This is a genomic window from Paraburkholderia tuberum STM678 (genome assembly GCF_902833905.1).
Lineage (GTDB): Bacteria > Pseudomonadota > Gammaproteobacteria > Burkholderiales > Burkholderiaceae > Paraburkholderia > Paraburkholderia tuberum.
Genome location: NZ_CADFGP010000052.1, coordinates 1 through 49350, shown reverse-complemented (window position 1 = coordinate 49350; position 49350 = coordinate 1). Strand labels below are relative to the sequence as shown.

General features: G+C 61.9%; 38 protein-coding genes and 11 pseudogenes. 25 read left to right on the top strand and 24 right to left on the bottom strand.

The annotated features are described in order from the left end of the window. Positions 1-213: 213 nt before the first annotated feature. Positions 214-651, top strand: a pseudogene (locus HWY30_RS32145) (ATP-binding protein); the annotation flags it as partial. 61 nt (positions 652-712) lie between these two features. Here the strand turns inward: HWY30_RS32145 and HWY30_RS32140 are convergent. Both HWY30_RS32140 and HWY30_RS32135 read right to left on the bottom strand, forming a co-directional pair. Continuing rightward, on the bottom strand, positions 713-1417 hold the full coding sequence (locus HWY30_RS32140; protein WP_090812448.1) for a hypothetical protein: 705 nt from the start codon (positions 1415-1417) through the stop codon (positions 713-715). A gap of 621 nt (positions 1418-2038) precedes the next feature. Continuing rightward, positions 2039-3502 (bottom strand): site-specific integrase, encoded by a 1464-nt coding sequence (locus tag HWY30_RS32135; protein ID WP_143037351.1) that lies wholly within the window; start codon positions 3500-3502, stop codon positions 2039-2041. 2450 nt (positions 3503-5952) lie between these two features. Between HWY30_RS32135 and HWY30_RS32130 the strand changes: the two genes are divergently transcribed. From HWY30_RS32130 to HWY30_RS32120, 3 genes are all read left to right on the top strand, one after another. Beyond that, positions 5953-6753, top strand: a complete 801-nt coding sequence (locus HWY30_RS32130; RefSeq protein WP_090812450.1) for a hypothetical protein — start codon at positions 5953-5955, stop codon at positions 6751-6753. A gap of 29 nt (positions 6754-6782) precedes the next feature. Further along, positions 6783-7436 (top strand): hypothetical protein, encoded by a 654-nt coding sequence (locus HWY30_RS32125; protein ID WP_090812451.1) that lies wholly within the window; start codon positions 6783-6785, stop codon positions 7434-7436. 1245 nt (positions 7437-8681) lie between these two features. Beyond that, positions 8682-10160 carry a hypothetical protein gene (locus HWY30_RS32120; protein ID WP_090812453.1) on the top strand — a complete coding sequence of 493 codons (1479 nt, stop codon included), beginning with the start codon at positions 8682-8684 and terminating at the stop codon, positions 10158-10160. A 340-nt stretch (positions 10161-10500) separates the two neighbouring features. Here HWY30_RS32120 and HWY30_RS32115 read toward each other — a convergent pair whose 3' ends face one another. After that, positions 10501-10803 carry a hypothetical protein gene (locus HWY30_RS32115; RefSeq protein WP_143037352.1) on the bottom strand — a complete coding sequence of 101 codons (303 nt, stop codon included), beginning with the start codon at positions 10801-10803 and terminating at the stop codon, positions 10501-10503. After that, positions 10803-11270: a hypothetical protein gene (locus tag HWY30_RS32110; protein ID WP_244145087.1), complete on the bottom strand. Its 468-nt coding sequence runs from the start codon at positions 11268-11270 to the stop codon at positions 10803-10805. Before HWY30_RS32110 ends, HWY30_RS32115 begins: the two co-directional genes overlap by 1 nt. Positions 11271-11311: 41 nt before the next feature. Between HWY30_RS32110 and HWY30_RS32105 the strand changes: the two genes are divergently transcribed. From HWY30_RS32105 to HWY30_RS32095, 4 genes are all read left to right on the top strand, one after another. After that, positions 11312-11761, top strand: a complete 450-nt coding sequence (locus HWY30_RS32105; protein ID WP_208524345.1) for a hypothetical protein — start codon at positions 11312-11314, stop codon at positions 11759-11761. Further along, positions 11737-11919 carry a hypothetical protein gene (locus tag HWY30_RS42000; protein WP_244145086.1) on the top strand — a complete coding sequence of 61 codons (183 nt, stop codon included), beginning with the start codon at positions 11737-11739 and terminating at the stop codon, positions 11917-11919. Before HWY30_RS32105 ends, HWY30_RS42000 begins: the two co-directional genes overlap by 25 nt. A 119-nt stretch (positions 11920-12038) precedes the next feature. Then, complete coding sequence (locus HWY30_RS32100) at positions 12039-13367, top strand: competence protein CoiA family protein (RefSeq protein WP_143037353.1); 1329 nt, start codon at positions 12039-12041, stop codon at positions 13365-13367. An 840-nt stretch (positions 13368-14207) separates the two neighbouring features. Beyond that, the gene (locus tag HWY30_RS32095) at positions 14208-15188 is read left to right on the top strand and encodes a hypothetical protein (RefSeq protein WP_090812455.1); all 981 of its coding nucleotides are present in this window, start codon (positions 14208-14210) and stop codon (positions 15186-15188) included. A 692-nt stretch (positions 15189-15880) separates the two neighbouring features. On the opposite strand, the gene HWY30_RS32090 is transcribed toward HWY30_RS32095, so the two are convergent. The 9 genes and pseudogenes from HWY30_RS32090 to HWY30_RS32060 form a co-directional block, all read right to left on the bottom strand. Further along, complete coding sequence (locus tag HWY30_RS32090) at positions 15881-16399, bottom strand: hypothetical protein (RefSeq protein ID WP_090812456.1); 519 nt, start codon at positions 16397-16399, stop codon at positions 15881-15883. A 182-nt stretch (positions 16400-16581) separates the two neighbouring features. Continuing rightward, positions 16582-16707 (bottom strand): annotated as a pseudogene (locus HWY30_RS41140) (ATP-binding protein); the annotation flags it as partial. A 428-nt stretch (positions 16708-17135) separates the two neighbouring features. Further along, positions 17136-18405 (bottom strand): annotated as a pseudogene (locus HWY30_RS32085) (IS256 family transposase). Positions 18406-18535: 130 nt separating this feature from the next. Then, on the bottom strand, positions 18536-18835 hold the full coding sequence (locus HWY30_RS43135; protein WP_090812457.1) for a DUF6587 family protein: 300 nt from the start codon (positions 18833-18835) through the stop codon (positions 18536-18538). Beyond that, a complete protein-coding gene (gene feoB / locus HWY30_RS32080; RefSeq protein WP_090812458.1) occupies positions 18832-20688 on the bottom strand; it encodes a ferrous iron transporter B in 1857 nt (618 codons plus the stop codon). Before feoB ends, HWY30_RS43135 begins: the two co-directional genes overlap by 4 nt. Further along, a complete protein-coding gene (locus tag HWY30_RS32075; RefSeq protein WP_090812459.1) occupies positions 20685-20930 on the bottom strand; it encodes a FeoA family protein in 246 nt (81 codons plus the stop codon). Before HWY30_RS32075 ends, feoB begins: the two co-directional genes overlap by 4 nt. Before the next feature lie 182 nt (positions 20931-21112). Beyond that, the gene (locus HWY30_RS32070; RefSeq protein WP_090812460.1) at positions 21113-21901 is read right to left on the bottom strand and encodes a DUF2182 domain-containing protein; all 789 of its coding nucleotides are present in this window, start codon (positions 21899-21901) and stop codon (positions 21113-21115) included. A 32-nt stretch (positions 21902-21933) separates the two neighbouring features. Continuing rightward, positions 21934-22536 (bottom strand): DUF1326 domain-containing protein, encoded by a 603-nt coding sequence (locus tag HWY30_RS32065; RefSeq protein ID WP_090812461.1) that lies wholly within the window; start codon positions 22534-22536, stop codon positions 21934-21936. Positions 22537-22818: 282 nt separating this feature from the next. Continuing rightward, positions 22819-22983, bottom strand: a complete 165-nt coding sequence (locus HWY30_RS32060; protein WP_167368861.1) for a hypothetical protein — start codon at positions 22981-22983, stop codon at positions 22819-22821. A 21-nt stretch (positions 22984-23004) separates the two neighbouring features. Between HWY30_RS32060 and HWY30_RS32055 the strand changes: the two are divergent. Further along, positions 23005-23868 (top strand): annotated as a pseudogene (locus HWY30_RS32055) (IS256 family transposase); the annotation flags it as partial. Positions 23869-23965: 97 nt separating this feature from the next. After that, positions 23966-24238: a tyrosine-type recombinase/integrase gene (locus tag HWY30_RS32050; RefSeq protein ID WP_090812462.1), complete on the top strand. Its 273-nt coding sequence runs from the start codon at positions 23966-23968 to the stop codon at positions 24236-24238. 159 nt (positions 24239-24397) lie between these two features. On the opposite strand, the gene HWY30_RS32045 is transcribed toward HWY30_RS32050, so the two are convergent. The 9 genes from HWY30_RS32045 to HWY30_RS32005 form a co-directional block, all read right to left on the bottom strand. Then, a complete protein-coding gene (locus tag HWY30_RS32045; protein ID WP_090812463.1) occupies positions 24398-25723 on the bottom strand; it encodes an NAD(P)/FAD-dependent oxidoreductase in 1326 nt (441 codons plus the stop codon). Positions 25724-25725: 2 nt separating this feature from the next. Next, positions 25726-26460 carry a cupin domain-containing protein gene (locus HWY30_RS32040; RefSeq protein ID WP_090812464.1) on the bottom strand — a complete coding sequence of 245 codons (735 nt, stop codon included), beginning with the start codon at positions 26458-26460 and terminating at the stop codon, positions 25726-25728. A 238-nt stretch (positions 26461-26698) separates the two neighbouring features. After that, positions 26699-28528: an ABC transporter ATP-binding protein gene (locus tag HWY30_RS32035; RefSeq protein WP_090812465.1), complete on the bottom strand. Its 1830-nt coding sequence runs from the start codon at positions 28526-28528 to the stop codon at positions 26699-26701. Then, a complete protein-coding gene (locus HWY30_RS32030; RefSeq protein WP_090812466.1) occupies positions 28528-29484 on the bottom strand; it encodes an ABC transporter permease in 957 nt (318 codons plus the stop codon). Before HWY30_RS32030 ends, HWY30_RS32035 begins: the two co-directional genes overlap by 1 nt. Then, a complete protein-coding gene (locus HWY30_RS32025; protein ID WP_090812467.1) occupies positions 29481-30437 on the bottom strand; it encodes an ABC transporter permease in 957 nt (318 codons plus the stop codon). The genes HWY30_RS32030 and HWY30_RS32025 overlap by 4 nt, the downstream gene beginning before the upstream one ends. A 66-nt stretch (positions 30438-30503) precedes the next feature. Beyond that, on the bottom strand, positions 30504-32102 hold the full coding sequence (locus HWY30_RS32020; protein WP_090812468.1) for an ABC transporter substrate-binding protein: 1599 nt from the start codon (positions 32100-32102) through the stop codon (positions 30504-30506). A 57-nt stretch (positions 32103-32159) separates the two neighbouring features. Beyond that, positions 32160-33434 (bottom strand): NAD(P)/FAD-dependent oxidoreductase, encoded by a 1275-nt coding sequence (locus HWY30_RS32015; protein ID WP_090812469.1) that lies wholly within the window; start codon positions 33432-33434, stop codon positions 32160-32162. 53 nt (positions 33435-33487) lie between these two features. Next, complete coding sequence (locus HWY30_RS32010; RefSeq protein WP_090812470.1) at positions 33488-34156, bottom strand: haloacid dehalogenase type II; 669 nt, start codon at positions 34154-34156, stop codon at positions 33488-33490. A gap of 435 nt (positions 34157-34591) precedes the next feature. Continuing rightward, positions 34592-36070 carry an aldehyde dehydrogenase family protein gene (locus tag HWY30_RS32005; RefSeq protein WP_090812471.1) on the bottom strand — a complete coding sequence of 493 codons (1479 nt, stop codon included), beginning with the start codon at positions 36068-36070 and terminating at the stop codon, positions 34592-34594. Positions 36071-36296: 226 nt separating this feature from the next. Here HWY30_RS32005 and HWY30_RS32000 point away from each other — a divergent pair, with 226 nt between their 5' ends. The 8 genes and pseudogenes from HWY30_RS32000 to HWY30_RS31965 all read left to right on the top strand — a co-directional run bounded on the left by HWY30_RS32000 (position 36297) and on the right by HWY30_RS31965 (position 44473). After that, entirely contained in the window at positions 36297-37178 is an 882-nt protein-coding gene (locus HWY30_RS32000) for a GNAT family N-acetyltransferase (protein ID WP_090812637.1), read from the top strand. Positions 37179-37182: 4 nt separating this feature from the next. After that, on the top strand, positions 37183-38109 hold the full coding sequence (locus HWY30_RS31995; protein WP_090812472.1) for a 2-hydroxyacid dehydrogenase: 927 nt from the start codon (positions 37183-37185) through the stop codon (positions 38107-38109). Positions 38110-38259: 150 nt separating this feature from the next. After that, positions 38260-39669, top strand: a complete 1410-nt coding sequence (locus HWY30_RS31990; protein ID WP_090812473.1) for an aspartate aminotransferase family protein — start codon at positions 38260-38262, stop codon at positions 39667-39669. A gap of 44 nt (positions 39670-39713) precedes the next feature. After that, positions 39714-40211 carry an Lrp/AsnC family transcriptional regulator gene (locus HWY30_RS31985; RefSeq protein WP_090812474.1) on the top strand — a complete coding sequence of 166 codons (498 nt, stop codon included), beginning with the start codon at positions 39714-39716 and terminating at the stop codon, positions 40209-40211. Between the two features lie 319 nt (positions 40212-40530). After that, positions 40531-41613 (top strand): tartrate dehydrogenase, encoded by a 1083-nt coding sequence (locus HWY30_RS31980; RefSeq protein ID WP_090812475.1) that lies wholly within the window; start codon positions 40531-40533, stop codon positions 41611-41613. 19 nt (positions 41614-41632) lie between these two features. After that, positions 41633-43105, top strand: coding sequence for an NAD-dependent succinate-semialdehyde dehydrogenase (locus tag HWY30_RS31975; protein ID WP_090812476.1), 1473 nt, complete (start codon positions 41633-41635; stop codon positions 43103-43105). Further along, positions 43102-44079 carry a M14 family metallopeptidase gene (locus HWY30_RS31970; protein WP_090812477.1) on the top strand — a complete coding sequence of 326 codons (978 nt, stop codon included), beginning with the start codon at positions 43102-43104 and terminating at the stop codon, positions 44077-44079. Before HWY30_RS31975 ends, HWY30_RS31970 begins: the two co-directional genes overlap by 4 nt. 35 nt (positions 44080-44114) lie before the next feature. Continuing rightward, positions 44115-44473, top strand: a pseudogene (locus tag HWY30_RS31965) (cupin domain-containing protein). Between the two features lie 248 nt (positions 44474-44721). On the opposite strand, the gene HWY30_RS31960 reads toward HWY30_RS31965, so the two are convergent. Further along, on the bottom strand, positions 44722-44985 hold the full coding sequence (locus HWY30_RS31960; RefSeq protein WP_090812478.1) for a hypothetical protein: 264 nt from the start codon (positions 44983-44985) through the stop codon (positions 44722-44724). 315 nt (positions 44986-45300) lie between these two features. Between HWY30_RS31960 and HWY30_RS41995 the strand changes: the two are divergent. From HWY30_RS41995 to HWY30_RS31945, 4 pseudogenes are all read left to right on the top strand, one after another. Continuing rightward, positions 45301-45449 (top strand): annotated as a pseudogene (locus HWY30_RS41995) (Tn3 family transposase); the annotation flags it as partial. A 70-nt stretch (positions 45450-45519) separates the two neighbouring features. Then, positions 45520-45780, top strand: a pseudogene (locus tag HWY30_RS31955) (IS6 family transposase); the annotation flags it as partial. 823 nt (positions 45781-46603) lie between these two features. Beyond that, a pseudogene (locus HWY30_RS31950) lies at positions 46604-47048 on the top strand (IS6 family transposase); the annotation flags it as partial. Between the two features lie 18 nt (positions 47049-47066). Continuing rightward, a pseudogene (locus tag HWY30_RS31945) lies at positions 47067-47228 on the top strand (Lrp/AsnC family transcriptional regulator); the annotation flags it as partial. A 37-nt stretch (positions 47229-47265) separates the two neighbouring features. On the opposite strand, the gene HWY30_RS31940 reads toward HWY30_RS31945, so the two are convergent. Next, positions 47266-48216 (bottom strand): LysR substrate-binding domain-containing protein, encoded by a 951-nt coding sequence (locus HWY30_RS31940; RefSeq protein WP_090812638.1) that lies wholly within the window; start codon positions 48214-48216, stop codon positions 47266-47268. A gap of 142 nt (positions 48217-48358) precedes the next feature. Here HWY30_RS31940 and HWY30_RS31935 point away from each other — a divergent pair. The 3 genes and pseudogenes from HWY30_RS31935 to HWY30_RS42550 all read left to right on the top strand — a co-directional run. Beyond that, positions 48359-48842 (top strand): annotated as a pseudogene (locus tag HWY30_RS31935) (isocitrate/isopropylmalate family dehydrogenase); the annotation flags it as partial. 1 nt (position 48843) lies between these two features. Next, positions 48844-49169, top strand: a pseudogene (locus tag HWY30_RS31930) (cupin domain-containing protein). Between the two features lie 78 nt (positions 49170-49247). Continuing rightward, positions 49248-49350: helix-turn-helix domain-containing protein (locus HWY30_RS42550; RefSeq protein WP_176078942.1), on the top strand; the 103-nt coding region annotated here is incomplete at its 3' end.

Below are 49350 nucleotides of genomic sequence, written 5' to 3'. Positions count from 1 at the left end.
ACTCTTCGCCAGATCGATGCCAACTGTCGTAATCTTCATGATGGGCGCTCCCCTCGTTCAGGTGGTGGCTTTGACACTTCCACTTTGGCACATCGATGCCGTTTCGGGTGGGGGCGTCCATTCCATTACTCTTGACGTTAGCTCCGTGCTGACCGCATTGTGGGTGAAACGGATAGTAGATCTGCGCTTCATCAGGGTGTTGATGCGCAGTATGTTGCGGGTTCGACCGGCGCGGGCAAGACATGGATCGCCTGCGCGTTCGCGCAGCAAGCCTGCCGGCAAGGCTTCTCGGTACTGTATGTGCGTGTTGCCCGGCTGTTCGAGGAACTGAAGATCACACATGCTGACGGCAGCTTCACCAGACGCCTCGCACAGCTCGCAAAATTGGACGTTTTATTACTTGATGACTGGGGCCTGCAGGATCTCGATTCGGGCGCGCGCAACGATCTGCTCGAGGTGCTCGACGATCGCGTCGGCACGCGCTCGACAATCATCACCAGCCAGTTGCCGCTCGAACACTGGCATGCCTGGCTACAGGATCCGACGCTCGCTGACGCCATTCTCGATCGCCTCGTGCATCAGGCCCACAAGCTTCCGTTGAAGGGCGACTCGATGCGCCGAAAGAATAAGCCCGATGACGGCGTAGCCTGATCCCGAACACTCACGCTACAATCCATGCACCTCGCAGCACCGCCCTCCGGCTTGTTCGACTTCACCGAAACGAGCGTTCGCCTTCCCTGAAATCCGCACTCCGGCCGAAGGCCTCCTCGGCTACTCCCTTAAGGCCGTCCTTCGGGGCGCCCCGAATGAACGGGGAGGGCTTATGGACCCCATTGATCGTTAGAGGCTCGCTCGTATGCTCAACTCTCAGCCAGCCGAGCGGCTCAGTGACTACCGCGAGCATTTTGTCCATCCTGTTCGGGTCATCTTCCGAGTCCATTCTGGCAAGAACCTTGTCAAGTTTGAGCATCACCTCAAGAACCCGCTCAAGCTGATAATGGGACACGTGGACCTCAGCCAGGAAGTACCCGCAGTGCTCCAGATCACTTTCGGTCGCGGCGGGGCACTCGCTCGCGAACGACCTAATGCGCGCGTCGGATTCTGAAATCCAGGCATCGTTTTGGCCTCTTCCATCGGGAGAACGGGCGCGCTTGGAAACCCGCTTATGCGTATAGTAAAAATTTCGGGCCAGCCAGCGGCGCACCCTTGCTGTGTAGATTTTGACGACCTTGGGCACCTTTCCATATGCCGCGGCGATTGATTCAACCTGATCCTTTGCCTTGAATTCGACTCGGCTTTCCTTAACGCGGGCGAACTCTGCGCCAAACATGCTGGCCAGTCTCCGTCGACCTTCTGGATCCATCAGGTCGACAAAATCCGCCGGCAGGCCGGAGTACCAGTTAAAGAAGTCTTCCACGCGCTCAGCGGCGTGGACGTACTGCGCCGCAACGTCCAGAGGATAGTTTTTGAGGATGATAGACGCTCACTACCGGCAGGGAATAGACGTGGGTTTTCGCCCAGCTCGTGCCGGGCGCGGCCATGGGCCACACGGGGGTCGACGTACATTGCCAAGTGGCTTCTCCCCGAGTCAGAAGGATGCCGATAGGCGCGCCCGGCAAGCGGACGGCATCGGTTCACCGGAGTGGGAATATGGCTTGGGGAGGTGACTCAGTTCCTGCACAAGCCGGGAGGCGGTTTCTGGCGAGAAAACCAACCCAGTCGTATGCGGCACCACGCTTGAAGTTTCAACGTAGGGTCGCAGGGCTGGCGGCCGTATCCAGTATCGGGACTTCATGCCGCGGCCGGTTCGGTGCCGGCGTTCTCGCGCCACGCCCGGTCAAGCGGGTCTGCCGTCGCGACGTATGGCTGGCGGAGAAAAGACAACTGCGCACCAAGCCTCGTGGAGTTGGCCTCAAGCCAAACGTTGCTGCGGTCGATGTAGGCTGCGACGCCTGCGTCGGTTCGCATATTCGCGGCCGTGGTGGGCAATCCATCGAACGCCTCGAGTACACGTGACCAGCGAGAGGCGCGCCCGTTTTCACCCGGCCGCACGAAGGTCCGCAGCACAAGCCCTTCCGCTTCGGTGTAGTCGCCGAGAAACAGGCCAGTTGGTGTAGGCAAGGCAGACTGACGCCACCCGTGTTCGTTGGCAAGACACATGAACGACCATGAGAGACCGGAGGCAATGCGCAGGTCTGTCCGGATATCCGACAGTCTCATGGTGCCGTTGCGCTGCAGGCACCTGGCAATGGCATGGTGAGTAATGCGGAAGCAGCACAGCGTGTGTCGGAGGCATTATCGTTGCATTACCGCTGCTGTCAGACTCGGTTGCGGTTGCAGCCTTCTCTGTACTCAGCTGGCACGGCGCAGCCGGGGGGAGTGTCTTGGCCGATGACGACGCGTACTGAGCAGCGTCCTCCTGCTCCTTGCCTTTTTTCGCCTTCGCGACGCCGACATAGTCGACCTTACCGTTTGCGTCGCGCTTGAACGCGCCGAAATAGCTCGCCATGATCTGCGGGCGGCTGTGCCCCATCAGCTCGCTGACCTGCTTGATCCGCTCTTGCAGTTCGTCCCATGGAGGGTTCTCGCCCGTGTAGTCCTCAGTTGCAGGATCGAAACCCTTCACACGCGCCATGTTGACCGCGAACTCTGCGCGCAAGCCGTGTCCAACGACGCCAGCAGCCTTTTTCGTAATGCCGATCTCCTCCATTCGCGTGTAATACTCTTTCGTATTCGACTCGAGGGTCGCCAGGGCGCCGCGACGCGTTTTCTCCCACCCCAGCCGGTGAATCTTTTTCACGCGGTCCTTGATCATCTTGATGATGACAGCCTGCTCTGGAATGAGGTACGGGATGAAACGCGGGCGACCGCCTTTCGGACCGTCCCCCGGGTACACCGTCAGACCGCTACCGTTATCGGCCTTCCATGGACGCAGGCACAAGGCTTCCTTCATGCGCAGGCCATATGTAATCTGCGCGACCAGGATGAGCCCGAAGCGCTCATTGAGCCGAAATGCGCGGTCGAGCCTTTCAGGGACGTCTATGCCGTTTGTCGACCATGCCTTCGATTCCGTCAACGTCGCCGACACCACGAGCGCTGCGCGGTCGACATCTGGCAGATAGTCCTCGATTGGCTTCACCATGGTTGGCTTCCCGATCCAGCCGGCAAATTTCCGCAGGACGGAAAGATCGGTCCGGATGGTGTTGACCTGTTTCTCTTGCGTGAAGTACCAATGCTGGACCAGCTTCCGGACGTGTTGTTCCTTGAAGTTGCGCGGCATCGGGCCGGCGCCCAGTTCCTCGTGCAGGAGGTTGAAAGCCGCGAACAGTGTTTTGGCTGCGAGTGCACGGGTGCGGTGTGCAGCGGTTCGACCATCTACCCGCTCACCTGCGTGGGCGTCTATCAGATCCTGCAACTCACGTTTCCACCCTTCAAGGTGGTTCGGGCCGCGGCGCGTCTTCTTTGGCGCGGCGGGCGAGAATTTCCCAAACTTGGACATCATGACCTCCGGTTTGTTGAGCCGGGCACTCTCTCGTAGGTGCCCCGGCAACAGTTAAAGCGGGATAGCTGCACGCCGTTGCCGATGCAACGACACGCTTCTACCTCCTCGCCGCCTCTGCCCCTGTCTCGCATCAGGTTCAGCTTTCGCCGCCTCTGGAAGGTTGGCGCGGGCTCCAGCATGCCCGTACAACGTTGTGGACTTAGACCGTGAGTTCGGTGGGTCTTTAGAAGATGCGTTTCCGAGGGCCTGCTCGTAGTCCAGTGTCAGCCACTCAGCCCGGTCCTTACGGGTGCCGGGTTACCGAGCCGCAGCTCGGCGTGGACTCCTTTTGTAGCGGTGGAGACGAACCGACGCGCATCCCATTGCCGTGGATGGCCTGGGTGAAGGTAGCGCGCGTACCTGGGTTCATGTGCCCTGCCCGTGTGCCGGGTAGGGGTAGCCCTCCGCCTGTCTGTCGCTTAGCGATGAGTCAGCGGCCCGTCGTGTGGACGGCAAAGGCTTCTTGGTGCGGGGATTGATGTGCGAATCCGATTTTCCAAAAGTCTTCGGCAAGTTTCGGGTACCGCTCCGGAAGCCGCATCCGGTAAGGTTTCCGCCTTACCTCAGTCTCGGATAGATCTCGGATCCGACTGAGCTTTTAAAAAACGCCGTGAGGCGTTTGGCACTTCTGTTTTCATTGAGACCGTGGCATTTCAACGATCTCTTGGGGTGCCCTCTCGCGAGAGTTCGGGCTGCCGCAGTGGCGGCTTGGGTGTTCCGTGCGGCCGGTGGAGGTGTCCAATCGACTCGCTGGGCAGAAGTTAATCACATCCAACAGCGGTCTGCAAGGGTTCCAGCTTGCGTCGTGGTCAAAGATGCCTCATGGGTTGAATTCACAACGGTTAATTAGGCTGGCCGCGGGCGGGCGCGCTGTGTACTTTCGCGACGTTTTTCAGGCATCGATGGCATCTACGCGCGCGCGAATGCTGTCCTCGCCTGAAAACACGAACCAGGGACGGAGAGCCTCGCCAGCCCTCGAAACTTCTGTGGCGGAACGTTTTGGGACGTGTGCCGGTACGTTATGAACCGTTCTGGAACCTCTAGTGGAACGTATTGAACCGTCTTGGGACAACCATAGGAACATATTGAAGCGCCGTGGGAAATATCGGCAAGCCCTGGGGCTTTACATGAGCCCACGGGGTCTATGTCGGATGATGCGCTTGAATGGAAATCCCACGCGAGGCACCAGCCAAAAACTGCAGCATTGCCGATAGCGTCCGCGTCTTGAAGCGGGCGCGTCATAACGTGTCCGCCCGGTTCGGCAGTCGACGCGGGAAGCTGCTTTCTGCGACTTCGACGCAGTGAGAGTAGCAGGCAGATGCGAATGCAGCGCAGGAGCGCCCCGTTATCGGCAGTCCCCACCATCGACCTGGACGGTAACGTTAAGTTTGGCTAAGTGGAACGTTTTGGTACCTGCCCGGAACATGTCAGGACATTCTGGGACGTTTAGGTGAACGTGCCATGGAACGCCTCATGGGAGGTCTTTCACTCGGTACCATGGAACGCTTTGTCGCGCTCCAGCATGCTTTCGGAGGCGACCGTGGGCAACTCGTCGCGCTCGCTGTGCGATGGTTTTGCTTCCACCACTCACAGCCGATTCGGGTGGCGCGCGGGATCGCCAGATCAGCCGCGCGACAGGGCGCCCACGCCCTGTGAGTTATAGACGACTAGAAGTGAAGAGAGACTTTGGAGTAGGCAGATGACGGAATCACACACGAGGCAACCTCTCTCCCCCGCTGATTACATAAGGTTGGTGGCGAGGCCGCGGCACAAGCTTCTCGCCTACGCCGCGTTGATACGGGAGCTGATGGAGGAAGAAGGCTTCAACGACTACCGAATCTGGCGGTATCTGGTCGACGAGTACGGCGTCAAAATTGGCCGCACGACGGCCCACCGTTTTTGTACGGCACTACGAGCAGGGAGGATTCCCGCGGAAAACGGCGGGGCAGTTGTGCTCAGTGAGGGTCCCGCTGCTCCACGCATGCCGCCACACAGGCCTTCGGCTCCGCCAGCCAGTGCCGCCCCGCCTCAGGAGGCACAGCACGTGGAACACGAAGGCCGGACGAACGATGCGGTTGTCGCACGCGCTCATGCACCACGTCAGCTGCTCCCGGGAGATGCTTCAGGTCCGTCCGTTGAAGTTGGACCGTCCCGATCTGAAGCTGTCCGGAGTCACGAAAAAGGAGGTTTGGAGACAGCCGAATCAACCGGTCTAACTCCGACAGCCCCCCGAAATGACGCGCCAGTTACCGCCGCATTCAATCTCGACGCACACGCGCCCGCGCCGAGAATGGAGGTTGCCGAAGGGACTCCCGATTGGGTCCCCGGCGACGTTCTGAAGACCTTCAAGATAAGTTCACCGCGCGCAACCCGGATGCTCGAAGCATACCGGCGCCGAGCGGCTGAAAAAGATGACGCAGACACTGCCCAACAAGGACCACAAAGTGACGAACACGACGATGTCAGAGAGCAATAGCCACGCCGATCAAGCGCGGAAACCGGGCACGGGGCGCGACTCGCTCCGGATCCTTGTCGCCTGCCAGGTGGGACGGACCGGGAAAAGTACGGTCGCAGACATCGTCCTTGCCACGCGGCTGGACGGGAAGATTTTTTCGGTCGACTCGGTGAACCAGGACGCTTCACAGTATGGTGCGAAGGTGCGGTCCTATTTCGCTGACGACCTGCTCAAGCTCCGCCGCGATATGATGCAAGCTAGGCACCCCGTGATCGTCGATCTTGGCGCGTCGGACTTCGCTGTATTTGTCGAGAAGATGGCAGCGGCCAATCTGTTTATGGACTTCACGCATTGCGTGATCGTGACGGATCCGACGCAACGCGGCCAGGAGGAAGCCCTCACGACCTACGAGACGTTACGCGGGCTCGGAATGGACAGATCCAAGTTCCGCTTCGTGTTAAACAAAGCCAGAACGGTACGCAAGATCGCACTACAGTTCGAGTACCTGTTCGCGTACGCCGCTGAGAACCCTGATTTTGAGATAAACGCCGACTGCTGGCTGCCGGAGCACGATCTGTTTATCGGCCTGCATGAAAGCGGGCAGGGGTATCGAGAGGTGCTCGCAGACACGACGGATTATCAGCCGCTAATCGACCGAGCCCTCGAAGCCGGCGATCGCGAGCTGGCGTCGGAGCACAGCTTGCGGCAGATAAATCAGCGCATGGCGATGGGTATGCAGATTCACTTCGACCGTTGATTTGCCGCGCTCGATATCCCGGTGACTGAATGATCGACGCCAGCGATGCTGTCGACCCGAACGACCCGCCTGTGACAGCACAGGCGGTGAGGCACCTGTTGGTGATCGAGCAGGCGAACGCTTTCATCAAGGCGGTAAAGGAACACTCGAAAGCTGTCGGCGGGGAAACCGAGCGCTCTCTCGAAGCCGTAGGAGCTATATCGCAAATCTGCACAAGCATTCGGGTATCGATCGAGGGGCACGTGAAAGCGCTTGAGGCGCACAGTGAGGATCAAGCCGAGACCCGCGCGCTGCTGCTTGACCTAGCCACAGCTGTTCGTGTGATCGACTCCCGGCTTCCGGATCCCAAGAAGGTCCGGCATGAGATTCTCGGCGACCTTTGGCAAACCTTGGAGCCCCGGGTCCTGGAATACGTCGCCAAGATCGGGGGCGACCTCGACGCTCGCGTGGGCGAGACTGCCACCCGGTTGTTCGAAGCCGCCGAGCGCGGCTTTATGGCCCCTGCTCGGCCGGAGCAAGGGGCGGCGCTCGCTACACGACTTAGGTATCGCCGAGACCGCTGCATCTACCGGATAAAAAAAATGGCGACGGACTGGCTTGCGGTGATAGTGGCTACCGGTGTTGTCTCGCTCGCCTTTATCGCGTTTGGCGTTTTCGTCTTGATAACGCACCGCCCTCTCTAAGCACCGCAACCGGTACGGCCACGCTCCGTCCCGTTTCAGATCGCCCGCCCTCGCCTTTCCGGTCCCACCCCTCTAGGTGCCGGGTTCTCCTTTTCCCCACGCTGAAAACGCGCGCCGTCCGGCGGACCATCTGTCTCAGACTGAGACAGGCCATCGTTGAAAATTCAATGACTTACGGCGCGGTTTTGCGGCGAAAACGGGAATTCGGAGCGGGAACGACGTGGCTAACGGTTTTTCTGGTTCACGCACCGACAGCAGCCCGAAAATTTTTTTTGAAAACGCTCTTAAATTAACGCCCATTTGCACGATAACCGTAAGCAACTCAGCAAGGCCGTTCGCTGTGTCGCGTGAGCATGTTGCATGATCCGGACATGGGCTGCTCCTTGTCACTGCAAAGCGGATCATCACCGAGACGAACCTTCCTAACAAACGAATCGGATAGTTGCGGTCGGTTGAGTTTCAACTTTGGCTCGGTTGGACAAAAGACCACCCCAAAGTATTGCGAGTGCAGCGTTGCCGGGTGTGTGCGATAACGTACGCAGCCTTGAATTCTGAGGTGTCTGCCTTGACACTGGCCGCCAATAAACCGGCGCCGGGACAATTGAATCGTGCGTCTCCCGCAACGGCCTTTGTCGAAGAGCCGGCCAATGGTTGACTATCTGAGGGCTGGGGTCGAGCGGCCAATAGTAGCCGCACACGGTCCGACGCAGATCTCGATCAATGGCTGATCGCGGCAGATAAACGTTCTGCACAACTGGATTCATATCGGTAGCAACGCGTACGACGAGTACACGTTCGTCCCCTGGCTGAACAAGAACGTGTATCGCCGGACTGTTGACCTTAGCCACCTCTGTATCCAGTGAGGGCCACGATGAGCATGGACGCAAGTGATTTACTCGAGCTGCGCCGAGATGATCCAACGTCGGCAGAACTGCGGAAGATGGCCGCGAACATCATCGCCGTCGGCGTCGCAGATCAACACGAGGGCTGCTGACATGAACGCGCTCGAACAGTGGCGCTCCCGACCGCTGCAGGTCAGTGTCCTGGATCGCTGCGATGAATGCGGCGAGTTGAAGGAAGACGTTCAGAAGCGCGTGAACTATTGGCCGAATATTACCGCCGTCTGCTCTGGGAAGTGCTTCACCGAAATGACGGCGAGGTTCAAATCTGGGTTACACGAGAGGGGCCTGATAAGGCAGCTATGGTTGATAATGGCCGCCCATTTTTTTCGGTCGTGGAGCGTGCATGAATCGATCCGCTAGCGCGGCAGCGAAGCTGCCTGAACATGTGCGTCAGGACTTGGCGGTTCGGGCGTTGGCGGGATCCGGGACGATCAGCGCGCTGGCCGGTGGGCACGGCGTGAGCCGAAAGTTCGTCTACGCGCAAACGCGCAAGGCTCGCGTTGCGCTGGCGGACGCGTTCGCGTCTGCGGTACCGGAGGATGAAGTGCTGTTCGAGTTGCCGGTCAGCCAGAGGTGGCTGCGCCAGGTGATGGTCGCGCTGACGCTGATCTGTCGCAGCTCGTATCGTGGCGTGGTGGAGTTCATGCGCGATTTGCTGGGCGTGTCCACCAGCGTGGGCAACGTTCACGACGTGCAGCAATGGGCCGCGCAGCAAGCAGCCGCGCTCAACTGCGAGCAAGACCTGTCGGGAATTCGTGTGGGCCTGCACGATGAGATCTTCCAGGGCTCGCGGCCGGTGCTCGCCGGCGTCGATGCCGAATCGACCTACTGTTACCTGCTGTCGGCTGAGGCCCATCGCGACGGCGACACCTGGGGCGTGCACCTGCTCGACGCCGCGCAACAGGGACTGGCGCCCGACTACACGATTGCCGATGCCGGCCAGGGCCTGCGCGCCGGGCAGAGGGCCGCCTGGGGCGACACGCCGTGCCATGGCGATGTGTTTCACATCCAGCGCCTGTGCGAAGGACTCGCCAACACGCTGGGCAACCTCGCCAGGGGCGCCCGGTCGCGGCGCGAGAAGCTGGACGCCAGGCTCAACCAGCCGCGCTCGCGGGCGCGCGACGGCGGCTTCGCTACCCAGCTGAGGCAGGCGCGTCGGAGTGAAGCGCAGGCGCATCAGTTGGCCTGCGACATCCGCACGCTGACCCAGTGGCTCAGTCATGACATCCTGGCGCTGGCGGGTCCGCGCCTCGCCACGCGCGAAGCGCTGTTCGACTTCATCGTCGAGGAACTGCGTAAGCGCGAACCACTGGATGCGCGCCGCATCCGCCCGGTGCGCGTCGCGCTTCAGAACCAGCGCGATGACCTGCTCGCGTTCGCTGGCGTGCTCGATAAGAAGCTTGCCGCGATCGCGCAGAGCGCCAACGTATCGGATGAGTTCGTGCGCGCTGCGTGCGTGCTGCATCGCAAGCCGCGCACCTCGTCGGCGTACTGGCAGGGCTGGGGCCGGCTACGCGCCAGCCTGGGCGGCCAGTTCCACGCCGTGTTCGCCGCGGTGTCCGAGGCCATGGCCCACACGCCGCGCGGCAGTGCGCTCGTCGAGAATCTGAACTCGCGGTTGCGCAACTATTTCACGCTGCGTCGCCATCTGGGCGCCCCTTACCTCGACCTGCTGCGCTTCTTTCTGAATCATCGGCGCTTCGTGCGCAGCCGACGCGCCGAGCGTCAAGGCAGGAGTCCGTGTGAGCTGATGACGGGGCGGGACCACCCGCACTGGCTCACGCTGCTCGGACTCGGACCGCTTCAGCCGCAACGGGTCTGATATCGGGAGGTTAAAAACCTCCATTTCCGTCGTACTGCAAATCACATTCAGCCTTTACCGGCGGAATGACTCCGCTCGTCTGTGTTACCCAAAAACAGCAGTTTCTGAACCACGCCAGCGCTGAAGCTTATTTAAGCGGCCTTAAACAACGCTCTTCCCCCAACCCGTCGCCCTCGCCCGCGCAGGCGGTCGTCCGTTGCCGTGCCCATTCCCGTCGTACCCTGGTTACCGCCACCTGTGGTCCGGCAATTTTTCGCCGGTCTGTCATGGCGACGTCGAGCCCGGGCTGCGGCCCGGTCAGTGAAGCCCGATCTCTTTTGCGGGACAGCGGGCGGGTTGTTCACGGTGGAACCGCCCGGTTCGCCTTTCTTTCCCTTCGCTCGCTGCGCCGCCCTTCCGCACGCTTCACGGCTTCTTCCAGAGATTGCACGTGTTCTGGCGTAGTACGACCAAAACGCTTGTGGTAGCAATGTGCAATAAATTCCGCGAGGGGACGCTTCCACTGTTCCTGCTGCCCGTTAGCCAGCGACCCGAATCGTCGGGGATTCAATCCCAGTTCGCGGGCCATCTGGATATGAGCGTGGCTCAACCTGAAACGCTGCCGCGCTTCAAACCACGGCTGAAGCTTCGATGGTATCCGCATCAGTGTTCGCCTTTGTGCCAATGTGCCGCGGTCAATCGCTCCACCGCCGCGTAGTAAGACGCCTGCGAAGCTTCAGGGTTTTCGTTCTGGTCCGTCTTCAAAATATCGAACAGATGCTCTGCGACGACTGAGCTGATGGCGTGGATAGCATCGTGTCGCGACAGTCCCTGGTTCCTGAGTCGATGCATCGCCCGGACCACGGGCTCAAGGTTCAGGGCAATCTGGTTTTCGACGATCACGTGGAACGCAGCGTGTGCCGTGACGTTGGGAAGTTTGATCCGGGCGACGCGGTGATACGTTTCGACGAGAGAAATTCGCTCCTGTTCATCGAGTTCGAGCCATGATCCAGGTGCGGGCGCGCAACCGGGCGTGTACTTTTCCATGATGCAGGTTTTGTCCTGACTTTCCTTCTGCCTGTCGTAAAACTCCCGTCTGTCGCTGAGTTGCGCTTCAGTTGATGTCACCACGTCCCGGCGGATTCCTTCGACGCGGTGCTCAAGAGCGCTATGTGCTGGGTCTGACCGCGACGCCGGTGCGGCGCGACAGCCAGCAACCCGTCATGTTCATACTGTGCGGGCCGATCCGGCACACGTCGCGACTGCCAGCCGGCGCCCCCCAACTGCTGGAAGCGCTCCCGCAAAGGCTCACCGCAGCGGTGGACGTCGCGGCTGAAGCGCCGAACCAGACAGTGTTCGCGCATCTCGCGCAGGTCGCGGCACGCATGCAGATGATCGCCACAACCATCATTGCGCAGTACGGACAGGGGCGCAAGGTGCTGGTGCTCACCGAGCGCACAGACCATCTCGAACGCTTGGAGCAGGCTCTGGTGGACCGGTACAGCCGCAGTTCGTGCTGCCCGGGCGCCTCGCGAAAAAGGCGCGTGCGGCACAGCTCGCGGCCCTTGACGCGCTGGCCGCTGGCACGCCCCGGGTCGTGCTGGCGACCGGCAGGCTGGTAGGCGACGTTTTCGACCACCCGGCACTGGAGACGCTGGTACTCGCCATGCCGGTGGCCTGGAAGGGCACGCTGCAGCAGTACGCCGGCCGCCTGCACTGCGAGCACGCGGGCAAAACCGGTGTGCGCGTGCTCGATTATGTCGACCGCGGCCATCCGTGAATTTTCGCGACCGTGTCGTATTGTCGTATCTCATTCCATTTACTCTAATGTGGTAGAAATCAGGCACGACCTCACTCGCGGCGAGTCTCCCACCACTTGTGGTTCGCAAAGGACATCTAATGGCTTTTAGTTCGCACATGGCTTTCGCCAGGAACAGGGCGGGTCAGTTGGTCGCGGCGAACGACCTGCCGTCCGTTGGCCCGGCGATCTTCTATTGCGCCGGCTGCGGTGGCGAGGTCACCCTGTGTCGTCAAGACGCTTCTCAAGCGGACTTCCGGCACGTGCGTCCTGCTGCCTGCGAGCTTGGTGCGCAGCGCGCACTGCACGCCGCGGCGGTGCAACTGCTTGCCGAGAGCCGGTTCGTCGTCGCTCCTGCGCTGACACAGAAAGGTACTGGACATTGCAAGCGCCACATGATTGAAGAATGGGGTCTGGCGTCAGTCCGCACCACAGTGGATGGAATCCCGGTCGACTTCTTTGCCGAGACGCTGGCGGGACCGATGATCATCCAGATCGCCATCAAGTCGTTGTACAACGCATCGACGCGATCGACCATCCGGGCTCTTGGCTACGCTGCGCTTGAAATCTCGATCCCGAAACCGGGCGAAGTGCTGGGCATTGGCGATCTCCGGGAAGTCGTACTGCATGGGCTAACGAACAAGGTTTGGCTGTGGCACCCGGCGATCGGCAATCGCGAACGTCATGCGCAGCCCAAGCGGCGGCCGGCCGAAGTGGCGCTGCTCTTTGGCGAGGTCGAAAAGCCTGCCGCGAAGCTGTCGGTGCCTGTAGCCGTCACGCCATGGGTGCAAGCCGGCGGGCTAGCGGCCGATGCAGCCTATCGGCAACTGCCTGTCGCGGAGAAAATCCGCGCCCTTGAGCAACAGCTTGGCGAGCCATGCGCGCGCTGGCCGGATGCCGTCGATGTTGACGTGACCGGAAAAGGCTCGTTTTGTGTCGACCCGCGAGTCTGGCAAGCGGACATCTTTGGCAAGTTCGTGCGTCCCGCCGCTGAAGGCGCGAGTACCAGGGACTTCACGATGCTGACGGTGCTTGGCTGGCTCGACATGCGCTACAGAATCGTTCCGGCATTCGAAGATGCGGAAAAGGTCGCGGTCCATCAATATCTCCTTGCGCTCACCGCGCAGGGCTATCTGGCGGAACTGCCTGACCAGCAATTCCGCGTGGTGCCGGAGCCGCGTCCCAACGGGCTCTCGACGTTGCGGTGGAACCCAGACGCGAGGTTGAGTGTCAGCGGCCTGCGCGTCTGCTCGGAGCGTGTGCGGCTGGAGATTCCGGTCAACCAGGTCCAGCGGCTTCTGGAATATTTTGAGGATGGCCATCCTGCAGTATCGGTGGCGACCTTCGTGCAGGACCTGATGCTCCGGCTTCATGCGCCCGAGCGCACCGTTGTGGCGCTGCTGCGCGAGGCCGATCTGGTCGTCGGATAACCGAATACTGATCAACACAGTTTGAAGCGGCGCGCGAGCGTGTGCGCCGGTTGGGTGCGGTCGCAAACAGAAACGACGCCGTAAAACGGATAGCGTCACCAGCCAGGAAGAGACAGGCGGCGGAAACGATGGAGATGATCGAACGCGCGTTGGCCGGAAAAGAGCGACTGCGGAAGGCGTGGTGGTTGGCCTGAGGTTCGCTGACGGGCACCCTCTCCTACCCGTTTGGCAGTCAGGCAATCAAGTCAATTGCGGGCCGATTTGAAGCCCACATCGACGCCAAACCTCCGGCTATCTAATTAGTACTCCAAAATTAATGTTGGATCATTTTCTTTTATGTCAAATTGGTTTGGAGGACTTAGCGCCCTGCGCCAGGACGCGTCCGTTTGCACAAAATTAGTCCCGCTTTTTGCATAATTTTGCGAAAGACTATCTTACGGACTGGCAGGACTGCGCGCCGAGTAAGCCCGGGCGTTGGTTCACGTAATTGTCATCGACCGCGACTCCCGCTGCTCCTGAGTAGCGGGATGTGAGTATTGCCGCACAGAATCTCCTCTTTCGTACGAACATTATGGTATTGGGCGTGGGTTCGGCTGGGTGTGCCGCCGAAAGGCGAAACTCCGCACGATTGTTTCGCAAAGGAAGCTGCTGAAAATAAAAATTGGATAGCCCCGTTGCGGGTTGCGGGTTGCGAGATGGGCGTGGGCACTGAGGCGTCTTTGAAAGCCATCCACGACGCGAAGGCGCGGATTGGCGGGGCCCAATATCAACAGGCAACGATTAGATTGGCCAGCCGTCTCGCGTTGCCCCTTTCGATCACCAACGGCCTAAACGACGACGATGAAGACTAACTGGACTTTCGCGGTCGTCGCTGCAGCGTTATGCGCGGGACCGGGCTACGCGTCGGCCCAGGAGTTCTCGCTATACACGGGACCGTTGACCGGGGAGCACAGCCATTCCTACTCGTGGTCGATGGACTATACAGAGGGATTCGGCCGCTACCTCGCCGGCAGCATCATATGGCTCAACGAAGGGCACATGCCCGATCATCACCGCGATGGCCCGCTTGTACAGGTGTGGGGCCGGCTTCCGCTGATGGAGCGGCGCTTCGTCGTTGCGCTCGGTGTCGGGCCGTATTGCTACTTCGACACCGAGGCAGCCGAGCAGGGCGCGGGCTATTCAAATACGCATGGCTGGGGCGTCGTCTACAGCGCCCGCGCCACCTGGTATTCGTCGCAGCGCTGGACTGCAAATCTGCAGCTCAATCACGTGCAGGTGAACAGCGGGCCGTCGACCACTGCGGTCATGCTCGGCATCGGCTATCAGCTGGACGCACCTGACACGCCGGGGTTGCGGGACTTCGCGCTGCCGCGCACACACAAGGTCACGAATAACGAAATCACGTTGATGGCGGGCGCGACGATCCTGAACAGCCTCGATTCTCAGGCATCTGCGGCTGAGGCGATCGAATACAGACGCGGGCTGACAAACTATCTCGACGCGACGCTCGGCTACCTCCACGAAGGCAGCGGCTCGAGCGCTCGGCGTGACGGCGCGACAGCGCAACTCTGGCTCACGCGGGCGTTTTTCAACGACAGCCTCTCGCTCGGCATTGGTGCCGGCGCGTACGCGGCCATCCATCACGGTAATTCGAACGAAAATAGCGACATGGGCGACGGCATTCTATCCGGACTTGTCTCGGTATCCGCTTCGTATCGCATCACACCACACTGGTCGGCGCGCGTGACGTGGAACCGCGTGGTCACGCGTTATAGCCAAAATACGGACGTAATCCTGGGTGGCATCGGGTATCGATTCTAGCGTGTGTTGTGCAAACTCCGCGATGCGGCATAGGGCAACTGAGGCAACGGCGGTCAGCCTTACCTCATGCAACTTCTGTATGCTGACAAACTGTGATCAATGATGGGTATAGAGGTCGAGAAGTCGACGATCCAACAGCACAGCATCGACAGGTCTTTCGTGAATTCAAATACAGCGTGCCTGTGCTCTCGCGTAAACGGATGACCGCTCGCCACCTGAAAGCTGCCGCTGAATTTACCTCGGGTCGAATCCGCAGTGGGTCGCGTGCCGCCCCTCGACGTCAGGCAGCAGCCGGCCACGAAGTGTCATTCGCCCGTCCCAACGCTCGGACACTCAGTAGTCGGCTTCGCGCAGTGATCGGCCATTCGATTAAGAGGCTGGCTCCAACCGGTCAACGCGACCCGAAAAATATAGCGCGGAACCGACCCTGTCCCGACGTTCGCGACAAGGGAAAGCCGCCGTTCGCGCCACTCCTTGATCGCGGCGATACGGAAGCGGTCGCCCAACAATGAGACCTGCAAGGAGGAAATTCATTTCGTGCTCAGCGGCCCCTCACGACGCAGCCGATTCAGAAAATCGACGAGCAGGTCTTCGGTGCCGGTTTGTCAATCCGCCGCTGTGCACCGTTGGCGACAAGCTGGACCGCAAAACCTGTCGCTGCAACGGAACCTTCGTTCCGAATGAGGTGCTCGTCATTCCCCGTGTCCACCAACGTCGTACCATTGGCTGTGCCAGGCCCGTACACTTTCTGGGTACAGTCGGTGTGGTACTCGGTTACCTGTCCCGACGTGATGATTATCAGGCTGCCAGCCTGTGGTTCCACCCGGCGCCCAGGTGTTGGTCTGTATGTACAAGTCTGACGGTCCCTCGGTCTTTTCGAGCGAGGACCACGTATCACCAGGGAATCCAGGAGCAAGCCGCTGAAGCTGGTCCTGTGTGAGGCGGTTGGTGACTTGAAATTCGGTGAAAGTCCCTTTGGCCAGGGTCATGCCCGTGAATCCGCTGGCCGGGGTCGCTTGGGCAGATTCCACGTGAGAGAGGGCCACGACCATACATATGGCAAACCACAGCGGCAACGACATGTCCCGCCACCGCCGTTTCCGGCTTGAACACCGTGTCGCCGAGGCGAGCCCCTCGGCCCAGCGATCCTTCGCCGCGTCCTTTTCATCCCGGAACTCGAGCTTCTTCGCCGCTCCGCCATCGTCTTTCATCTCATAGCCTCGTTTCCAAGTTGGTTGTCCATCTCCTGTCGCGCCTCTTGCGCCCGTGACCGGTTCGACGTGTGGCGTCGCGGCTGGCAGACCCTGCAATGCCACCCCGGACGGTCAGTTGAAACTCCCCCACTTATGGTCGCGCAAATTCCCCCACCCTGTGAAGCAGGACTAAGGGTTATTTAGCTGGTTTTCGATTTCCGTGCAAGCGTTTCAGCGGCTTCCTTGAGGCAATAGCCGCGGCCGTCGAATTCAATCAGGTGGCAGTGATGCATGAGCCGGTCGAGGATCGTGGTGCTCACATTGCTGCTGGCGTACGGCCGACGACGAGCGTAAGCTCGGGCGCTTATCAAGGCCAACAACACAGTTGAGGGGGCGCAAAAAAGCGCGGGCCACCACGACATGCCGCGCCGAAAAGCGTGCCGAACGTGCGGAGAAGGATCCTGATGATTCTGAAAGAGCGCTGATCAACTGGGCGGTGCTGGAAGGGCTCGACCTTGGCGACTGCTGGGCGCGCGCTACTCGAATTCACCGAAAGCGGCATGCCCGAAGACCGTTCGCGATGGAAAGAGTAAGGCGATGCACCGCTTGCCAGACGCGCACAAGCGGGGTACGAACTGCACGCGCCCCACCGCAGCGAATGAAGAGTACGGGAGTTCTGCCCCGCGTGCCTTGCGCCGGATGCAGCAGGCAGGGAGGTGTCAGAAATTTCGTGTGCTGAGGCCGGTTAAAAATCTCAGCTGATGGCGGCGGTGAATCGCTCACCGAACAGAATGGCGAACTGATTGACAGCTTGCCGCCAGGTGATAGGCGGCATCTTCCAATCCTTTTCAATGTTGCGCAAGGCCAGATACAGCAGTTTGCTGGCGGCTTCGTCGCTCGGGAAGTGGCCACGATTCTTGACGATCTTGCGCAACTGCATGTGCATGCTCTCGATGGCGTTGGTCGTATAAACGATTCGACGCACCTCGTGGGGATAGGCAAAGAAGGGAATCACCTGCTCCCATTGGCGTTGCCACATGGCCGCGACGGTCGGGAATTTGCGGCCCCATTCGCTTTGCGCAAAGGCCTCGAGCGCCGCGGCCGCCGCTTCAGCCGAGGCGGCCTGATAGATCGGCCTGAGAGCGCGGTAGCCAGCGGCTTACGGTCCTTCCAGCTCGCCAGATTCAGCGAATTACGGATCAGATGCACTATGCAGGTCTGGATCTGCGCGGCCGGAAACACCGCCTCGATGGCCTCCGGGAACCCACGCAGGCCGTCGACCACCGCAATCAGGATGTCGTGCAAACCGCGGTTCTTCAACTCGTTGAAAACCTTCAGCCAGAACCTGGCGCCTTCGGTTTGTTCAATCCACAAGCCCAGCACTTCCTTGCGGCCGTCAGCCCGAATGCCCAGCGCCAGGTACACCGCCTTGTTCCTGACCGTGCCCTCGTCGCGGATCTTCAGTCGAAGTGCGTCGAAATACACAATCGGATACATCGCCTCGAGCGGGCGTTGTTGCCACTGCTCGAGCTCAGCCAGCACCTCGTCGGTGACCGTGGAAATCAGATCGGGCGACACTTCCAGGCCGTACAGCTCCAGCAGGTGAGCCTGGATCTCGCGTACGCTCATGCCGCGCGCGTACATGCTGATGACGTGGTCGTCGAATCCCGGCAGCCGGCGCTGGTACTTGCCGACCAGTTGCGGCTCGAACGTCGCCTGCCGGTCTCGCGGGATATCCAGCGTCAGTTCGCCGTTGGGTGTGAGCACTGTCTTGCGGCTCGTACCGTGCGGTGGTTGCCGGCGCTGCCTTGCTCCGCCTCGCTCTCCAGGTGATGCGTCAGCTCCGCGGCCAACATGCGCTCAGCCAGTTGCTTCTTCAGTTGCCCGGCCAGGCCCGATTCCCCGAGAACCGACTCGGCGTTCCTGTTCTGCACCTGCGCCAGCAGTTGATCGATCAGCTCATCGGGGAACAGCTTCGGCGCCTTCGGGTTCTTGATCTTCCTGGTCACTGTTGTTTCGGTCATTGGACGTTATTTCCGTTATCGTCTCATGACCTCGACACACTAAAAATCTGACAGGCTCGCAGGCAGTCCGCATCGCCGGTCGAGGGGCGCCATAGCCAGCAGCGTCCTTGCTTTGTGCCGCCGCTCCTCACTACGGACGCGGGCGGAACTCCAGCGGCTGCACGTCTGCACGCGCAGCCGCTGCCTTCGACGTTCCGCAACTGCCACAGGTGCCGCAACCGTCACCGCAGTTCCCGGTTGCCTGACGGGGACGCAGCCAGCGCCCTAGCGCCTGCAGGGCACTCATGCGTCGCGGCTGCACCAGCGAGGCCGATGCGGCGGCCTGCAAGCGCGTAGCCAGCTGCGGAGCCAGTTTGCGAAACATATAAACGAGGCTCACCGATACGAGAACCGCGATCACAGCATACTGCCACCACAGACTGGAAGTCACGTGAACCACCTCGCAATCTGATACGTCAGCAGCGACGCGGCGTAGGCCATCACGAACATGTAGCTAAACGAGATCGCCACGTTGCGCCACGAACGCGTCTCACGACGGATGACCGCCAGCGTCGACATGCACTGCGGCGCAAACGCAAACCACACCAGCAGCGACAGCGCGCTCGCCAGCGAGAAGTTGGCAGCCAGTGCGTGCCCGAGGCCTGCTGTATCGGCATCGCCACCGCTTACCGCATACACGGTGGCGAGTGCCGCGACCGCTGTCTCACGCGCGGCGAACGCGGGAATCAGCGAAAGGCTAATCTGCCAGTTGAAACCGAGCGGCGCGAAGATGTACTGCAGCCCGCGGCCGATGTAGCCGGCAAACGTGTAGTCGATGGCCGGTCCCGTGGCGCCCGCTGGCGGCGACGGAAACGTCGAGATGAACCACATCAGCACGGTCAGCGCGAGGATCACGCCAGTCAGCCGCTTCAGAAAAATGGCGCCGCGCTCCCACAAGCCGATCCCGATGTCGCGCGCCTTCGGCAACCGGTACGACGGCAACTCCATCAGCAGTGCGTGCTCGCCACTATTCCGGCGCAGGCGCATGAATACCCAGCCCACGAGCATGGCGCCCGCAATGCCGGCCAGATAAAGCGCGAACAGCACCAGCCCCTGAAGGTTGAAGACACCGAGTACCCGATGCGTGGGGATGAAGGCGCCGATCAGCAGAGCATAGACCGGCAACCGCGCTGAACACGTCATCAACGGCGCCACGAGGATGGTCGCGAGCCGGTCACTCGGATCGGTGATGCTGCGGGTCCCCATCACCCCCGGAATCGCACAGGCGAAACTCGATAGCAGCGGGATGAACGATCGCCCGGTGAGCCCCACCGACACCATCATGCGATCGAGCAGGAACGCCGCACGCGGCAGATAGCCCGACTCTTCCAGTATCAGAATGAACAGGAACAGCACGAGGATTTCCGGCAGAAAGCCAAGCACGGTGCCAAGGCCGCCGAGCAGACCATCGGTGACGAGGCTGCGCAATGGTCCATCCGGTAACCAGGCGCCGGCTTGCGTGCCAAGCCATGTAAAGCCGTCGCCAATCGCATCGGTCATCGGCTTGCCCACCGAATAGACCGCCTGAAAGACGAGAAACATCACCAGCGTCAGGATGATCAGGCCGAATACCGGGTGCAATGCCCAGCGGTCGATTGCATCGTCACGCGCATCGGTCGCACGGGGCATCGCAACAGTGGCGGCCAGCAGCGCGCGTACTTCGCCGTGCAGGTCGCCGTCCTTGCCAAGGTGCTCCGAGGCAGGCGAAGATAACGTCCGCAAAGCCTCTACGTCCACGAGGCCAATCAGATCGATCAGTGACCGGACTCCGCCGCGCTGGACGGCGACGGTCTCGACGACCTGCACGCCGAGCCTGCGCTGCAGTTCAGGGATATTGACAGTGATGCCGCGCCGGCGCGCTGCATCCATCATGTTCAGCGCCAGCACGACCGGACGCCCAAGCCGCCTGATTTCCAGCACGAAGCGCAGGTGCAGTCGCAGATTGGTTGCATCGGCCACGCACACGATCAGATCCGGCATTGCTTCGCCCGGATAGCGGCCGAGCAGGACATCACGGGTCACGCACTCGTCCGGGCTGGACGACTCGAAACTGTAGGCGCCCGGCAGATCGAGCAACTGAACATGGCGGCCTGACGGAGTGGTGAAGCGCCCCTCCTTACGCTCGACAGTGACGCCGGCATAGTTGGCAACCTTTTGCCGGGCACCGGTCAGTTGATTGAATAGCGCTGTTTTGCCGCAGTTCGGGTTGCCAACAAGGGCAACGCGCAGGTTGGCTTCACTCATGAACCGGCGCCCTCCCGAACACTCACGCGGTTTGCTTCGGCGCGGCGCAGGGCGAATCGCGTCGAACCAATCAGGATGAGAATCGGATCTGCGCCCCACGGTCCGCAGGCCACGACACGTACTGGCTCGCCGGGTACGAAACCGAGATCGCGAAGTCGCTGCGCGATCGAATCGGAGGCGTGAGTATCCTGAACATGCTCGACTACGGCGGGGGTGCCCTGAGGCAAATCGGACAGGCGCATGGAGTTTTCAATTTGAAATGCGAATCGTTCGCATTATAGCGACTTATTTCTTCTGCAACCGTTTTGACGCCAGCGAATCTCGCTGCGAAAAGGCTTCGTAATGGAAATGTTGCCGCGTCATCGGCGACGAGCAGCTCGTGCTTCGAGCTGAGGGAAGCGGGCTGTGTCGAACGACGCGAGGACTAAAGATTTTGCGCGACGATAGCACCGGCCCAGAGCAACAGACCCACCCCGAGCGGTCTGCTGACAAAGTGCCCCCACGACAGATTTTTTTCCGTCGCCATGACTGCGGCGAGCCCCAGCATCCAGCCGATACTTCCTGTCCCAACGGCAAACATCAGCAGCATCAATGCCCAGCAACAGCCGATACAGAAGATGCCATGGTGCACGCCGAGCATCAGGCTGGCGCGTCCCTCGTTGACGCCATGCCAGTGTTCAGTGACAAACACCACCGGCGAGCGGCAACGATCCATACAGCGATATTTGAGCGAAGAGAATTGCCAGGCCCCTGCAGTCGCCAGGATCATTGCGCCGAACAGCCAGGCATGGACAGTCATCCACGTCATCTCAACTGCCATCACATGGAGTCCCGCATCCAGCGCATGCGCGCCCACGCCAAACAGGGTCCAGACGCTGAAGTAGCCCAGCAGGACCAAAGCGAGCAGCCGATGCCGGTCAGGACGAGTCTGTGTGAGACGCCGGAAAATGTTCAGAAGCGGAACCGTGGTCCCCAGCATCATGGCCGGGAGCATCAATAGCCAGGCGGTGACGTGTAATACGGCCGGCAGGACTAGGGCCGCTCCTGGAACGGCGCTGCACAAATGGCCGACCGGTCCTGTCTCCAGCCACCCGGCATGGTTCAGATAACGCGCATACGGACTTTCATCCCATGCCCACAGCGTGACCCAGGCCGAAAGAACAAGTCCGGCGAGCAGTGGCAGGAACAGGTCTGAGCGCGAAGCGGCTTTCATCGCGCATCGCCTGAAGGCGGTTCCCGAACGAGTCAAGCCTGAAAGTTGAAATGCCCTTGGGTGGCGTTATGGCCGGTCAGGTTCAGATCGATGTTGAGCCGCGGGTTTCTCATCCGGTACGTGCTGGCTTTGCTGATGATCGCGGGAGAACAGGGCGTCGTCGAACTGGAGTTGCCGAGCAGCACCGCAGGAGCCCCGCCTGGACTCCAGTAGGGCTCAAGTTCAGCATGAATATCCGCCCCAATATCGAGCCTGCCCTTTCCGCCCTGGAGATCAAAAGTAATAGGCGCGCGCTCAATCGAGACGATTTTTCCATACAAATGGGCGAAGTCGGCCAGTGGGCCGCCACGCTCGCCACGGTAGACGCTAGAGAGCGTCTCAAATTGGGAATCGGTGGCGCGTTCGTCGATGTACAGGGCGACCTGCCAGTTGCCCTGCAGGATATTGCCAGGAATGAAAGTGGCGCATGCCACGGTCAGCCCGGAAACATCGATGTCATCGATCGAGCCCTTATCGTAGTGATGGGCGATTGCAGCGCAACATGTGCCATTGTCGGCGTCCTCGCCGATGCAGCAAGGGCACAGCACGTTGCAGTTACAGACTTCCAGAATGCTGCCGTCGAGTTTGTAGCTCACGTTAGCCTCCCTGCGTGTTATTTCACGGCCAGACCGTCAACTCGCCGTCGAGGACTTCTCCATTCGAAGGATAGACTATCCGCGCCGGCGAACACCGTTGCAATTCGCGCGAACCGCACCGCATGCCGCGACCTGGACGCTTTCGATTATTCAAACCACTCATCTCCACTGGTCGTCGGGCAAGACTGCTGGTCGCCGTATTCGCCCGTGATGCGAGTGACTGGATTCAAGGCAGCGCTATCGCACACGATGCGGACGCACGCGGGCTTACCGCGGGCTGGTCTAGGCGCTCGTCGGCGAGGTATGGCCCAGCACGGCGGCCGCCGCCAACACCGCCAGCATGATCAGGGCTTCGATCACAAGCAGGCGGTCGAAGCGACGCTGCGCATCGCTAAACGCCTTGCCGCCATCTGCGACCGTAGACTGCAGGTGCGATAGATGGGTCATACGGTTATAGCCCCCCAGCAGTACGGCAAGCGCCTGCCCGAGATGGCCGGCACCGTCGGCATCTCCAAGAGCAGCGTTTCGCGCCAGTTCATCAAGGCCAGCCAGACGGCGCTCACCGAGCTGATGGAGCGGCGCTTCGATGACAAGGACTTCTTGGCGATCTACCTGGACGGCATCATCGTCGACTCGCGTCACATCATCGCCGCCATCGGCGTGGACAGTCCCGGCGAGAAACACCTCCTGGGCCTCGCGAGCGGTTCGAGTGAGAACGCCCAGGTCGTCAAGGATCTGTTGCGCGGACTGATCGAGCGCGGCCTGCCTGCGGATCGCGAATACCTGTTCGTGATCGATGGTTCCAAAGCGCTGCGCTCGGCCATCGAGGAGTTCTTCGGCGAACGCGCCCACGTGCAGCGCTGCCGTGTGCATAAGCAGCGCAACGTCCTTGAGCGCCTGCCGAAAGAGAGCGTTTCGCAAACCGCCGCGATCATGAAGGCGGCCTACAAGCTGCCGGCCGACGATGGCATCGCCAAGCTCAAGACGCACGCGGCGTGGCTCAAGGCCGACCATCCGGACGCCTCGGCCGCACTGCTCGAGGGGCTGGAGGAAACGTTCACGGTGAACAAGCTGGGCCTGACGCCGGCGCTCATGCGCGGCCTGTCGACGACCAACATCATCGAGAATCCGAACGGCGCGGTGCGCCGTGTCGCGGGGCGCGTGAAGCGCTATCGTGACGCCGACATGGCCTTGCGCTGGACGGCCGCGGGCTTCCTGGAAGCTGAGAAGCACTTCCGGAAAATCCTCGGCGTGAACGAGCTCTGGATTCTCGCTGCCGCCTTGAAACGATCGACCTCAAAATCGATTGACCAAGATCGGAAGGTTGCCTAACCTATGCCGCACCCGCCGTCCCAACCGTCAACTGTCTTCGGGACATCGCCTTTGAAACCGCCCTGCAACAAAACCTCTGCTAAACAAACATCGCGAAATGGCGTCGAGAGTTTGCCCGTCGTTGCAACAGAAAAGGGTCACCGTTCACTGTTTGAGACACACGATGGCTATGGACCTTCTGCAAGCGGGCGTTCGTCGTTCAGTAATTGCGCTGTGGCTCGGACATGAATCGGTGGAAACCACGCAGATCTATGTCGAAGCGACACTTGCAATGAAGGAGGAAGCTCTCGCGAAGACATCTCCGCCCTGCGGCAGGCAAGGGCGCTACCGGCCCGCAGACCAGCTTCTCGACTTCCTGAATAACTTGTAGGACCGCGAAACTATATCGGGTGATTGGCCGAGCAATTCGCCGCCCAGCCCCCACTACCAAGGTGTTCAAGGAACCCTTCCAGATTACCCGATATAGTCAAGAAGGGCACATAGTGCCGCATCCAATGCGGGCTCGCACGCCGCAGCGTCTGGATGCGACCTAGAAATCAGCGACCTTGCCCCATGCTGAGTCGTCGAATCGGCTGGGCCGATACGGTATAGGATCCACGATCGGTTCGGCACCGGTGGCGAGATCTGCGATCAGGTGCCCTGCGCCTGGGCCGATGCCAAAACCGTGTCCGGAAAAGCCTGCTGCCAGGATCAATCCCGGCATGCCCGGCACTTCGCCAATACCGGGAACACCGTCCGGCGTGCTGTCGACGAAGCCGGCCCACGCGTGCGTGATCTTTGCCTGGCCAAGTTCGGGCAGCAGTTCGACGGCGCGGCGGTGGGTTTCTTTCACCGCCGCCAGATCGGGCTTCGGATCCAGAATGCGCACCCGCTCCATGGGAGTCGGCGCATCGAGCCGCCACCGCTTCAGCGTTTCGTGGCCACCCCGAATACCTTCCAGGCCTCCCGGAAGAAGGTTGCGCCAGCGCTTGGCGAACATGGGCACGAAGTGTGGGGCGAATCGCATGAACTGCGGCGTCACGTCTACGCGCGCGCGGCCGCTGATGGCCAGTGCGTAGCGTCCGTCGTTGCGGCGCGTAACAGACACGCCCGCGGTGAACAGGGCATCCGGCAAACGATGCTCCACAGGGGCCACACTAAGGATGGACTGGCGGACCGAGGCCTGGGGGAAACGGATGCCGAGCTGGCGACAGAACGACGACGCCCAGGCGCCACCGGCAAGCACAGCCGTCCTGGTCTTGATGACCCCGGCTTCGGTGACGACGCCGCTGACCCGCCCGCCCTCCAACTCGATGCCGCGCGCCGCGCAGTGCTGGTGGACGCTGCCACCGAGCTTCATGAGCGCAGCTGCCACGGCCGGCGCAGCCTTGCCGGGATCGGCGGTGCCATCGCTGGGCGAGAAGACGCCGCCTTTCCAGGCGCGGCCGGTCGCCTGCCCCCGCTCGGCGGCTTGCCGGCTATCGAGCATGTGGGTTGTCACTCCGGCGGTCTTCGCAAAGTCGCCCCAACTGGACCAACGAGACAGCTCGGCGTCGTCGTTACTCAGATACAACAGCCCGCAGCGATGAAAGCCAGTGTCTTCACCGCTTTCGGCGGCAAATCGTTCCCACAGATCAAGGCTCTTGCTCGCCATCGGCAATTCGCGAGCGTCGCGGTTCTGCTGCCGGCACCAGCCCCAATTGCGGCTCGACTGTTCCGCGCCGATCCGCCCTTTCTCGACCAGGGCGACTGAAAGCCCGCGCTTGGCCAGGTAGTAGGCGGTAAAGACGCCAATGATGCCGCCCCCGATCACGACCACGTCAGCCGCGGCCGGCAACGTGGGCGAAGTTTGGATGTGGTTCAGCGGAGGAGACATGATCAATCTCGCTCGATTGAAGCCTGGACGCTTTGTACAACGTAGAACTTCGCCACCCGCTCGCTGCTTTCCCACCCGATCGGTGCGCCCTGCGGCACGAAAAGCGCGTCGCCGGCGCCTAGCGACAGCACGCTGCCATCAGGCGCCGCGAAGCGCACGCTGCCGGCGAGAAGATGCATGAACTCGTTCACGCGATGCGCGCGAACGATCCGGTGGTAGGGCGTCGAATCCCACGTGCCCGCGAGGTACGCCGCGCCGTCGTCGGTGAAGACGTTGTCGCTACGGCATTGCGGGACCGGGCCCAGCAGCACCTCCGCCGGTAGCGAAGCGGACGGCTTGAAGTTGGCGTCGGCGCGCAGCGGGATCAGCCCGCGCTTCGTCGGTTTGTCGCAAGCGGCCGCGCAAAACACGAAACGCACGCGGGATGCGGCCAGCACGCGCAGCGCCGTACCCGCCCCGATGACAGCACCCGCTTGCGGACCGAGCACCAGCGGTGCCTCGCCGGCTGCTTGCAGAGTGAGCTCTCCTTCCACCACGACGATGGTTTCGATGTGCGGAAAGCTCGCCACGTCGAGTTCACCAATAAAGCTGGCCCGACCCGCGATCATCGAGTCCGGTCCTTCCCAGGCGATTTCGCGATGTCGCGCAAAGGGGTCGTCCTTGCCGAACGCCGCCCTGCGGAACGACGTTAAAAGGGGTGCGCCGTCGGCACGGTGCAGCACGAAGGCCACGGTCATTTTTTTGCTCCTGCGGGTTGCGCGATGATTTCGTTGAAAAGCTGGAACGCAGTACGGGAGGCACTCGGCCTCGGGGCCTGGAAGCCAGGCATCGCTTTGCTTTCCAGACACCCGTCGATGCCTTTTATTCCGTGTTGGCGGTCACTTCCTGACCGCTTGTATCCGCCGAAGGGGGCATGGGGGCGCGAAGTCGCAAAGGTCTTTCGGCCCGTCTGCGCCACGCTTGCAAAGCGCGCACTCATGCGGCTACCGTCCCAGTGGTCTGCATGCGGCTGAGTTCCGCAGCCGAGTGGTGACAAAGAATCTCGGCGCCGGATGGCAGCTTTTTGAGCGGCGGCGGCGTGAGGTTGCACTGGCCGTCGATGCGCATCCGGCAGCGCGAGCGGAAGCTGCACAGCGCGTTGTTTTCGCTCGACGGTCCCATTGCCGGTAGTTGGGCAAGCGTGAGCGCGCGCCGCGCATCGAGCCAGCCGGGTTGCAATGCCGGTACCGAGTCGACCAGCAGGCCGGTGTACGGGTGATAAGGCGGCGCCGCGAGAACGTCCCGCTGACCCGCTTCCACGCGCCTTCCGGCGTAGAGCACGATCACTTCGTCACAGACCGCGCGTACGGTCGAGATATCGTGGCTGATGAACATATACGACACGCCCAGTTCGCGCCGCAGTTCTGCGAGCAGATCGAGCACCGCAGCCCCGACGACCGTATCGAGCGCCGAAGTGACCTCGTCGCACAGGATCAGCGCGGGATCGGCGGCCAGCGCGCGCGCCAGATTCACGCGCTGCTTCTGCCCGCCCGACAACCCACCCGGCTGGCGCTTCGCGATAGTGGCCGGCAATTTCACCAGATCCAGCAGTTCGAACATGCGTTTTTGCGCCGCCGCACCGCGCAGGCCGTGATAGAAGTTCATCGGCCGGGCGAGGATGTCGGCGATCGTGCGGCTCGGGTTGAGCGCCGTGTCGGCATTCTGGAACACGATCTGCACGCGCCGGAATTGATCCAGCGTGCGATCGGACAGCTTGGACGGCAGCGGCACGCCGTCGAGCAGCACTTCACCGCGCGCCCGTTCCACCAGACCCGCGACCACGCGCGCGAGCGTCGTTTTGCCCGAGCCCGACTCGCCGATCACACCGAGCGCGGAACCGCGCGGGATCGTCAGACTCACATCGTCCAGCACGCACACGGCCGGAATGCCATCACGACCGATGCGTCCGTAGCCCGCGTGCAGCCCGCGGATTTCGAGGATCGGCGGCGCGGCTTCGTTGGGTGCCGCAGCGATCTCCGGTTCCGGCCGTCGCGTCGCGGCCAGTAACTGGCGCGTATAGTCGTCGGCGGGCGCATCGAGCACCTGCGCCGTCGTGCCGTTCTCGCGCACGGCGCCGCCGTTCAGCACGACGATGCGGTCCGCCATCTGGGCGACCACGGCAAGGTCGTGCGACACATACACGGCGGTCGTGCCGAGTTCGCGAATCACCTTCTTGAACGCCGCCAGCACTTCGATCTGCGTGGTCACGTCCAGCGCGGTCGTCGGTTCGTCGAACACGACGACGGATGGATCGGTGATCAGCGCCATGGCCGCCATCACGCGCTGCAACTGGCCGCCCGACACCTGATGCGGATAGCGCGCGCCGATCGTCTCCGGCGAAGGCAACGCCAGCGAACGAAACAGCGCGACCGCCTTCGCGCGTGCAGCAGCCGGCGTCATCAGCTTGTGCAGCAGCGCGGGTTCGGTGACCTGATCGATGATCGTTCTCGACGGATTGAAACCCGCCGACGCGCTCTGCGCCACGTAGGCCACCTTGCGTGCCCGAAGCGCGCGGCGTCCGGGCGCATCGAGCGACAGCACTTCGACGTCGCCGATGCGCACCGATCCGCCCGCAATCGAACAGCCCATGCGTGCGTGACCGAGCAGCGACAGCGCGATCGTGGTCTTGCCCGAGCCCGACTCGCCGATCAGCGCGAGCACCTCGCCCTTCTTCACGGAGAAATCGACGCCCTTGACGATCTCGACGACCGGGTCCGGCGCCGCGCCAGCGACGACGCGCAGGCCTTTCACTTCGATCATGTTCATCACGCGGCTCCCTGTCCACGGCCACCACGGCGCCGCAGGTTGTCGATCAAGAGGTTCACGCCGACGGTCAGCGTTGCAATCGCGATGGCCGGCATCAGCACGGCCGGCGCGCCTTCCGAGAGACCGCCGATGTTCTCGCGCACGAGCGAGCCCCAGTCGGCATTGGGCGGCTGCACGCCCAGGCCGAGAAAGCTCAGGCCGCTCAGCAGCAGCACGATGAACACGAAGCGCAGGCCGAAGTCGGCGAGCATCGGATGAATCATGTTGGGCAGCACTTCGACGCGCGCGATGTAGAAAAGCCCTTCGCCGCGCGCCCTCGCGACCTGCACGTATTCGAGCGTCATCAGGTTGACGGCAAGCGAGCGCGAGATGCGGAACGCACCGGGAATGTAGGCAAACGCAGCGACCCCCAGCAGTATCGGGATCGACGAGCCGAACGCGGCGACCACGACGAGCGCGAGCACCTTGCTCGGAATCGAGATCACGGCGTCGAACAGACGGCTCAGGACCTCGTCGACCCAGCGTCCGGACACGGCGGCGAGCAGCCCGAAGAATGTGCCGATACTGCTGGCGAGCACCGCCGACGCGAGCGCCAGGCCAACCGTGTACTGGGTGCCGTACAGCACGCGGCTCAGCAGATCGCGGCCCAGATAGTCGGTTCCGAGCAGATGCGCCGCGCTATACGAGCCGAAAATCTCGGTCGATGTGATCGCCCCGCCCTTATACGGCGCGACGAGCGGTCCCAGAAACGCGACGGCGAGCCAGAACACCACGATCACAAGGCCGAGCAGGCCGAGCACCGAGAAGCGTCTGACCAGACGTTGCAGCACACTGCGCCGCCTGGCGGTGACTTGGGGTAACGGTTCCTGCAGGCTGGGGTCGCCTTGTGGAGCGTCGTTCTCCGAAACCGCGTAAAGCGCGGTAGCGGCACGGGATTGGGTGGCAGGTCGGTTCATCGTTGACGCAACCTCGGGTTGGATACGATTTGACATAGGTCGGCGATTAGCACGAGCCCCAGATACGCGACGCAGAACACCATCACGCAGCCCTGCACGAGCGGCATGTCGCGGTTTGTGACGGCATCGACCATCAGGCTGGCCAGGCCGGGATAGTTGAAAATCGACTCGACGATCACGACGCCGCCGAACAGGTACGACAGGGAGAGGGCAACCGCGTTGGCAATCGGGCCAATCGTGTTGGGCAGCACATGGCGCAGCACGACGCGCATCGGCGATGCGCCCTTCAGGATGGCCATCTCGACGTACGATGCATTCAGCTGATCGAGCACCGCAGCGCGCGTCATGCGCGCCATCTGTGCAACGAGCACGCAGCACAGCGTCATCACGGGCATCGCGTAGATGCGCAGCAGCGCGCCGAATGACGTCACGTCGGACAGGTACGATAGCGCCGGCAGCCAGCGCAGCCTCACAGCGAAGATCAGCACGGCGATCGTCGCAATCAGAAACTCGGGCACCGCGACGGTCGCCAACGTCAGCACATTAAGGACGCGGTCGAGCAGCGAGCCGCGATACATCGCCGACAGGATGCCAATCGTTAGCGCAACCGGGACCGAGACAGCGGCCGTCAGCCCTGCGAGCATGAGCGTATTTGGCAGGCGCGTCGCGATCAGCTCCCTCACGGGCAGGTTGTTCGACAGCGACGTGCCGAAGCTGCCGCTCACGGCATGCACGAGCCAGTGGAAGTAACGCTGCAGCGCGGGCTGGTCGAGGCCAAACTGGTGACGCAGCGCCGCGACCTGCGCGGGCGTTGCGGCCTGGCCGAGCGCCTGCTGCGCCGCGTCACCTGGCAACAGGCCGGTGAGCGCGAACACCAGCGCCGACACGATCAGCAGTGTGAGCAGCGCGAGGCCAAGGCGCGCGGCGATGAGTCGTTGCGCGTGTGCTTTCAAGATTGCCTCCTGGGCTAAAACCGATGGCGCGAACCCATGGCGCGCCATCGCACCAAACGAACCGCTTTACGCTTCGAGCCAGACGTACTGGGCGAACGCAAAGCCCATTAGCCCGGCAAGCGGAATCGAGCCGAGACCCTGGAGCTTCGCCGTGTGGGCATCGAGCGAGCTGTTGAAGAGCGGAATGCCGACGCCGCCGCTTTCATGCACCAGCGCCTGCATGTCCCCATAGATCTTCTTGCGCTTCGTGTCGTCGGGCTCGCCGCGCGCGGCCAGCAGCATCTGGTCGAACTTCGGGTTCTTCCAGTTCGCTTCGTTCCACGGCGCGTCGGACTTGAAGAACTGCGTGAACAGCACGTCGGCGCTAGGACGCGCGTTGATGTTGCCGTAGCCGAGCGGATGTTTCATCCAGTGATTCGACCAGTAGCCGTCCGCTGGCACGCGGCTGACCTGCAGGTTGAGGCCCGCCTGCGGTGCGACCTGCTGGAGCAGCATCGCCATGTCGACCGAACCGTCCGCGGCCGGGGACGCGAAGACCTGCAGCGGCGCGCTGCCGAGCTTGGCCTTCTGGAAATAAAACTTCGCCTTGTCCGGATCGAACGCCCGCTGCGGCAGGCCCGCGAGATAGTACTTATTGGTCGGATCGATCGGCTGATCGTTGCCGATCGCTCCGTAGCCCCGGAACACCGTACGGCGGATCTGCTCGCGGTCCAGCAGGTACTTCATGCCGCGACGGAAATCCTCGTTGCCGGTAATGCCTCCTTCGTCGCGCATGATCAGGTCCGTATACGCGCCCGTCTTGGTTTCCAGCACCGCAAAGCCCGGCGTGCTCTTGATGCGCTCGGTCGAGGTGGGGGTTACCGCGTTGATCAGTTGCACGTCGCCCGACAGCAGCGCGTTGACGCGCGACGGTTCGTCGCCAATGCCGATCAGTTCGATCTCGTCGAGATGCGGCAGACCCGTCTTCCAGTAGTTCTCGTTACGCACGCCGACCGTACGCACGCCGGGCGAGAATTCCTTCACCTTGAAGGGACCGGTACCTATAGCCGTTTTGAAATCCTTCGTGCCGTCCTTGATGATCATGAAGTGCGACGTGGCAAGGATGACGGGCAGGTCGGCGTTCGCCCCCTCCAGCGTGATCGTCACTTCGTTCGGGCCGGTGGCCTTCACGTCCTTGATCTGGTCGGCGAGCGTCTTCGCCTTCGATGCAGTGGCCGGGTCCTTGTGGCGCATGATCGAATAGACGACGTCGGCGGGTGTGAGCGGCTTGCCGTCGTGGAACTGCACGCCTTTTCTCAGCGTCACGACCCAGACCGCCGCGTCCTTCGTCTCCACCGATTGGGCGAGCGCCATTTTCGCTCCAAGGTGTGAGTCGAGTTCGGTCAGACCATTGTAGAACATATTGTCGCGCACATAGTCCGTACTGAGCGCGCCCTTCGCGGGGTCAAGCGTGTCGGCGGTCGACGCAGACTGCGTCGCCACGCGGATCTTGCCGCCCTGCTTCGGCTTGCCCTGCGCGAAAGCCGTGCCGGTCCTGGCGAGAAGTCCCGCGCCCGTCAGCGACATCAGTCCGCCCGCGGCGAGCGCGCGGAGGACGTCGCGCCGGGAGGCGCCGCGCCGCGTCAGTTCTTCGAGCTGGACTTCGGGCGATTTATCCATTTTCATGATCTCCTCCGCATAAGACGGTCTTGGGATTAGGCAGCTGGAACGCTGTCTGTCTGGTCAATAAAAGACATCTTTGATCTGATAATAGGCGCCTACCAGCGGCAAAAACCACGGCTTGCCCGTATGGCCCGGAATCGCCGGCCAGGCGAAGTCGCGCCATGGGTTCGCTGCGGCATCGCCGCCCATCACGTCGGCCATGACCTGGCCCATGTGCGTCGACATCTGCGTGCCGTGGCCGCTGTAGCCCATCGAAAAGTAGATGCCGTCGTGCTGGCCTGCGCGCGGCAGGCGGTCCGCCGTGATATCGACCAGCCCGCCCCAGCAATAGTCGATGCGCGCATTCGCGAGGCTCGGGAACATCTGCGCGAGGTTCGCCTTCAGGATGCGCCCGCTCTTCGCGTCAGACGGTTGCTCCGATGCCGTGAAGCGCGCCCGTCCCCCAAAGAGAAGCCGTGAGTCCGGCGTCACGCGAAAGTAGTTGTGCATCAGGCGGCTCGTCACATAGGAACGACGGTTCGGCAAAAGCTGCGCGAGCTCCGCCGCCGGCAACGGTTCGGTCACGACGATGAACGAACCGACTGGCGCCATGCGCCGCCGATACCATCCGAACGGCCCATGGCGCGACGGCCCCGTCGCGATCAGCACCTGGCTCGCGCGCAGTTCGCCGCGCGCCGATACGATGCGATGGGCGCCGCCTTCCTTTTCGATGCGCGTCACTTCTGCCTTGTCGAAAAGCCGCGCGCCGCTGCGGGCCGCCGCGTTCGCCAGCCCCACGGCGAACTTGCCCATGTGCATCTGGCCGCCGCGCTTTTGCAGCAAGCCGCCGTAGAAATTGTCCGAGCCGACTTCGCTGCGGATGCGCTCGCCGCCGATCAGCTCGACATCGACGTCGACCTCACGACGGATCAGTTCGGCGGTCTTTTCGAGGTGCGCCAGATGATGCGGCTTCGACGCGAGTTTCAGCTTGCCCGAAGCGAGGTAGTCGCAGTCGATCTGCTCCTCGCGGATCAGGCGCTCCACCGTAGAGACCGCTGCGGCATACGCCTGGTAACAGCCACGGGCGCGCTCTGCGCCGAGCTGCGCATGAAGCGCGACGTAATCCTGCGCCACGCCGGTGTTGCACTGGCCGCCGTTGCGCCCCGAGGCGCCGCCGCCGATGCGGCCCGCCTCGAGCACGGCAACCGCCGCGCCGCGCTTCGCGAGCGCCAGCGCCGCCGAGAGGCCCGTAAAGCCGCCGCCGATCACCGCGACATCGACGGGACCTTCGGCCGGTCCCTCGCTCACCGCGCGGCAGGCTGGCGCGGTGTCGAGCCAGTAGGAATCGAGCTTCATCGTGCGTCCTCGGTATGGCAATGGCGTGCGCAGTGGCGTTCCCGGATGCGTGCTCAGAGGCCAAGCAGCGTGGCAAGACCGCCGATGTCGTTGACCTCGTAGTAGTCGTAATACGGCGTGGACGGTTCGTGGCCTCGGTTGATGAACGCCTTGTGCTTCACACCCAGGTCGTGCGCGGTCATCAGGTCGTAGCGCAAGCTCGACGACACGTGCAGCACGTCTTCCGGATTGCAGTCCAACTGGTCGAACATGTACTCGAAGCCTTGCATGCGCGGCTTGTACGACTGCGCCTGCTGCGCGGTGAACACCTTATGGAACGGCGCACCGAGCTTGTCGACGTTGCTCTGGATCTGGTCGTCCGAGGCATTCGACAGAGCCACGAGCTTGTACTTCTTCGCGAGCCGCGAGAGACCTTCCGGGACGTCCGGGTGCGGGCCCCAGGTCGGTACGGCCAGATAGAACTTCTCGGCCTCGCTCTCGTTGAATGCAACGCCCATCCGCTGGCACGTGCGGCGCACCGAATTCACGACCACGTCGCGATATGGCTTCCATGCACCGAGCACTTCATCGAGCCGATAGCCGGCGAAGAACGCGACGAACCTCTCCATCTGCGCACCTTGCAAACGGTCCCCGTAAATCTCGCGAGCCAGCTCGGCCATGCGGAACTTCGTCAGCGTGCCATAGCAGTCAAAGGTGATGTACTTCGGCTCGAAATCGATCATGGTGATAGTCCTATCGTAAGGTGAACGTTGAAGTTCGGTGGCGAGTAAAAGAAACCTTCTTCCTGTCGAGTATTTAACCAGCGCAAAAAGTCAGGGTGTCGCTGATTTGAGTGGGCAAAAAACACAATCCATCTGTTGTTAGGGACTCTAACAGCACAGTCTGCGGTGAATGGCCCGAGACGGTTGCTGTGTCGGGTTTGTACTGAGTGAAGGTTCCATCGAGACGGTCGAACGCACTGCAATGTGCCCGGGCAAATCACGTTGGATGAACCATGGCTGCAATGCCTCGTGCGAGTCAGGATGAAACTGCCGCAGCGCCTGCAAGGCGTCCACCAACCGTGCTCACAGCCATTGTCGGAGAGACGGACGCACCGTCGATCGCCCTGTCGAGCGCGTGCGATTCCGATCCGCCGTCTCTCGGACCACAGAACAAGATCACGACCGCATGTCGATCAGCACACTCTTGAAACGCAGATTCGCTTCGTAAGCCTGCCGACCGAGATCCTTGCCGATACCGGAGCGCTTGTAGCCGCCCGTCGGGATGATGAAGTCGCTGGTTCGTCCGTAGCGGTTGACCCACACCGTGCCCGCTTCGATGCCACGCACGAAGCGCAGCGCGCGGCCGATGTCCGCGGTATGCACGCCCGCCGCGAGACCGTAGTCGGCGTGCTGGGCGAGTTCGAGCGCCTCGTCGTCCGTATCGAAGGTTTGCACCGTGAGCACGGGCCCGAACACTTCCTCGCGCACGGCTTCGGATTGCTGCGTGACGTCGGCAAGAATCGTCGGCGAGTAGAACGCGCCGGACATTCCGCCGTCCATGCGTTTGCCGCCGTAGCACAGAGTCGCGCCATGCTTGATGGTGCGCTCCACAATCGCTTCGACGCGCGCTGCCTGTGCCTCGGAGATGATCGGTGCCAGCGTGGTGTCCGGCCGCCAGGTCGCGCCAGCCCTTAGCTCCGCGAACACCTGCTGGATTCGTGCGGTCAGTTCGTCCGCAATCGAGCGTTCGACCAGCAGCCTCGAGCCCGCGTTGCACACCTGTCCTGCGTTGCCCGAGATCGCACCGGCGATGCGGCGCGCCACGTCGTCAAGGCGCGGCGCGTCCGCGAAAACGAGTTGCGGGCTCTTGCCGCCCAGCTCGAGCGTAACGGGCTTGGTGCCGCTCTCGGCGCACGCGGCCATGATTGCCGCGCCCGTGCGGGTGGAGCCGGTGAACGTCACCTTGCCGATGCGCGGGTGCCGCACGAGCGCGTCGCCCGTGGTGCGGCCGTCGCCCTGCACAACGTTGAAGATGCCCGCCGGCACGCCCGCGGCGACCGCGAGTTCGGCCAGGCGCAGTGCCGAAAACGGCGTCATCTCCGAAGGCTTCAGCACTACCGCGTTGCCCGCCGCCAGCGCGGGCGCGATCTTCCACGACGCCATTACCAGCGGAAAATTCCACGGCGCAATCGCGGCGATCACGCCATACGGCTCGGCGATCGTCATGCCCAGATGGTCGTGATCGGTTGCTGCCACGTCGCCGCCGATCTTGTCCGCGAACTCCGCGTAAAAGCGGATGCCTTCGGCCGTGAACGGCACGTCCCAGGCGAACGCATCACGGACCGGGCGTGTCGAGCCGAGCGCTTCGAGCGGGGCGAGCGTTTCAGTGTCGGCGGCAACCAGGTCCGCGAAGCGGCGCAGGATGCCGGCGCGCTCGCGCGGCGCCATGCTGGCCCAGCCGCTCGTCTTGAACGCGGCCCGCGAGTTCTCTACGGCACGGTCGATCATAGCGGCATCGGCGAGCGGCACTGTGGCATAGACGACGCCATCGGACGGCCGCGCCACGTCGATCCGCTGAGTACCTTCATCGACATAGCGCCCGCCGATGAAGTGTCCCCTGCGCACCACGATCTTGCCCGGATCGAAACTGTCCATTTGAGTCTCCCGTTCCCTTTGATTCATGCTGTGAATGTCGAAGAAATCATATGCCCGGCGGGTCCGCATATGTCACTGACAAAAAGCGCGATTCAGCAGATCGCGCGGGTTTTGAATGCCGCAACAGCGCGTTTTGCATCGAATTTGCGCGAGCTCAGTCAAGGTCGTAGACAACGCCGCATCGTAATGCGAGAGTGGCGGCGTGATTTTTTGCAAGGAGGCCGGCATGTCCGACCCAACGGAAACCCGCACGGAGAAGCTCGCGCTCTCATATCGGCCCTTCACCGACAACGACCTCGCCGCGGCTTATGCGCTATCGAGCCAGATCAACTGGCCGCATCGCGTGGATGATTGGCGCTTCGTCGCGCAGGCGGGCGAGGGGTTCGTCGCCGAAGACGCAAGCGGTGTCGTCGGCACGGCGCTGTGCTGGAAATACGGAGGCAACCATGCTTCGCTCGGCATGGTGATCGTGTCGCCTGAACGCCAAGGGCACGGCATCGGGCGCAAGCTGATGGAACTGTTGCTCGAAGCACTGGGCGACAGAACCACGCTGCTTCACGCCACCGTCGCCGGCAAGCCGCTGTACGAAAAACTTGGCTTTGCGCAGATCGGTACGATCAATCAGCACCAGGGCGCCGCCTTTCAGCCACCGCTGGTTTCACTGCCGCCGGGCGAACGGCTGCGCCCGCTCGGGGCGAACGACACCCCCCAGCTGATCGCGCTCGCCTCGCGTGCGAGCGGCGTCGATCGCAGTGCGCTGCTGCCGTCGCTGCTGGAACTCTCCGACGGTATCGCGCTGGATCGCGACGGCGAACTGCTCGGTTTCGCGCTGTTCCGGCGCTTCGGACGCGGCTACGTGATCGGGCCGGTGGTCGCGCCCGACTCCGAGGATTCGAGCCGCGCGAAGGCCCTCATCAGCCATTGGCTCGCACGCAATGAGGGGGTGTTCGTGCGCATCGATACGCCGGGCGAAAGCGCATTTTCCGAATGGCTCGATGGGCTCGGCCTCGTGCGCGTCGATACCGTGGCGAAGATGGCGCGCAACGGCTCGCTGCGCCCCGATGATGACGTGAGGCAATTCGCGATCATCAATCAGGCGCTCTGCTAACGCGATGACGTTTCTCTACAAGGCCGATCCGGCGCGCGGCGAACAATGGGCGCGACTCTTTGCGCAGAAAGCGCCGGAAATCGAGTTTCGCCTGTGGCCCGACATCGGCGACCCGGCTTCGATTCGCTATCTTGCTGCCTGGCAGCCGCCCGAAGACCTGGCGCGCATGTTGCCCAATCTCGAAGTGGTGTTTTCCGTCGGCGCAGGCATCGATCAGTTCGATCTGTCGCGTGTGCCGCAGCGTCTGCCAGTCGTGCGCATGATCGAGCCGGGCATCGTCCAGGGGATGGTCGAGTATGTGACCCAGGCGGTGCTCACGATCCACCGCGATCTGTTCGATTACGCGCAGTACCAGGCGGCACGCGAGTGGCGCGAGATGCCGGTGCGCGCGGCCGCCTCGCGGCGCATCGGCGTGCTTGGGCTGGGCGTGCTCGGCACCGCCGTGCTGGAACGCTTGCGACTGTTCGGCTTTCCGTGTGCGGGCTGGAGCCGCAAACCGCGCACGCTGGACGGCATCGATTGCTATGCGGGAAGCGAAGCGCTCACCGCGTTCCTCGCCCGCACGGATGTGCTGGTCTGCCTGCTGCCGCTCACCGAGGTGACGCGCGGACTCCTGAACGCGAAGCTCTTCGCTGCGTTGCCGCGAGGCGCGTCGCTCGTGAACGTCGGGCGTGGGCCGCATCTGAATCAGGACGATCTGCTCGCTGCGCTCGCGAGCGGCCAGCTTCGCAACGCAATCCTCGACGTCACCGATCCCGAGCCGTTGCCTGCCAGGCATGCACTGTGGGGGCATCCGCGGGTACGCATCACGCCGCACATCGCGAGCGCGACGCGGCTCGACACTGCGGTCGACGTGGTGCTCGACAACATCCGCCGCCATTGCGCCGGCGAGCCGCTTCTGGGTGAAATCGACCGCAGCCGCGGCTATTAGATCCGCCAGGACGCCCGCAGCAGAAAATGCTGCGAGCGCATCATAAAACGCGGCATCTGCGCTTTTACAGCGATGTTTTGACGGCACGTTCACATGCGCTCACCCGGTATGATGGATTCCTCCACAGCCCGCCCCGATACGGAACCCACCATGCCGATTCAATCACTCATCGACGCTGACCGCAGGCATCTGATCCACCCGGTAGTCAGCTATCGCGCGCACGAAGCGCGTGGCGTAACCATCCTCGATTCCGCGCACGGCGTGTTCCTGCGCGATATTCAGGGCAACGAACTGCTCGATGCGTTCTCAGGCCTCTGGTGCGTGAACGTCGGTTACGGGCAGGAAAGCATTGTGAGAGCCGCCAGCGAGCAGATGGCGCGCCTGCCCTATGCGACCGGATACTTCCACTTCGGCTCCAGGCCGGCAATCGAGTTGGCCGCCAGGCTCGTCGAACTGTCGCCTGCTTCGCTGCAGCACGTGTATTTCACGCTCGGCGGCTCCGACGCCGTCGATTCTGCGCTGCGCTTCATCACGCATTACTTCAATGCGACAGGCCGTGCATCGAAGAAGCACATCATCGCGCTCGAGCGCGGCTATCACGGCTCGTCGTCGATCGGTGCGGGGTTGACTGCGCTGCCGGTGTTCCATCGGAACTTCGACATGCCGCTGCCGAATCAGCATCACATCGCGTCTCCCTATGCGTACCGCAATACGTTCAAGGATGACGCCGCGCTGATCGCCGCGTCGGTCGCCGCGCTGGAAGCGAAGGTTGCAGCACTCGGCGCCGAGAACGTCGCGGCGTTCTTCTGCGAGCCGATCCAGGGCTCCGGCGGGGTGATCGTGCCGCCCGTCGGCTGGCTCAAGGCGATGCGCGAAGCGTGCCGCAAGCTCGACATTCTGTTCGTCGCCGACGAGGTCATCACCGGGTTTGGGCGAACCGGCCCGTTGTTCGCGTGCGAGGCTGAAGACGTCGAGCCTGACCTGATGACAGTCGCGAAAGGGCTCACCGCCGGCTACGCGCCGATGGGCGCCGTGCTGATGTCCGATGCCGTGTACCAGGGCATCGCGGATGGCGGCGATGCGTCGGCGGCGATCGGCCATGGCCATACCTACTCGGCGCATCCGGTGAGCGCCGCGATCGGCCTCGAAGTGATACGGCTTTATCGCGAAGGCGGCCTGCTCGCCAACGGCGTCGCACAGGCGCCGCGCTTCGCGCAGGGGCTCGACGCGCTGCTCGCGCATCCGCTCGTCGGCGATTCTCGTCACCGGGGGCTGCTCGGCGCGCTCGAACTCGTGTCGGACAAGGGGACGAAGCAGGGCTTCGATCCGTCACTCGGCCTGCCTGACCGGATCGCGACTGCAGCCTATAAGAACCGCCTGGTGTTCCGCGCCTTCGGCGACAACGTGCTTGGCTTCGCGCCTGCGCTTTGCTATTCGGAAAGCGATTTCGAACTGATGTTCGAGCGGCTCGAGAAAACGCTCGACGACGTGCTCGCGCAACCCGACGTGCGTGCCGCACTGCGATCCCGCCCCGAGGCCGCAAACCGCGCGGTTGCGTGATAAGATCGGGAACAACTTCGAAATGTGGCATAGAGACCATCACCATGAGCACCGGCTGCAAGCTCGATCGCCTCGATCTACGGATACTTTCGCAACTGCAAAAGAGCGGCCGTATCACCAACGTCGAGCTTGCCGATGCGGTGGGTCTATCGCCGAGTCCGTGCCTGATCCGCGTGAAGCGGCTGGAGCAAGCGGGTTATATCGTTGGATATGGCGCGCACATCCAGCTGGAAAAGCTCGGCGATGTGCAGGTGGTGTTCACCGAAGTGACACTCACCGACCATCATCGCGAGGACTTCATCGAGTTCGTGGCGGCAATCCGCAATGTCGACGAGATTGTCGAATGCCATCTGGTGAGCGGCGGATACGATTACCTGCTCAAGTTCGTGACGCGCAGCGTCAGTCACTATCAGAACATTATCGAACAACTGCTCGAACGCAATATTGGCATCGAGAAGTACTTCAGCTACGTGGTCATCAAGTCGCCGTTCGTGAAGATGCACTATCCGCTCGAGACGCTCTTTTCGCACAACGACCGGTAAGGCGTAAAGTTCGGGCCACTGGCGCTGTCTTTGCGAAAACCCGCGTCAATCCTCACACACCATGCGAGCCGCACGGCAATACCGCTCATGCGCTGGTCTTACGGGAACGGCGTGCCTCGACGCGCAGCTGCCGGGTTGCCGCCGCTTGGCCCCTTCCCTTCGCCTTGCCGGCGACAAAATGGAGGCGCGCAAATCGCCGTGCCTCGGCAGTCCATTCGCGACGAGCAGTGACTTTGCGTCGATCCGTAGTGGTACTAATCAAAAACACGAACCTGACTTTGTTGAAATTGATCTCTAACGACTTGAAGCGGAGACTCGCATGAATCGCAGACCATACCGTATTGCGGTGATTCCCGGCGACGGCATCGGCAAGGAAGTAATGCCCGAAGCGCTGCGCGCGCTTGACGCCGTCAGCCAGCGTTTCGGCATCGGCCTCGAATACACGCATATCGAATGGGCGAGCTGCGACTACTACGCACAGCACGGCCAGATGATGCCTGACGACTGGAAGGCGCAGCTCGCGAACGCCGATGCGATCCTGTTCGGCGCCGTCGGCTGGCCGGACACCGTGCCCGATCACGTCTCGCTGTGGGGCTCGCTGCTGAAGTTCCGCCGCGAGTTCGACCAGTACATCAATCTGCGTCCCGCGCGTCTGTTCGACGGCGTGCCGTCGCCGCTCGCCAATCGCAAGCCGGGCGACATCGACTTCATGATCGTGCGCGAGAACACCGAGGGCGAGTATTCGTCGGTGGGCGGGACGATGTTCGAAGGCACCGAGCGCGAAGTCGTGATGCAGCAGTCGATCTTCACGCGCAAGGGCTCCGAACGCGTGCTGAAGTTCGCGTTCGATCTCGCACAGCGCCGGGAGAAGAAGATCACGGTGGCGACGAAGAGCAACGGCATTTCGATCAGCATGCCATGGTGGGACGCGCGTGCCGCCGAAGTTGCCGCGCTTTATCCCGACGTGGCGTGGGACAAGCAGCACATCGACATCCTGTGCGCGCGCTTCGTGCTGCAACCGGACCGCTTCGATGTCGTCGTGGCAACCAATCTCTTTGGCGACATCCTGTCGGACCTGGGCCCCGCTTGCACGGGCACGATCGGCATCGCGCCGTCGGGCAATCTGAACCCGGACCGCGCGTTCCCATCCCTGTTCGAGCCCGTGCACGGATCGGCGCCGGACATCGCCGGCAAGAACATCGCCAACCCGGTCGCGATGATCTGGTCGGCGGCGATGATGCTCGACTTCCTCGGCAATGGTCAGGGCGCCGAGCGCAAGGCCCACGATGCGATGCTCGTTGCGATCGAAGCCGTGCTGAAGGAAGGACCGCATACGGGCGACCTCGGCGGGCGCGCAAACACGACGGATGTAGGCAAGGCGGTTGCCGCACGGCTTGCCTGACATTGCAAAGGAGCTTCTGATGAGCAAGACATATGCACTGAGCGATCTGATTCGCGCGGATAATTTCATCGACGGCCAATGGGTGCCCGCCGCGAGCGGCAAGCGCTTTGCGGTGACCGACCCGGCCACAGGCGAACGGATCGTCGAGGTGGCCGACAGTGGGCCCGCCGACGCGCGCGCCGCGACGGATGCCGCCGCACGCGCCTTCCCCGCATGGCGCGACGCGCTGCCGAAGGAGCGCGCGGCGGTGCTGCACCGCTGGCACGACCTGATGATCGAGAATGCCGACGAACTCGGCCGACTCATCTCGCTCGAACAGGGCAAGCCGCTTGCGGAAGGGCGCGGCGAGGTGCTGTATGGCGCCTCGTATGTTGCATGGTTCGCCGCGGAAGCCACGCGCGTCTACGGCGACATCATTCCGAACCAGCAGCGCGGCAAGCGCATGACGGCGGTGAAAGAGCCCGTGGGTATCGTCGCTGCGATCACGCCCTGGAACTTCCCACTGGCGATGATCGCGCGCAAGATCGCGCCCGCGCTTGCGGTGGGCTGCACCGTCGTCGGCAAGCCGGCCGAGGACACACCGCTAACCGCGCTCGCGCTCGTGCTGCTCGCGCACGAGGCCGGCGTGCCGGCGGGTGTGCTGAACCTGATCACGGCATCACGGGAGAACGCCGTGCCCGCCGTGGCCGACTGGCTCGCCGACAGCCGCGTGCACAAAATCACGTTCACCGGCTCGACCGCGGTGGGCAAGTATCTGGCTCGCGAGTCGGCAGGCACGCTCAAGAAGCTCTCGCTGGAACTCGGCGGCAATGCGCCGTTCATCGTATTCGACGACGCCGACCTGGACGCGGCCGCAACCGGTCTTATGGCGGCCAAGTTCCGCAATGGCGGACAGACCTGCGTGTGCCCGAATCGGGTGTACGTGCAATCGGGCGTGTATGAGAAGTTCGCCGATCTGCTCACGACGCGCGTGGCGGCCCTGAAAGTCGCACCCGCCACCGATGCGGCCGCGCAGATCGGCCCGATGATCAACGCGCGCGCCATCGACAAGATCGGCCAACACGTCGACGATGCCGTGAGCCGTGGCGCGCGGGTGCTGACGGGCGGCAGGCGCCTCACGGAACTCGGCCCGAACTACTACGCGCCCACCGTGCTGGCGGACGCAACCAAGCAGATGCAGCTCAGCTGCGAGGAGACGTTCGGGCCGGTGGCGCCGCTTTTTCGCTTCGATACCGAGGACGAAGCCATCGGCGCCGCCAACGACACGCCGTTTGGCCTCGCCTCTTATTTCTATAGCCAGGACGTGCGCCGCATCGACCGCGTCGCGCGACGGCTCGAAGCCGGCATCGTCGGCATCAACGAGGGCGCGCTTGCGAGCGAGGCCGCACCCTTCGGCGGCGTGAAAGAATCGGGTTATGGCCGCGAAGGGTCCAAATATGGGCTCGACGACTATCTGTCGATCAAATATCTCTGCCAGGGTGGACTCGAATGAGCACGCCCGCCTATCCGATCGAAGTCGCGTTCCCCGATATCTCGATGCACGAACGCAGCGGGACCGGCATTCCCTACCTGCACACGTTCGACTCGGGCGTGCCCGGAGCGCATGTGATGATCAATGCGCTCACGCATGGCAACGAGGTATGCGGCGCGATCGTGGTCGATGCGCTGCTGCGCGCGAAATTGCGGCCGCGTCGCGGGCGTCTGACGCTCGTCTTCGCGAATGTTGCAGCCTATCGGCGATTCGATGCGGCGAACCCCGACGCCGCACGTTTCGTCGACAGGGATTTCAACCGCGTGTGGACGGCGGAAACGCTCGACAACGCTGCGCTCGATTCGAACGAACTGCGCCGCGCACGCGCGATGCGGCCTGTGATCGATACCGTCGATCTGCTGCTTGACCTGCATTCGATGCACGAGAAAAGCAAGCCGTTGATCGTCGCAGGGTCGCTCGACAAAGGCACCGCGCTGGCGGAAAAACTTGGCACGCCCGCCACCGTGATCTGCGACGAAGGTCATCCAGAAAGCCGCCGCATGCGCGATTACGAAGGCTTCGGCGATCCGCGCAGCGAGAAGAACGCGCTTTTGATCGAATGCGGCCAGCATTGGGAAACGGGCGCGGTGGCCGTTGCGCGCGATGTGACGGCACGCTTTCTGGTGTTGTCGGGTGTCGTCGAGGCAGCCGACCTGCCTGACGACTGGAGCATGCCGCTGCCCGATGAAATGCAGATCGTGCGCGTGACGGAGCCCGTTGTCGCGAAGAGCCTCGACTTTCGCTTCGCCGATAACTACACGGGGCTGGAAGTATTTCCCGATGCGGGCAGCGTGATCGGCTGGTCGGACAGCGAAGCCGTGCGCACGCCCTATCGCGATTGCATTCTCGTGATGCCTTCGCTCAGGCAGTTGCGCGAGGGCGTGACGGTCGTACGGCTTGGCAGGATCGAACGGCGCTCGGCAAGGCCTCAATAGCTCTTTTTCATTCCACTCGTCGATGGATATGAGACATGAAAGTCCAGCAGATCAAACAAAGCATCGCATTACAGGGACTGGAAGACTGGGGCACGGCCGGTCTTGCCGGCACACCCGAGATCAGGGTATCAGGGATGCAGAAGATAATACCGGGCAGCGAAGCGATCGACGCGGGCATCTTCGAATGCACGCCCGGCACCTATCGGCGCTCTGTCAAGCAGGCTGAGGTGATGCACCTTCTCACCGGCCGTGCCGCTTCATGCCTGACGGCGAAGACACGATCCACTTTACGGACGGCGACACGTTGCTTTTCGAAGCCCACACGGATGGCACATGGGAAGTCGAAGATACGATGCGCAAGATCTATGTCATTTTCTCACCATCCGTATGGTGAGCCCTCGTTGCGCTGATGCCCCGCGCAGTGGGACAGATCAGATATTCACAAACCAGCGATAGCGCGGCCCAAACCCCCGTGCCCGGCCGCACAAGTGCTGCAATACGTCCGACTCCATGGCATCACGTGTTCGAAAAATCCCGCAGACGGTGACAGGCAAGCTCTCCAATCGGACGCTTACCGACCTGTCTCTTCGCAACCATCTGAGTCTCATCGTTCTGACTTCTGAGCACGGCGCCGCATTTCACCTAGGGACTATCGTTCGAACGATGTTTGCGTCTCTCTATTTGTTTGACGCGGGCTTCGGCGACGGGAATCTTTCCATATATACCGACGCCGACGTCGAACTCGGTGGGCTGGCAATTTCCCGAAACCCCGAATGCCGCTACAGGCTCGGATCGCGTGCAGTCGAAGCTACGGCGCGCCTGCTTGAACTCTACGATAGCCAACTCCGGACGGCACCACTTCGTGAGCTGATCGCGGCCCATCACCGCGCCGAGCGCAATTTCCAAGCATCTCCCGAGCGACGATTGTCTATTTCGGCACTCGTTCAAGGATGCGGGCGAAGGCCACGTAAAGGGACAACATGGCCCTCGATACTGAATGCTTGATCGTTAACAAAGGACCGTATTCAGCAGCAGACTCCTTTCGGCGACACGTGAGAGGTTCGGAGCGTCGCGATGAACCGTCGCGTTGCTCGTTTTTTGCGCGACATCCTCAGCGTGGCCGCACTCTCTGGAACAGGCAACGGCGTTCGTACAGTTGCTGACCGATGAGGGCTTTCCGTCGCATCACGATGCGCGAATCAGTTTGCTGCTGCGGCCGGCGAGCAGTTCAACGACTTCGCGCAGTGGCTGATGTTCGGCGGCGAAGGCATTATCGCGGAAATTGTCCAGCACGAGCAGCGCAAGGTGATCAAGTACAACACCTCGTCGCGAACATGGTGATCCTGTACAACGTGCAGTGGATGTCGCGTAAGCGGTTGTGTCGCAATAAGAGATGGATGGTAGAACTCCGGCGATACAAGGTCGCCGATGAGAGAATCGATGAAGACGCTGAACCCGGCGTTGGCCAAAGTACTGAAACGCTTGCACTATCCGATGGAGGTGATTCTGAGGTGCGTGCGCTGGTACGTCGCGTATCCGCTGAGTCTGCGTCATCTTGAAGAAATGATGGCCGAACGTGGGATCGCAGTCGATCATTCGACCGTCCATCGCTGGGCGCTCAAGCTGTTGCCGGTACTGGAGAAAGCGTTTCGCCGCTGCAAGCGGCCAGTTGGAAAGAGCTGCCGCATGGATGAGACGTACAGTACGCCCAGCCAACGTAGCCTGCCTGCACGGGGGTGAAGTTGCTTGAGCATGTTTGGAATGAAAAACCCGGAGAAGTTGATGTTGTAGTACCGGGGCATGCCCTTCTTCTGCTGCGAGAGGAAGTGAGCCGAAGCGGCGGTGACTTGCCGACACTGGCAAGGTGACGAAGTCCGTGGGAAACGGGGCTTGCGGCGAAGCGGTTACGCCAAGATGAGCCTCCAGGCTGAGCATGGGACGGTTGAGGAACACGAACCTGTTAAACCGCATCTGAGGGTTGAATCGTCACCCCTGCCTACGCCGCTTAACAGGCAGGACGCGGATCGTTGCCGATCATGTGTACGGCCCGGCAACGCGAATGCTGACTGGATATGTAGGCCCATCAGCAGGGAGCCATGGAGAGCGCGCAGCTAGGCCGTGGTATTCGCGACGACTTGCGGCAAGCAAGGATAAAGACTGCGACAGGCAGCCTCGCCCGTGCGCTTGAGTCCAGCATGTGAACTGGGGAAGGCTTGCACATCTGTTAAGGGAGTGTGCCCCCGATGATGTGCAAGCTGGCGGAGCCTCCGTAGTAGTCCGAGGTCGGGAAAGCCGGCCACATGGCGAAGGGAGGCAGTTGAAGTGGTTTGCCTGGTTGATTAACTGACGGTAGTGAGGTGAAGACCTTCGATAACCAGTGAAATACAAAGCAAACTGGCGGCACGGTAGCATGGTGTCGCCTTCGATTAGACCGACACTTCAGCGGAGAGCCGGATGCGCTGAGAGGCGCACGTCCGGTTCGGGGAGGAGAGGCAGGGAATAGTTCGACTACGCCCTGTCTCTTACTCCACTCCGCGTCGAGGGCGACTGGAAATACCTCTACCGCGCCGTTGACAAGGATGGCAACACAAGATTTCCTGCTGCGCGCCCATCGTGACAAGACTGAAGCCCAGCGCTACTTTGAAAAATCGATCGCCCAGAATGGCGTGCCCGAGACGGTGACTATCGACAAAAGCGGTGCCAATCTCGCCGCGCTCGAAGCGATCAATGCTAATCGTGAAACGCCTATCAAGATCCGCCAGTCCAAATATCTCAACAACCTCGTCGAGCAGGACCATCGGGCGATCAAGCGGCGCACCCGGCACATGCTGGGCTTCAAGAATTTTCGCTGTGCCCGGATCCTTCTGGCCGGCATTGAGCTTATGCACGTGATCGCGAAAGGACAGATGAAGTGCGCTCGCGGAACCGATCCGTCCGCCGCTGATCAATTCTACGAGCTCGCAACATAAGTAGTACTTCGCATATGGATATCGTTCGTCCATCGATCCTTACCGCGACAAAACCTTGTGGAAGGTCTGCTGGAACGCGATATCGGCATCGACAAATACTTCAGCTACGTGATTATCAAGTCGCCATTCGTGAAGAGTCACTACCCGCTCGAAGCACTGTTCTCGCAGAACCATCACTAGGTGTGAGCTTTACCCGTGATCTCCTGGAGCTTGCCGCTTAACGCGCGGCAGGTCCGGCCATGTTCACGCCGGCCGCATCGTCAGCCGCAGGCCTCCATTGCGCGAATTCGTCGCTTAGGAAGTCGACGCATACCCGCACTTTTGCGGACTGAGCGAGCCGCGCCGGGTACACCGCCCACAGGTTCGCGGGTTGCGCGACTTCGGGAAGAATCTGCTGCAACTGGCCGCTGTCGAGCAAGGGCCGCACGTCCCACATCGAACGCAACACGATGCCACGTCCGGCCAATGCCCATTGCACCGCCACCTCGCCGTGATTGGTCGACAATGGTCCCGTGACCTTGATCGACGTCGTTTCGCCGCGCACCGTCAAGCGCCATAGACCGAAGGGATGATCGCGCTCCTTGATCGGGAGACACGCGTGCGAGGACAGATCGGCGACTTGCCGCGGCGTACCGTAGCGCGCGAGATAGCCGGGCGATGCGCACAGCACGCGGTGATTCGACGCGAGCCGTTTGGCAATCAGATGCGGGGCGATCTCGTCGCCGATGCGGATATCGAGGTCGAAGCCTTCCCCGCCCACGTCGACGAGACGGTCGAACAGATCGAGCCGCACGCTCAGTTGGGGATAGTGTTCGGAAAAGCGCGCAAGCGCGGGCGCAACGAAGCGCCGGCCGAAGCCGAAACTGCTGGAAATGCGCAGCTTGCCACCTGGAATGCGGCGGGTCGTGGACACGTCCTCCACCAGTTGATCGACATCGTCGAGAATCCTTTCGGCCCACGTGTAGACCCGCTCACCCGCTTCCGTGATCGCGACCCGCCGCGTGGAACGATGCAACAAACGCGTACCGAGCGTCGTCTCGAGCACATTGATGCGTTTGCTGACATACGCCGCGGACACCGACAGCGCCTCTGCCGCTGCGCTGAAGCTCGATCTGCGCGCCACTTCGCAAAACACACGCAGATCGGGAAGATCGGGTGACGGGTTGATATTCATAGGTCGCCTGGTCGCCAACACAGTTGTCCACGAATCGTGCACAGTGGCTTAACTAAAGAGATCATTTTAGTCGCAAACAACAGGAATAAAATCACTATTCTCGAACCGCTCAGCAGCCTCAAGCAAGGAGCAAAGCATGTCGAAGAAATATCGCATTGCAGTCATACCCGGCGACGGCATCGGTATCGAGGTGATGCCGGAAGCCATTCGCGTGCTGGACACGGCGAAGAAACGCTTCTGCATCGAACTGGAATATCAGCACATTGAATGGGCGAACTGCGAGTACTACGCAAAGCACGGCAAGATGATGCCGGACGACTGGAAAGCCCAATTGCAGTCCGCCGACGCGATTCTGTTCGGCGCGGTGGGCTGGCCGGACACAGTGCCTGACCGTATCTCGCTGTGGGGCTCGCTGCTGAAGTTCCGGCGCGAATTCGACCAGTACATCAACCTGCGCCCCGCGCGCCTCTTCGCCGGCGTGCCTTCGCCGCTCGCGGGCCGCAAGGCGGGCGACATCGATTTCTGGATCGTGCGAGAAAACACCGAGGGCGAATATTCGGCGGTGGGCGGCGTGATGTTCGAAGGGCACCGAGCGTGAGTTCGTGCTGCAGAAATCCGTGGGTGCAACAGATCAAACATAGCATCAGTCTGCAAAACCTGGAAGACTGGGGTACGGCGGGTCTGCCCGGCACCTCGTCGGTCGCCGTGTCGGGCGTGCAGTGCGTCATCAAGGGCAGTGAGGCAATCGACACCGCATTTTCGAATGCACGGCGGGCGCCTACCGCCGCTCGGTGAAACATGCGGAAGTGATGCACTTCCTGGCGGGGCGCGGCCGCTTCACGTCCGATGCCGAAACAACGATCCATTTCACGGCGGGCGACACGCTCTTTTTTGAAGCCGATACGGAAGGACTATGGGGGGTCGAGGAAACGATGCACAAGGTGTAGGTGATCTTATAGACTACGGCGTTAAAGTGGGCGCGATCAAATTTGAAGTGCAACACCTTGCTCGTGTAAGGTGTGCCAATGCAAAAAAGAAGTTACCAACAACTGCAGCCTGAAGAACGCATGACGATTGCAAGCATGAAGCAGCAGGGTTCGAGTGTTCGGGCCATGGCCCGAACACTCG

Coding starts and splice junctions, on each gene's coding strand:
- HWY30_RS31995 (WP_090812472.1), top strand. CDS start 37,183: ATGACGTTTCTCTACAAGGCCGATCCGGCGCGCGGCGAACAATGGGCG.
- HWY30_RS31990 (WP_090812473.1), top strand. CDS start 38,260: ATGCCGATTCAATCACTCATCGACGCTGACCGCAGGCATCTGATCCAC.
- HWY30_RS32020 (WP_090812468.1), bottom strand. CDS start 32,102: ATGAAAATGGATAAATCGCCCGAAGTCCAGCTCGAAGAACTGACGCGG.
- HWY30_RS32015 (WP_090812469.1), bottom strand. CDS start 33,434: ATGAAGCTCGATTCCTACTGGCTCGACACCGCGCCAGCCTGCCGCGCG.
- HWY30_RS32095 (WP_090812455.1), top strand. CDS start 14,208: ATGAAGACTAACTGGACTTTCGCGGTCGTCGCTGCAGCGTTATGCGCG.
- HWY30_RS32135 (WP_143037351.1), bottom strand. CDS start 3,502: ATGATGTCCAAGTTTGGGAAATTCTCGCCCGCCGCGCCAAAGAAGACG.
- HWY30_RS32070 (WP_090812460.1), bottom strand. CDS start 21,901: ATGAAAGCCGCTTCGCGCTCAGACCTGTTCCTGCCACTGCTCGCCGGA.
- HWY30_RS32125 (WP_090812451.1), top strand. CDS start 6,783: ATGATCGACGCCAGCGATGCTGTCGACCCGAACGACCCGCCTGTGACA.
- HWY30_RS32075 (WP_090812459.1), bottom strand. CDS start 20,930: ATGCGCCTGTCCGATTTGCCTCAGGGCACCCCCGCCGTAGTCGAGCAT.
- HWY30_RS32035 (WP_090812465.1), bottom strand. CDS start 28,528: ATGAACATGATCGAAGTGAAAGGCCTGCGCGTCGTCGCTGGCGCGGCG.
- HWY30_RS31985 (WP_090812474.1), top strand. CDS start 39,714: ATGAGCACCGGCTGCAAGCTCGATCGCCTCGATCTACGGATACTTTCG.
- HWY30_RS32050 (WP_090812462.1), top strand. CDS start 23,966: ATGGCGTCGAGAGTTTGCCCGTCGTTGCAACAGAAAAGGGTCACCGTT.
- HWY30_RS32090 (WP_090812456.1), bottom strand. CDS start 16,399: ATGAAAGACGATGGCGGAGCGGCGAAGAAGCTCGAGTTCCGGGATGAA.
- HWY30_RS32010 (WP_090812470.1), bottom strand. CDS start 34,156: ATGATCGATTTCGAGCCGAAGTACATCACCTTTGACTGCTATGGCACG.
- HWY30_RS31975 (WP_090812476.1), top strand. CDS start 41,633: ATGAGCAAGACATATGCACTGAGCGATCTGATTCGCGCGGATAATTTC.
- HWY30_RS31970 (WP_090812477.1), top strand. CDS start 43,102: ATGAGCACGCCCGCCTATCCGATCGAAGTCGCGTTCCCCGATATCTCG.
- HWY30_RS32060 (WP_167368861.1), bottom strand. CDS start 22,983: ATGACCCATCTATCGCACCTGCAGTCTACGGTCGCAGATGGCGGCAAG.
- HWY30_RS32115 (WP_143037352.1), bottom strand. CDS start 10,803: ATGCGGATACCATCGAAGCTTCAGCCGTGGTTTGAAGCGCGGCAGCGT.
- HWY30_RS32100 (WP_143037353.1), top strand. CDS start 12,039: ATGGCTTTTAGTTCGCACATGGCTTTCGCCAGGAACAGGGCGGGTCAG.
- feoB (WP_090812458.1), bottom strand. CDS start 20,688: ATGAGTGAAGCCAACCTGCGCGTTGCCCTTGTTGGCAACCCGAACTGC.
- HWY30_RS31980 (WP_090812475.1), top strand. CDS start 40,531: ATGAATCGCAGACCATACCGTATTGCGGTGATTCCCGGCGACGGCATC.
- HWY30_RS32030 (WP_090812466.1), bottom strand. CDS start 29,484: ATGAACCGACCTGCCACCCAATCCCGTGCCGCTACCGCGCTTTACGCG.
- HWY30_RS32000 (WP_090812637.1), top strand. CDS start 36,297: ATGTCCGACCCAACGGAAACCCGCACGGAGAAGCTCGCGCTCTCATAT.
- HWY30_RS32120 (WP_090812453.1), top strand. CDS start 8,682: ATGAATCGATCCGCTAGCGCGGCAGCGAAGCTGCCTGAACATGTGCGT.
- HWY30_RS32130 (WP_090812450.1), top strand. CDS start 5,953: ATGACGCAGACACTGCCCAACAAGGACCACAAAGTGACGAACACGACG.
- HWY30_RS32005 (WP_090812471.1), bottom strand. CDS start 36,070: ATGGACAGTTTCGATCCGGGCAAGATCGTGGTGCGCAGGGGACACTTC.
- HWY30_RS32040 (WP_090812464.1), bottom strand. CDS start 26,460: ATGACCGTGGCCTTCGTGCTGCACCGTGCCGACGGCGCACCCCTTTTA.
- HWY30_RS32045 (WP_090812463.1), bottom strand. CDS start 25,723: ATGTCTCCTCCGCTGAACCACATCCAAACTTCGCCCACGTTGCCGGCC.